Here is a 57,671-nt window from a genome sequence, read left to right on the forward strand (position 1 = left end):
CTATCGGCTGTTAACCGATCGGTCGCAGGTTCGAATCCTGCCTGTGGAGCCATGCTTCCATAGCTCAGCAGGTAGAGTGCTTCCATGGTAAGGAAGAGGTCACCGGTTCGAGCCCGGTTGGAAGCTTTTTGAACGATTTTTTTGGCCCGTTGGTCAAGCGGTTAAGACACCGCCCTTTCACGGCGGTAACACGGGTTCGAATCCCGTACGGGTCACCAACATTCATTATTGCCGGCTTAGCTCAATTGGTAGAGCAACTGACTTGTAATCAGTAGGTTGAGGGTTCAAGTCCTTTAGCCGGCACCATAGGCTGGAGGGGTAGCGAAGTGGCTAAACGCGGCGGACTGTAAATCCGCTCCCTGAGGGTTCGGCGGTTCGAATCCGTCCCCCTCCACCATTTATATCAATTACTACATAAAGAAATAATTATATATGCGGAAGTAGTTCAGTGGTAGAACACCACCTTGCCAAGGTGGGGGTCGCGGGTTCGAATCCCGTCTTCCGCTCCATCAATTTTATAAAATGGTTACTGGGGGGCTTAGCTCAGCTGGGAGAGCGCCTGCCTTGCACGCAGGAGGTCAGCGGTTCGATCCCGCTAGTCTCCACCAATATACATAAGATTACGCTTAGAGCATATTTGTTCTAAGCGTTTTTTACTATATTTCTAATGCATATATATTCAAAATCCTGTCGAGTTGAGTCATCCCTACCAATGCAGTTATTATATAAATAAGCTCCGTTAAATAATGGTATCAAATAATAATAACAGGGCTTAATAGTTTTTAAAAACAGGGGGGAGAATGTACATGAACAAAAATATATCTATTATTGGTGTACCAGTTGATTTAGGGCAAACTAGACGGGGAGTGGATATGGGGCCAAGCGCCATTCGTTATGCTGGGGTTGTTGAACGTTTAGAAGCCTTACAATATGATATTGAAGATCTTGGTGACATTGAGATAAAACGACCTCCACGTAGAGAAATAATAACAGATACCAATTTAAAAAATTTAAAAGAAGTTGCCGATGCAAGTGAGAAGCTAGCTGCAAAGGTAGATGAAGTAATTAAGGCTGAACGTTTCCCGTTAGTTCTTGGTGGTGACCATAGTATTGCAATTGGTTCTATCGCAGGGATTGCAAAGCATTATAAAAATTTAGGTGTCATTTGGTATGATGCTCATGGAGATTTAAATACAGCTGAAACGTCCCCATCCGGTAATATTCATGGTATGCCATTAGCTGTCTGTCTTGGATTAGGTCATCCTAAATTAATAAATATCGCTGGTTATTCGCCAAAAGTGAGGCCAGAAAATATCGTAATTATTGGAGCACGTTCACTTGATGATGGGGAAAAGAAGCTTATTCGTGAAAACGGGATCCGCGTCTACTCGATGCATGAGATTGATCGCATGGGTATGACCGCTGTTATGGAGGAAGCAATCAGCTATTTGTCGGCTAGAACCGATGGTATTCATTTAAGCCTTGATCTTGACGGATTAGATCCAAGTGATGCCCCAGGTGTAGGGACACCTGTAATCGGTGGTTTAAGTTATAGAGAAAGCCATCTTGCAATGGAAATGCTTGCTGAAGCAAAGATGATTACATCGGCTGAATTTGTAGAAGTTAACCCAATTTTAGATGAAAAGAATAAAACAGCTTCTTTAGCGGTTGCTTTAATGGGATCATTATTTGGAGAAAAACTAAAATAAATGGGAAAGACAGGGGGTACTAACTTTTACTAATGGAAGTCTAGTATCCTCAATTGCTTGCTACAACGTTTTCATCCTACCGCTTCTTTTCACTATAAAAACCCAAACAATTATAAATATAAATATCCTTTTTTATCCACGTAAAAAATAAAAAATGTTATGATAATAAATGAAACTTTTCTGTCTCGTTAACCGTAATAATAATAACCGCTAGTTGCGGAGGGAAAAGGTAAATGGATACTTTAATAAAAAAAAGAATAAAACAGGTCAAGAAAGGTGACCAAAATGCATTCGCTGAAATTGTCGAGCTTTTCAAAGACAAAGTGTTTCAGCTTTGTTATCGAATGGTTGGAAATCGCCATGATGCAGAGGATATTGCACAGGAGGCTTTTATAAGAGCATATACTAATATTGATAGTTATGATCTGAATCGGAAATTTTCCTCTTGGTTATATCGAATTGCAACGAATCTTTCAATTGACCGCTTACGTAAGAAAAAACCAGACTACTTCCTAGATGCAGAAATCGCGGGTACAGAGGGGTTGACAATGTATTCGCAATTAGAATCAAATGACCCACAACCAGAGGAGATGATTGAAAGTCTGGAGCTTCAGGAATGGGTTCAACAAGGAATCAATGAACTCCCAGTAATGTACAGGTCTGTTATCGTCTTGAAATATATCGAAGAGCTCTCATTAAAGGAAATTGGAGAAATACTTGATTTACCAATTGGGACAGTAAAAACTCGTATACATAGGGGAAGGGAAGCATTAAGGAAAAGATTACGTGACGTTTAGAGAGGTGAAAAAAATGCAATGTTCACAAACCTATGTTGAGTTGATGCATAAATTCCTAGATGAAGAAATAAGTGTGGAAGAGGAGATACAACTTAAAAAACATGTAAACGAATGCCCAAAGTGCCAGAGCCATTTTCGGGAGCTAAAAAAGACAATCGCCTTTGTTCAAGGCACTACACATATGCAGGTACCATTGAATTTTACAGAAAATATAATGGCTAAACTGCCAAAAGAAAAACCAATCGTTGCTTATAAAAGGTTGTTTAAAGCCCATCCGATGCTAGTTGCGGCAGCCGTTTTTATACTATTAATGGCAGGAAGCGTATTTTCAACTTGGAATAGCAATACAGAGTTATCCGTTTCAAAACAACCAAATCTACAGGTTCAAGACCATACGGTTATTGTTCCAAAGGGGGAAGTTGTTGAAGGAGACGTTATTGTACGGAATGGTGATTTAAAAATAGAAGGTGAAGTACGAGGGAACGTCATCGTCATCAACGGTGATCAATATCTTGCATCCGCTGGCCGTGTAACTGGAGAAATCGAAGAAATTGATGAGGTTTTTGGCTGGATTTGGTACAATACAAAAAGTTTTTTTAGCAAGCTTTATTAAGAAAAAACTTAATACAATAAGTAACGTGCTATCTTCAATAAGGATAGCCTTTTATTTTGGAATAATCTAAGATTTGAGTGGCAATAATTTATGAAAAATTAATCGTCTACGTGCTTTTTCAAAAAAGGTATATCTATACAAACTATGATATAATAGGAACGTTATCGGCTTTACAGGAATTTTTTCAAAAGAGGAAGTGTAAAAATGCCTTCAAGGGACTTTCCCATTTTAGATTACTTAGGAGAGGCCATCGATGTTTTGCTCGTTGCCTTTGTTATATATAAATTAATCATGATAATTCGTGGAACAAAAGCTGTCCAATTACTAAAAGGCATTTTAGTAATTATTGCGGTGTGGTTTTTAAGCAGTTTTTTTGGCTTAACAACGATGCAATGGTTAATGGACAGAGCCTTAACATGGGGTTTCTTGGCTATTATCATTATCTTTCAGCCAGAGCTTAGAAGGGCACTTGAGCAGTTGGGCCGTGGCCGGTTATTTTCTAGAAGTGCTATTCCTGAGGAAGAAATGATTACAAAAACAATAGATGAAATTGTGAAATCCGTTACATACATGGCTAAACGTCGGATTGGAGCCTTGTTGTCAATTGAGCGTGAAACGGGGATGGGGGATTATATTGAAACAGGCATCCCTTTAAATGCCAAAGTTACATCTGAACTATTAATTAATATTTTTATTCCAAATACACCATTACATGATGGTGCAGTTATTATAAAAGAAAATGAAATAAAAGCAGCAGCATGTTATTTGCCGCTTTCCGAAAGCCCGTTTATTTCCAAAGAGTTAGGTACACGCCACCGTGCAGCTCTAGGGATTAGTGAAGTAACAGATAGTATTACAATCGTAGTTTCTGAAGAAACGGGGACTATTTCCTTAACGAAAAATGGTGAGTTATATCGTACTCTAACTAACGATAAATTAAAAGAAATGTTAACAGAGGAGTTAACAATAAATGCGAAGGCAGCTTCCTCATCACGCTGGAATTGGAGGGGGAAGAAAATTGAAGATTGATCAATGGTTAAACAGCCCATGGTTTATTCGAATTCTGTCTCTATTTTTAGCATTAATGCTTTGGGCAAATGTTAATATGGAGTCGGGAAATAGTCCTGCGCCGGTAGGAAGTCTTCCTCAGGTAAGCCGGAAAACAGAAGCACTGTCCAATGTTCCACTTAAAATTTACTTTAATCAGGATAAGTATGTTGTGTCTGGCATCCCGCAAACTGTCAATGTGTATGTGGAGGGTACTAGCAGTGTTATTCGAGCGATGGAGGCCCAAGGGGATTATGAGGTTTTTGTTGATTTGCGAAATTTGCCAATAGGCTCTCATAAAGTCCGTGTGGAGCACCGCGGCTTTTCGGAAAATTTAACGGTAAAAACGGACCCAGCCACTGTCGATGTAATGATACAAGAAAAAGTTGAGCAAATCATGTCTGTAAAAATTCAAGTCATCAATGAAGATAAATTACCTGAAGGATATGTTACTGAGCAGCCAATTTCTGTACCGAATAGCGTTGCGATAAGAGGCTCATTAGAGCAGGTACAAAAGATTGGTTTTGTGGAAGGATATGTAGATGTTGCTGGAGCAAGTGATACGGTGAAAGCTGATATACCGTTAAAAGTGTTCGACCATAATGGCGAGGAACTGAAGTTAGAAATTGTTCCTGCAGTTATTGAAGTTAGGGTGCCAATAAGCCCTCCTAACAAAAAAGTTCCTTACAAAATTAATCGCAAGGGTAATTTACCAAAAGGTCTTAGCATTCAATCGTTTGAAGTAACACCAACCGAGATCACAGTCTATGGAAAAAAGGAGGATATTGATCAAATTAAAATGATTGAAGACCTAGAGGTTGATTTATCGAAAATAGATAAGGATCAAACTATCCAATTAAAAGTGCCAGTACCCGTTGGGGCAATAAAGGTAACACCGGAAATTTTGACTATAAAAGTCGACGTAGAGCCTGAAGAAAGCAAAACTTTAACAAATGTGCCAATAAAAATTAATGGCGTCCCCAACACCCAAGGCATTTCTTTAGTTACCCCGGAAGATGGGCTTGTTAATTTAAAGGTCTTTGGCGCTGGAAGAGTACTAGATAATATCGGGCCTGATGATTTTGATGTGAGATTAAATGCGGGCGGTTTTTCGAAGGGTGAATATGAAATGCCAATTGAGGTCGTTTCAGGCCCACAAGACATTAGATGGGAAATAAATCCCGCGAAAGCTCTTATAGAAATAGTGAATGATTAGCTGGAGTATTGAATATGGTTTGATTACAAAGGAGCGATTTAAAATGGGAAAATATTTTGGTACCGACGGTGTTCGGGGTGTAGCCAATAGCGAATTAACACCGGAGCTAGCGTTTAAAATCGGTCGTTTTGGTGGATATGTTTTAACGAAAAATAACCCTGCACCAAAAGTCATAATCGGCCGTGATACGCGAATTTCCGGTCATATGCTAGAAGGTGCATTAGTTGCTGGATTATTATCTATTGGGGCCGAGGTTATGAGATTAGGTGTTATTTCAACACCTGGTGTCGCTTTCCTTACAAAAGCTTTAGGAGCACAAGCAGGTGTGATGATTTCAGCTTCCCATAATCCAGTTGAGGATAATGGTATTAAATTTTTTGGTCCAGATGGTTTTAAATTATCTGACGAACAGGAAAATGAAATTGAAAAGCTATTAGATGTAGCTGAAGACACGTTGCCAAGACCAACTGGGGCTAATTTAGGTCAGGTCAATGATTACTTCGAGGGCGGTCAAAAATATTTGCAATTTTTGAAGCAAACGGTTGATGAAGATTTATCTGGTATACATGTCGCTTTAGACTGTGCGAATGGAGCTACATCCTCACTTGCACCACATTTGTTTGCTGATTTAGAAGCGGATATTTCAACAATGGGCGTGAATCCCGACGGATTAAATATTAATGATGGAGTAGGTTCGACCCATCCTGAAAAGCTAGCTAAATTTGTGGTAGAAAAACAAGCGGATATTGGCCTTGCCTTTGATGGGGATGGTGATCGTTTAATTGCGATTGACGAAAATGGCGAAATCGTTGATGGGGACCAAATTATGTATATCTGTGCGAAATTTCTAAATGAAAGAGGCAGATTAAATAAACAAACCGTTGTTTCAACAGTCATGAGCAATCTCGGATTTTATAAAGCACTTGATGCTAACGACATAAAAAGTGTGCAAACAGCTGTCGGTGACCGCTATGTAATGGAAGAAATGCGCAAGCATACTTATAATTTAGGCGGGGAACAATCTGGACATATCATTTTTCTAGACTATATTACAACTGGCGATGGCATGCTGTCAGCGATTCAACTCGTAAATATTATGAAGGTTACGAATAAAAAATTATCGGAACTAGCGAAGGAAATGGATAAATACCCGCAGCTATTAATAAATGTACGCGTTACTGATCGTACATTAGCACAATCAAATGAACGAATACAAAATATAATTAAAGAAGTAGAGGCCGAAATGGGTGAAAATGGTCGCTTGCTTGTCCGACCATCTGGAACTGAGCCACTCATTCGCGTAATGGCAGAAGCAAAGACAGAAGAACTTTGTGAATACTACGTGAATAAGGTAGTAGCAGTAGTTCAAGAAGAACTTGGAGCTGAATAATAATAAAAAATATGCATAGGCGACACGTAAAGGTCTGCTTATGCATATTTTATTATTGTATATATCAATTTAATATGTTAAAAACAGGAAAAATAAAAAAATTGACGATTTAATAGAGACTAATGTAACATTAAGTTGATTTACTACCATATTAATTTTGAAATGGAAAGGTGGGTAGTTGTTAAATTATAGTCCCATAAGCGCCAGAACTATTCTGAACGGAGAAGAGAATAGTTGACGAGGTGGAGGTTTATCGAAAATCGGCGGATGCCTCCCGGCTGACTCACAGCCGTAAGCTTAAGCGAAAACAAAGAGGCAACTCTTTCGACAAACGGTTAAGTATGATTTTTTTATAAAAATTGCAAATAACTAATGGAAATAAAGCGGGGCAAGACGGAGTGGCCCCTACGGGACATGGTTGGGGTTCCGCTTTGCGGTGGCTTCGTTTCTTATGGCAGAGGAGGCCAATATTTAAATGAAACTTATTAAAGTTAAAGATTATGATGAATTAAGTAAACAAGCTGCGGCCTATTTTATAAAGAAAATTCAAAGTTCACCTACTATGACACTTGGTCTTGCAACTGGGTCAACTCCAGAAGGAATGTATCGGTACCTTATAAAGAATCATAAAGAAAATCAAACATCTTATCGAAACATTACAACCTTCAATCTAGATGAGTATATTGGACTTGATGGCAGTGATAAAAATAGTTACCGTTTTTTTATGAATGATCACCTTTTTAATCATCTTGATATTGAAAAGGCAAATGCTCACGTTCCTTGCGGCAACTTGAAGGATAGCTCAACGGAATGCGCTACATATGAGCAATTGATTAAAGAGCATGGTGGGATTGACCTCCAACTATTAGGTATTGGCGCAAATGGTCATATCGGCTTTAATGAACCAGGCACGTCCTTCCAATCAAGGACCCATATTGTAAAGCTGACGGATAAAACTCGAAGAGACAATGCCCGATTCTTTAACAACCTTGAAGAAGTGCCAACAGAAGCGATTACAATGGGAATTGCGACTATTATGGAAAGCAAGGAAATTGTGTTGCTTGTTTCAGGAGAAGGAAAAAGAGAAGCAATGCGAATGTTACTAGATGGCAAAGTCAGTGAAGATTTCCCAGCTTCAATCTTACACAATCATTCTAATGTGACTGTCATAGCCGATGAAGCAGCGTTGGCAGGTGTTTCCGCCCAAAAAACGAGTGTATTTGTCTAAAAAACTGGAAATATATCGTTCCCAAACCGAAGGTTTTCTGATTGACTTCAGCAGACCTTCGGTTTTTTTTTAAAGTGAAATAAGTAGTAGAAAAGATAAAAAAAGGATCGGAAAGGCTTGGAAAATAAAGTGACTATATAATCGTTTCTTCATATTTTTATTCTTACTTTTTGACAAAGATTTTTATGTGTGAACATCCCATTTCCGTAATTGCAACTTATTGCTTCTATAAGGTAGCTATTAAAAAGAATTGTGTTTAAACATCTTTTCTTCTTTAATAGGACTCTCTTTTGCTGTTAGATGATGCGGTTTAATTCTATAAACTTGGACTGCCGATCCATAAACGGATGATCTATACTTATCAACATGTAGTTTAGAAAGTGGATGGGTATAGTAACCTGGAACGTATTTATCTAACATCTCCTGCAACACATTTGTCGATTCCTCTAAATCCATGACAAGCGTAGCTTCTCCGAAAAGCATGACACTCATATATGCTGTATCTGTCTTTGCTGGAACAGGATCAGTAATGGTACCGTATTCTGCACAAACTGTGAAGCAGACTTCATTATTATCCTTCAAGATTTGATTCCTTCTACCTTCTCCTGCGCCGTGAAAATAAATTTGGTCATTCAACCACACATAATTTAGAGGAACTACATATGGATGTTTTCCATCCGCTAGACCAAGGTGGCCAACCCTCGAAGTGCGTAGAAAATCATCAATTTTTTTTTGATCTTTACACTGGCGAGTTTTATAACGTACTGAATTCAATTTGAATACACTCCTTTTCGTTTATCCTGCTATCCACCTTTTATGGACGTTGCATTTGTATTAATCTCACAATGGAAGCATGAATATATTTTTTTATTCTTGTCTGAAGTATAGCGACAATTGGATTGGGATGATATATCCAAATCTATAAAAATTTATCAGTCCATAAAGGTTAAGACTGGTAATTAAATTAAAATGATAATTACGAGATTTAATTATGGACTGATTAAAAACATATTTATGGTAGTTTTTTAACATCTCATAATACATTATGCTTAGAGCGTTAATTAACTACTACTTTTTTAGCAACAGCTGCAAATGTTACAATACTAGGAGTTGGAGGTGCATTTTGGGGACTTGTAGCTGGTTTAGGGGCACATTTATTAATTAATAGGCAATTTCTAAGAAAACAAATAAAGGTACAGTAATTTTAGATTGCTAATAAAGATTCAAAGCAAAACTATGATCCCATGTAGTAAGGAGAAATCATAGTCTTGCTTTTTTTACGATTAGTAAGAATAGTCTAGTAGTGGTTTACTATATGCATTTTGATAAGTCTAACAAAATGGATAATTTTACTACCGAAGTATCTCCGCAAGACGGAAAATCCCTTTCTCAATAGCTGCTTCATCTACTTTAGCAAAGCCCAGTACCCATCCTTTTCGATTACTACATATACAATAAGTACTAAGTGGATAAACACGTATCCCTCTATCGAGCGCTTGGTATGTCACGGTTTTTTCATCAAACGATTCTTCGGTTTCAAGAAGCATATGCAATCCGGTTTCTGTGCCACTTAGTTTAAAACGTTCACTTAGCCCAGCTTCGATGATCGCCCTTGTCATGGCTTCGTGTCTACGTCGATATACAGTTCTTATTCTTCTCATATGACGCATAAAATGACCATGTTCGATAAAATGAGCAAGTGTCAATTGCTCCATAATCGGAAGATGGCGATAGGTCAATTCTTGTACTTGGGCTAGTTGGCGAATCGCCTTTTTTGGACCAATGATCGCTGATATTCGAATACCAGGGGCAATCATTTTGGAAAAACTCATCATATATAGCGTGTTTTGAGGTTGATGACTAAACAAGGTTGGAAGTGGTCCACCGCGATATCTAAATTCGCCATCATAATCATCCTCAACGATCCAGAATTGATTTTGAACAGCCATGTGTAACAATTGTTGTCTGCGAGGTTCAGACATAATGACCCCAACTGCGCATTGGTGTGAAGGAGTAACAAAGACAAGTTTGGATTGAGGATGAAGACAATCTACCTTTAGCCCGTATTCGTCGACAGGGACAGGAGCAACATTCATACCCCGATATTTCATCGTCATCCAAGCAGCAGGAAAGCCAGGATCTTCAACAGAAACCGTTTCTCCTTCATGTAATAGGGCTTGGGCTATTAAATCTATGCTATGTTGCGCACCTGAAGTTAGTATAATTTGGTCTATATCCACGTGGATTCCCCGTTCGAATATCAAGTAACGTTGAATTTGTTCACGTAGTGGCACGAAGCCATAAGCCTCACCATAACCCCAACGGGCTAGTTCTGCTTTTGATGACGCCTGTAAAAACGATTGTCTCCAATTTTTTTGAAAATGCTCGTCCAAATACGGCTCATGGGGGCAGAAATCGATTTCGACATTTTGACTTTCTTTGACCCTAAACCAGCTGTGCAACAGGTCGACTGCAGAATTTAACATAGGTAATTCTGGCGTAGAAGGTCCTTGAGTTATAATACTCTCTGAAGAGTTGGTTTTATATCCCCACTCACTAACCCTTGTACCACCGCGTCGATTTGTCACAGTGTACCCGCGACTGAATAATTCCTCATAAACTATTTGTATGGTTGAGCGTGAGACGCCAACTAATAAAGCAAGTTCACGAGATGGAGGAAGTAAGGAACCTGCTACCCATTTTCCAGTTGTAATATTATGAATGGCTTGATCAAGCAATTGCTGCCATATAGGACTTTTGTCGTCTCGGTTAACTGTTAACATTCAATTCACTCCCAGTTAATTTAACATTTAAATTCAGATTATGGATTGCTTAATAATTAATATAGGAATGTTTTTGTGCAATCTATTAGTTGGTATACTATCACATAAATAGTTGCCCCTGCAACACGACAACAGTAGGCAAAAAGGGGGTTTTTTACGGCTAATCATGAATCGATAGGATAAGGGGAAATTTAATTTATTTCATTGAGTAGGGAGAATCACAAAATAAAGCCCACGAATTTTAATCAAATTTTATTTCAAACCCACACGAGCAAAAGTCCCCATAACAGAAGCCGATTCACTTGCACTTGATGCTTGGGATTCGGTACCCGCTGCCAATTCTTGCATGGTCGTTGCGATTTGTTGGGCATCTGCATTTACTTCATTGGAAGATTGAGCCAGCTCTTCACTTTGGCTAGCGATGGAGCCAGAAACAAAGCTGATTTCATTTAATAGTTGACGGATATTTTTACTCATTTCGTTTGTAGCGATAACCAATGACACAAATAATGTTTTTTCTCCATTTTTAATTCCACTACCTTGGCAATATAAAATAACATTATACAAAATCCAACAAATATAACAAAAAGTTACTATACCTAGGAAAAATAATCATTGAAATGAGAAAATGTTCTTAGAAATCATGTTTAATAAGAGAAATAGAGAAGAATAATTCAGAAAAAGGGAACAAATACTCTTTGTAATAAAAAAACTTTAATCATTGAAAGAAGATGAATTATCATGCAACATTTGAATTACATTATTGAACATTTTGGTTATTTTGGCATCTTTTTCGCGTTAGTTGGCGGGATCATAGGATTACCTATACCCGATGAAGTTCTCCTTACTTATGTCGGTTATAATGTTTCCCAGGGAAGAATGTCTTATCTGCCTTCCATTTTGTTTGCATTTATAGGAGCATGTGTCGGAATATCACTTAGTTACTTTTTAGGAATGAAATTAGGTATGACTTTTTTGCGCAAGTTCGGTCCAAAAATCCATATAACGGAGTCTAAAATTGCTAAAACAAAAAAGTTATTTTCCAAGTTTGGACCGTATTTACTTGTAATTGGCTATTTTATTCCAGGCATTCGCCACGTTACAGCCTATCTTGCCGGCATTAATGGTTATTCAATCAAAAGGTTCTCTCTATTTGCCTTTTCTGGTGCAGCTTTATGGTGTATAACTTTTATTACGTTAGGAAAATACCTTGGTCCAGAATGGGAAGTTGTTCATGAATTAGTATCAAAATATAGTGTCTATACTTTTATCCTATTGGTTTTAATTTTAGTCATTGCCTCACTATTCCTTTGGAAAAATACGATGAAACGAAAAAAAGTTGTACTATAAGGTAAATGTGAAATAATGGCTTACATTAAAGGTGCAGGTTAATTCGCAATCCAAGATATTACAGAACAAGCTGCATTGCTAAAATTTTAAAAATCACAAAAAAACTTTCTCTATTCTCCTGTTTCAGCGAAATGCTTCATTCTTTCATCTATTTCATCACGGATACGCTGGAAAACAGCCCTTTTTTCTCCCTCTATTCCTTCTGCCATTTGGCTTCGGCATGAATTTCCTGTGTATAATAAATAGAGCGTTTTTTTGTTCGACATCTGTAGTTCCTCCTGATTTTGTTATTGTATGGTTGCTCGAAAATATTTAATTTCCCATCGTAATGCTACATTGACAATAGCTATGGGGGCGGGGACTTCTACCAACGGTCCAATAACTGTAGCGAATGCAGCACCACTGTTTATATCAAATACAGCCATTGCCGCTGCAATGGCTAATTCAAAGTTATTACTTGCAGCTGTAAAAGAAAGTGCTGCCGTTACTGGATAAGTTGCACCAGCTTTTCGAGAAGCAAAGAAAGACACTGTAAACATAATTAAAAAATAAATGAATGATAGGCAGCATGAGCCGCAAAGAAAACCACTCTTTGAATATATTGAACTTTTCTATAACTCAAAGCAAATTCATTCAACTATTGACTATCACACACCTAATGAATACGAGAAATGTATGTTCGATCAGTGGCTTAAAATTCCCCTGCACAAAAAATATTTTGGAAAGAAGAGGGATCCCCTGTTCCATACAACCAAATTTGTTTACGAATTTAAAAATTAGGTTTACACTTATGTATAAAATATAAAAAGACAATGGAGGTAACCCGTCACAATGTTTTTTGAAGAATTTAAAATTGGACAAAGATTTCAATGCGAACCTGTTATCGTAAAATCAGAGGAAATGGAAGTTTTCGCAAAGAATTATGATCCACATCCAATCCATACTAATCAAGAATTTGCTGAAAATTCCATGTTCAATGGAATCATCAGTTCAGGCTTTCTGACGCTAAGTTCAATGTGGGGACAATGGATTCGCCTAAATCACTTTGGGAATGAGTTTATTGTAGGGCAAGGTCTTGATTATGTTAAATTCACAGCACCGGTTAGAATGAACGATGTATTAACAACAGAAGTGGAAGTGGCTGATTTAACGCATTCATCCAATCCTGAGCGTGGGAAAATCACATTAAAATTTAACGTAACCAATCAACACGGAGAAATAGTCTTATTAACCCAAATAAAAGCACTGTTAAAGACGAAGCGTTTGGTTGGACAATCTATATAATTTTTGATGAATCTCCTTTATAGGGGGTTTTTTTATTTTATTTTTGGTAATTTAAAAAATTTGTAATTAAAAAATCAAGTATTATGTTAAATTAAAGTTTTATAAGTCGTGAATAAACAGAACACCAGTTTAGATATATTGCGGAATTCTTATTAGTTTTCAAGGGGAATAAGCGTGAATTAATTTTTATATTATATTTCGGTTTTCTATTTTTTTGACTATAATGAAATTACGATGTAAAAATTTCCCTCGTTTAGAAGTATAGGAGTGATAAGGTGGAAATTGAACCATGGTATATTATCAATTCTAAATTTAACTGTGAAAATATTTATGGAATAAATCCTTCAATTTTGCCGCAGTTTGTTGTGAATCTATCTAAAAAGGAACTAGAAGAAAAGCGAGAATTGTATAACGAACTAATAGATTTAACTAATTATTTTGCTAAAAAGTTATTTTTCTTTTTAAAAAATATTCCTGCATTAATTTTAATTTCCGATGAAGATGGTAACATTTTAAAAGTAATAGGTAAGGAAGAGCTAAAAAAAGAGATGGGTATTAAAGAAGGAATTTGTTTTCATGAAAAATATGCTGGTACTAATTCAATTTTCCTTTGTTTAAACCATAACCAGCCTATACAAGTTAGTGGTAAGGAGCATTTTTTTCCTGATTTATTTGGTTTTTCATGTTCAAGTTGTAAATTTAGCCTGGCTAATAATCTAACGGGAACGATAACTCTTATGACCTCACTAGAGGAATCATCATCATTTCATTTGGGATTAGTATCCTCAGCAGTTGACTCTATAGAAAGAGAAAGTGAATTACGCTTAAAAAATAAACAATTACATTTATTTAATGAAATAATTATAAACTCAACGAAAAACGGAATCATTACCGTTGATAAGAATGGTTTCATTACAGAGTTTAATGGTGTGGCAGAAGATTATACAGGTTTAAAAAGGAATGAGATTATTGGCAAAAACATTGATTGTATTGATTTAATTTCAACTTATATATCTAAAGTTCTTTTTGAAAACGAGAAGTTTGAGGATTTAGAAATTCATTTTCCAAAGGATAATAACATTAATAGAGTCTGTCTATTTGATGTGTTTCCAATTTATGATGAAAATCAACTAATAGGTGCTTATAGTCAATTTAGAGATATTACAGAACGTTTTCAATTAGAACAACAAATGATTGCTAACGAAAAACTGAGTGTGATAGGAAAACTAAGTGCAGGTTTAGCGCATGAGATTAGAAATCCATTAACACCAATTAGTGGGTTTTTACAGCTTTTAGAAAGAAACATTGAGGATGCGGGCACAAAACGATATTTTCAAATCATTCGAGATGAATTAAATAGAATAAAAGAATTAGTTAATAATTTTGTAATGGTAGCTAAACCTGAGGCCCCAAGTCGAAGTTTGGTAGATATTCAAAGCATTGTAACTGAAACTGTTCATTTAATGAAAAGCCAGGCTAGCCTATGTAATACATCCATTATATTTATAGATCAAGCTAATGACCTAGTGTACGTAAATGTAGATAAAAATCAAATCAAGCAAGTACTTATGAATTTATTGCAGAATGCTATTGAAGAAAATGGGGGTAATGAAATAAAGGTTGTAGTAGAAGAAAATTTCCTAGAAAAAGTGGTCGAGGTTTCTGTTATTGATAAAGGATTAGGGATGGATGATGAGGTTTTTAAAAATTTATTTACACCTTTTTTTACAACAAAAGAAAAGGGAACAGGGCTTGGTTTATCGATTTGTAATACAATTATTCAAAATCATAACGGAACGATTGAAGTTGATACAGAAAAGAATATTGGGACTACATTTAAAATAAAGCTACCAATCATGAAAAAACAACAGTAAAGGACTGGTCTGGAATGGCGACGGTATTAGAGTTATTAATAAAACATTTAAAAAGTTGGAATGTTACACATATTTTCGGTATTCCTGGTCGACCTGTTGGTCCATTAGTAAAAGAGATAGCACAACAAAATGTAACATTTGTATTGACTAGACATGAAACTGGTGCTGGTTATGCTGCAGCAGGTTTCGCATTACAGCGAAATACACTTGGAGTTGCATTTGGCACTTCAGGTCCTGGTGGTATTAATTTGTTAACAGCTGCTGGTCAAGCTATGGCATATAATGCACCTGTATTATTTATAACTGGACAAGCTTCGGCTAGTCAAATTGGAAAATCCTATAGTCAAGATTCTTCTCAGTTTGGTTCAGATTTGGTCAAGATGTTTGAACCGGTTACAAAATATAGTGCAAGAGTTGAAAGAGGGGATTCATTTAAAAATCATCTCCAGCATGCTATCGAAAATGCATTTTCAAATGTAAAAGGCCCCGTTCATCTTTCTATTCCATTAGATGTGTTATTAGAAGAAATAACACCCTTTGAAATAGAATTGCCGACAATTGCACATACAACCGCAACTAATATTGATACTGTTTTTCAACACATTAATGAAGCAAAAAAACCGGTATTTTTGTTGGGGAAAGGGGTTCGTTCATCGAATAGCTATGAGGAAGTATTTGAAATTGCCACTAGATGGAATATTCCTGTAATTACAACGGCAGGGGGAAAAGGGACCTTCCCTACAGATCATCCGCTTTCATTTGGTGTATTTGGTTTAGGTGGAACAAAACAGGCAGATCACTACTTGAAATCTGGTGTTGATGTCATGATTGTAGCTGGAACCTCGTTAAGTGATATGTCTTTGGCCGGATTTAACTCATCCTTTTTTCCAGATAAAGTAATACATTTTGACTATGATTCTACTTTCGTTGGAAAGTCAATTCCAAGGCCAACAATTTATGTACCAGGGGACCTAAAAGAGAATTTAAAAGCAATAGTAGATAGAATGTTGTCTATTAATAATTCTATTAGTATAAAGTGTAATGATTTTCAAGTACTAACTTGTGGGGAACAAAATGAGGAACCAAAAAACTCTGGGTATATTTCTGCAAGTTCGGCAGTAAGGGTGATAAGAAGAAATTTACCAAAATCCGCTAAGGTTTTTGCTGATGTGGGAAGTCATGCTTATTACGCTGTAAAGTATTTTGATGTGTATCAACCAAATACCTTTTTCTTTGATGATCGTTTTATTGCAATGGGAAATGGAATTGGTTATGCAGTTGGAGCGAAAATGGCCATGTATGATTCTTCGATGCCAGTCGCTTGTATAACAGGTGATGGGTGTATGCTAATGCATGGAACGGAAATAGCAACAGCAGTTGAACAATCGGCACCAGTTTTATTTTTTGTATTCAACAATGGTAGCTTAGATATGGTTGAAACAGGTATGAAACATTGGCTTGAATGTCCAGGTCACGCAGTATATAAAAATAATGTGGATTTTGTATCATTCGCTAAATCGCTAGGTTGTGAAGGATACCATTGTATTAATGAAGAGGATATAGAAATGGCTATTCAACAAGGGCTGAAAAATAGTGTGCCTTCGGTTATTGAAATAATGGTGGATCCTGAAGAAATCCCACCAACATTAAAAAGGGAAGAATCGTAAACAAAAGAATAGGGGGAGTTGGAGCAATGTCAAATAACGAAGAAGTGGGACTTAAAAATCTAAGGCATTTTACTAGTGAAATAGGTTTAGACGCAGTTGATAAATTGAGAGAAAATTCTCCGGAATTAGCCAAGTATATTACTGAATTTGCATTTGGAACTATTTACGAGTTACCAACATTATCTGATAGGGAAAAAATTTGTATTACAATTTCTTCATTAGTCTCACAGGGAGAGGTAGAAGCACTGCAAGTTCATTTTCATTCCGCTAAAAATATTGGGTTAACGAACGAAGAAATTAAAGGTATTTTACTGCATTGTATACCTTATACTGGATTTCCAAAGGTATTAAAGGCAATGCAGCTGTTTGATAATATGTTTCCTAATAAGTAAATTGTAATTATGGGGAGAAATAGATGAAAAGGCAACAGTGTGCTAACGGGAGGGGCCATCCAAAAAGTCATGTAATTGACTTTTTGATGGCCCCCACTCGTTATTTTTCAGGTTTAATATAAGGGACGATTTGAGCAGTAGCTCCCACAGAGGCACCGCGAATAAAATCTTGATTTTCTAAGGCTTTAAAATTTTGAGTTTGACCAGTCAGCATCACCCCTAAAATTTTTACTTCGTCAAACTGTTTATTTTTATTTACATTTAAAAACTCCTGAATTGTTTCGTTATTACCCTTTGCATCATATTTTTCAAGGGCATCAATAAAGCTATTGTATGCCTCTTTCGGTGAATTAGATGGATTAAACCCATAAACCGGCACACCAGCAGGTCCTTTACTTTCATCCGCAATTGGCGATGTCATATACAACCAAACGATGTTTAAATTATCGGGAATTTTTGCTTCAATTTCTTGTAATGTATAAGGTTGATCGAAGGAAATGGCAACTTCCGCAACGTGATTTTCCATTTGTGACATTTCCCCTAGTTCATTTTGTACATTATAGTACTCTCGAATAGATGGATGATAAAATGTCGCAACTTTATTTTTTGTTTGTTTATCATACTCATAGAACTCCGTATCAGACCAATAAAACCCTGGTATTAACTCGTTGTGATCAATATGGATGCGAAGCCAATCATATGAACTTGTGAGTGTGCTCCATTGTACTACATAGCCATTAATATTTTTAGAACGATTCGTCACAATGTTGCCACCAAACATCGATGAATTACTCGTAACTTGAGAATCGATTCGAATATTAGGTTGGGCAATTGCATGATATAAAAAGAGGTTTTCGTGAAGTTTTGTAGAACTTTTCGCTGCAAAGTAATTGCCAGTTTTATAAAGAATCGGCAAGAGAATAAGGACAACGATTATTGAAGTAATGACTATTTTTAGTAATTGTTTTTGTTTAGCTTTTTTTAAAGCACCTTTTAACGAAGTGTCCATTAAGGTTTTCCTCCTATTTTTGAGTGAATAAACTGACGTGCACGATATAATTTTTGCTTTACACTGTTTACTTTAATGTCCAAAATGATTGCTATTTCTTCATACGAAAGTTCATAGTAATACTTTAAAAAGAAAATTTCTTTGTATTCTTCTCTGATGTCTTTTAATAAGTAGAAAATCTCATCCTTATTCAAAATGGCATCAAATTCGTAGTCTGTATGTTGTAGCTTTGAATAAATTTCCTCGGTTATGCTGATGTTTTGCTGCTCTTTTTTCCTTTTCAAGTCAATATATTCATTGAGCGCTACTCTAAAAAACCACGGACGTATATTGCTCTCTGTTAAATCATCCAACAGTGTGTACACTTTATAAAAAGTGTTTTGAATTATATCTTCCGCATCTTCCTTTTTAGCTCCTTTCGTTAATAATAGCCGGAACACTTCCTCTCCTAAATTGATAAGATAGGAGGCTAGTATATTTTCTTTTTTCATTTTTCGTCCTCCCTACACTTATACAACGAATAGGTAATAATAAATGTATACACTTAAATGAAGTTTTTTGCTCGTCTTGATTTAATCAAACGTTTAATTAATTTTTTCCGATTTATAATGGGGTTAATTGCGTTAATGATTATATATCCATATCGGCTGAAAGTAACCGATAGAAAACATGAACTCTTATTTGTAAGTGCTGGTTTATGCGGCGTCACTTTATATTATCTCTTGGAAAACATTGCTTTAACCTTTACAATGGCTTCTAATGTAGGGGTAATTTGTTCATTGGCACGATTTTTACATTGGCCGGACTTTTTATTTCAGAATGCAAAGGACGGACCTTGTGTCTTATAATTTTGGGTTAGAATGTAACATGTAATGGAGGAAATATATTAATGTTCAAGAGTGGCAATGTGACTGTCATATTGGCTGTGATTGGCTCGGCTAAAAGCGGATACTAAGGAAGTTACACTGGACTCATTTTCCTTCATGCGATAATCCTCCAAAACAAACAAGATTCCCCTGACCAGGAGAATCTTAAGTTGTGTTTTTAAGTTGTTTTAATCATCGACATGTGTGCTTAGAGATAGAAGTGAAAGCAGAATTTTATTAAAACTTTGCTGTTCACCCTTAATCCGAGAGAAAAATTGGTCATCAACATTTTCTACAATCGGTAGCGCCATGTTTACTTTAATTGAACCTTCTTCCGTTGGTGAAAGTATTATTTCGCGTTTATCTAAAGGATTTTTACTTCTACACATAAAACCTTTCGTTTCAAGTGTTCTCACAACATCAGAAACCATCATGATATTTAATTTTGTGAAATCAGCAAGCTTCTTTTGTGTGACAACTTCTTCGTTCAAATGAAGAAATTTACAAGCTGTCAACAACACAAACTGCGTATGAGTCAGGTTTATTTTATTCAGTTCTCTTGTAATCATTCTTTGCCAAGCTTGTGTCACTTGCCAAAGCAAAAAACCTGAACTATCTTTTGGGTCATTAAAATTCGACTTCCATTCACCTAACTGATTTTGCTCCAATCTTTGGTTCATAGTATCTTCCCACCAGCAAGCAATATAAGATTAGACATTGCATCTGGGATACCCTGAGTTATCATAGGACCAATCTGATTACCCATTACTTTAGAATTAGGACCAGAAATAACGACACCGTGGATAAGCTTTGTTATAGATTTATCCATTTCAATTCGGTGATAAAAATCTAGCTGAATACCCGCAGCATCAAGAACTGTTACATTAGAAAAAGACTCATTTTCTTTTACTTCTTTGAGTGTAAAGGGAAGTGGTTCTTGACTGATTGTAGTTAAACTCCCAGTTACCCCATTTTCAAATGGTCCATTTAAAGTCACTTCTTTTAATCCTTTATCCCATTTCTCCCATTCAGAAGTTTTTCTATATAACTCCCAAACTTTCTGAGGACTGGCATCAGTAAGTACTGAATGTTCATATTTCCACATAAATATACCCCCATTGCAAAAAAATAAGTGTGCTTACTATATATAATAGTAAGTGTGCTTATTAGTTTTGTCAAGGCTGTTTTGGCCTAAACCATTTATCATCAAAATATAGTCCCAGGTGTTTACAATAAGTGTTAAGATTTTTTAAAGCTATAAAATTGTTATTCAGGGAGTAATAGGCATTTTTATCTTTTTTCGAATTGAAAGAAAATTTTTGCCGCCTATTGTGTTATGATAATACTGTTGGAAAAATTTACAATGAAAGGATAGTAGATTTATGAAAAAACAGGTATTACTTATTCTTATGGTTGTACTATCATTAGTTCTAACTGCTTGTACAACCTCATCAGGCACACTGCTAAAAGAAGCAACGGCTAAACAACTGGAGTTAAAATCCTTTGAGAGCAGCTCCACCTTCTTCGTTGATATTGACACGGCTTTCCTAAAAAAACGACTTGAATTAGACATGGACACAAAACAGATTGATACGTTTAATTCAAAGGTCGATTTTCATGTAGGGGCAAATCTACTTGCTTTAGCAGGTCTTAAAGTTCAACCAAATAAAGATGGAATAGTTACTTTTTCTCTCATTTCAAAAAATGGGGAGTCTATCCTAGGTACTTCACAGGATGAAATCGGAATTCAGCTGTCAAATAATACGGCAATGCTTGAAGATGCATTTGGCGAGGGAAAGGGAGAAGACTTTAATGTATTAGTATTAACAATGCAGGATGCCATGCGTGAGCTGATGAAAGAATACATTAAGGATTATGGTTATACTTTTAATTCTAACCAAATTAAAAATAACGGGGATGTCACAATTGTACTTCCAAATGGTAAAAGGATTGAAACAGAGCATGTAGAAATTGAAATGACAGCACTTGATGCAGTTGAAATGCTTCAATATTCTTTAAATTACTTTTTAGAAAACAAAGAATTTCAGGATTATTTCTATGATTCTATCTCAGAGCTACCAACAATGGTAAGTGCTTTTGCACCTGCGAAGGAAATCGATTCTACAGAAATTCAAGCTGGACTTGACAAAATGAAAGTCGAATTGAATAGCGCGATTAAAGACTTAATCTCGAAATTAGAAAACGTAAAAACTACATATCTTCTAGAATATAAAGAAGAATTAAATGAATTTGCTAAGATCAATCTTGGTATGTATATTGGCAAAGAGGATAAAGAAACCTATCAAACTACATTTGCATTACAATTAAACTATACAAAAGCTGTTGCGGATCTTGATCTTGAGGGACTTAAAGGTCTGCCGCTTGTACCTGGGGACTCCATTACCATTTCTTCCGTAGACCAATACTGGAACCACAATAAGAAACTTGAACCAATCAAAGTACCAAGTCGATTAGTGTCAATGGAAGAACTAAGTCAAATGGAGGATGTTGGGGAGGAATTGAAAGAAATAGCAGGTGAAGATTCACTTATTGCTCAAATGGCTGAATTTTTTGAGCAAATGGCGATGGACACAACGGACACTAATTAAAGACCTATGTAAAGAATAATACAGTTACTTAGGGAATACAAAAAAGAGTGCGAACGAGGGCTTTTCCTAAAGGAATGGCCCCTTTTGGTTATATTAAGTATTTTAGAAAAAGTATTATCAAAAATACAGTCAGAAATGAAGGAAGAAAGAAATTATCAAAGGGTACATATTCTATTTGGGGATTCACCTGCAGGAGCTTTAAAAATAGTTCTGAAGGAAATGGGAGTACATCAATTGGAAAAGGTTATTTCCTTTTGGGATATGTTTTCCATTGGCCCTATCATGCGGTTGCATGAGGATAATGGGAAGGAAATTAGATTTAATTGGATGAAAAGTGTTATGAACGATGAGTATGAAGATTTTCAGGACTATCAACAGGGATTCTATGAGACTATCAATCAAATAAATTCTGTTTCAAAAGATGTGCCAATTATTATATGGGTGGCTAATAACGCTCATGAACAGACAGGGCTGCGCTATGTTCTATATTTATTGCGGGACAAAACGAATGATATCAAGGTGATTAACACAACGACGGTATTTGCGGAAGAGTTTAACAGACCAGATATTAAATACACTGTTCTGAACACAGGAGAAATTATCCCAGAAAAACTGCAAGCCATTTATGAGAAAAGTGAATCCACCTTTTTATCAAAGCATGAAAGGGTGGAACTTGAAGAGGAATGGCTAGCTCTTGCTGATACTAACGAAACATTGCGTATTTGGCGAAATAAAAAGATTAAGAGCGTTAGAGAAGATTATTACGACCAGTATATGATAAATATGTCGAAAAAACTTCAGTTTAAGCGAGAACGTGAACAACACTCTTTCTATATTCTCACTTTCTATTGGTTCAATTGCATTATTGTTGTTTCCATTGATTTTTTTGTTGATTAAACTCACCAAAAAACGAGAAACCGTGCTTACAGCTGTCTGTACTGTAAAATTTTACAAATATTTTGTCTGATAAATAGAAAGTGCTGAGTACCCTATGATAAAATTATAATAATTGTTACGTGGTAAATGGAGGTGTGTATATGATGCAAACTCATAACTTTCAGTTTTTAGAAAAAGACTGGGAAGTGCTTGCTCGTGTTGGAGAAGTAGCTGAACGGAATGTATACCAAAACCCGAATTTGACAATGAGTGAGCTGCGAAAATTTGCTGAAACGATAACGAAATATACTTTAGCGAAGGAAGAGATTAAAGAGCAACGTGGGACTACGCAAGAAGAACGCCTTAAAATCCTGTTCTATGACCAAACGATTCCGAAGGAAATCTATGATTTATTTAATGCTATCCGCATAAAAGGAAATAAAGCTACCCATAACTTGGACTATGGAGATGTTGATGAAGCGAAGACGTTATTACATATGACATACCGGATTGCCGCATGGTTTGTGGAGGTCTATGGTAATTGGACGATTCAAATTCCACCGTATCAAGAACCAACTCCACAAAATTATATTTCAGAAGCTGAACTTCAGAAGATTATTAAAGGCTATGAAAAAAAGTTTGCTGATGAAATGGACAAGGAACTTGAGAAAATCCATAAAGAGCAATTGTATGTGAATGAAAAAGAAAAACAGCAACGACGAGAACAATCCGTGCGTGTTGCTGCGAGCTTTGAATTAAGTGAAGCGGAAACAAGGATGCTGATAGACCAGCAATTGCAGGAGGCAGGTTGGGAAGCGGATACTGAAAATCTTCGCTTTTCTAAAGATACCCGTCCAGAAAAAGGAAGGAACATAGCGATTGCCGAATGGCCTTTAAAACATGGACGTGCTGACTACGCCTTATTCATTGGACTAGAATTCGTAGCAATCATTGAAGCAAAACGGGCAAGTAAGGATATTCCTGCTGATATTGCTCAAGCAAAAGACTATGCTAAACAAATCACAAGACACGGTGATGAGGTTATTTATGAGCCTTGGGGCGATTATTTTGTCCCATTTTTATTTGCTACAAATGGCAGGCCTTACATAAAACAGTTTGAGCAAAAATCAGGCATCTGGTTTTTAGATGCTAGAAAGTCTACAAATCATCCCCGGGCTATAAGAGGTTGGTATACACCACAAGGATTAAAGGAACTGTTAGAAAAAGATATTGACCGCTCGGAAGAATGGTTAAGAGATGAGAAATTTGACTACTTAAAATTGCGCCCATATCAAGTTTCAGCTATCAAAGCAGTTGAAAATGCCCTTGAACAGAAGCAACGGGAAATTTTACTTGCGATGGCAACAGGAACGGGAAAGACAAGAATGGCGATTGGGCTCATTTATCGGTTAATTAAAGCAAAACGATTTCAGCGCATTTTATTTTTAGTAGACCGTTCTGCATTAGGAGAGCAAGCGGAAGATGCTTTTAAAGATAGCAAATTAGAAAGTTTTCATACCTTTACTGAAATATACAATTTAAAAGGTTTAACAGATAAAACACCTGAGCGGGAAACGAAGGTCCAGATTGCAACTGTCCAAGGGATGTTAAAGAGAATTTTTTATAATGAAAAAAATGAAGATAAACCAACAATTGATCAATATGATTGCGTAATAGTTGACGAAGCTCACCGCGGCTACACATTAGATAAGGAAATGAGCGAGATGGAGGTTGAATTTCGTGATCATAAAGATTATGTAAGCAAATACCGCCAAGTATTAGATTATTTCGATGCAGTTCGCATTGGGCTAACGGCAACACCAGCGCTCCACACTACTGAAATCTTTGGTAAGCCAGTGTTTACATATTCATACCGTGAAGCCGTGATTGAAGGTTATCTTGTTGATCATGAACCGCCATACCAGTTTGAAACAGCCTTGAAAAAGGCAGGGATTAAGTGGGAAAAGGGTGAAAAAATTGAGGTTTATGATACGATTTCAGGTAAACTTTCTCAAGAAGAACTAGAAGATGAAGTAAACATTGAGGTTACTCGATTTAATACAAAAGTAATTACAGAAAATTTCAACCGTGTCGTTATCGGGGAGTTAGTAAACTATATTTCCCCAGATGATGAAGGGAAAACATTGATTTTTGCAGCAACAGATGACCATGCTGATTTAGTTGTAACAGTTTTAAAAGAAGAGCTAGAAAAGCTGTATGGCAGTGTTGAAGATAATGCCGTGATGAAAATAACAGGTTCGATAAAAGACCCATCAAAGGCAATTAAAAGATTTAAAAATGAACGCCTTCCTATTATTGTTGTAACCGTTGATTTATTAACAACGGGTGTTGACGTGCCAGCGATTACGAATCTTGTTTTTTTAAGACGAATCAAATCGCGAATATTGTATGAACAAATGCTGGGCCGTGCAACTAGGAAATGCGATGAAATCAAAAAGGATCATTTTAATATTTTTGATGCCGTCGGCATTTATGAATCATTGGAACCTTATACAAGTATGAAGCCGGTCGTAACAAGGCCAAATATTTCTCTAACACAGCTGCTTGATGAACTAGAAGGGATAAATCAGGAGGAGCATCTTGCGAAACAAAAGGACGAAATCATTGGAAAAATCCAGCGAAAAAAGCGCTATTGGTCTGAAAAAAACCAACAAGATTTCAAGGTATTATCAGGAGGAAAAACTGTCGATGAATTTGTAGATTGGCTGAAGGAAATCAAGCCTTCACAATTACCCAATCAATTAAAAGAATATAAGTCAATGTTTCGTTATATGGACGAGAACATTAATCGTGAGAATATACAGCTAATTTCCCATCATGAGGATCAATTGCTAAGTGTAAAAAGAGGCTATGGAAATGCAGAAAAGCCAGATGACTTTTTACAATCTTTCGGCCAATTTATTAAAGATAATATGAACAAGATTCCAGCGCTTATGGTTGTTTGCCAACGCCCAACAGATTTAACAAGAGATGAATTAAAAAAGCTGTTGCTTGAACTAGATCAAAAAGGGTTTTCGGAAAAGAACTTACAAGCAGCATGGCGTGATGCAAAAAATGAGGACATTGCCGCCGATATTATCGCCTTTATTCGTCAACAAGCACTAGGAGACCCGTTGGTCAGCCATGAGGAGCGCATTAAAATAGCAATGCAGAAAATATACAAAATGAAAGCATGGCCACCTGTTCAAAAACAATGGTTGGAACGGATTGAGAAGCAATTGATGCAAGAAACAATCCTTGATCCAGATCCAGAAAAAGCATTTGAATATGAACCATTTAAAAGCCGGGGCGGATTTAAGCAGTTAAATAAAATCTTCAATGGGCAATTACCTGAGATTGTTCGTGAAATTAATCATAACTTATACAACTACAAGAAGGAGCAAGCCTAGATGTCAAACCAAGAGATTGTACAAAAATTATGGAATTTATGTAACGTGCTACGTGATGATGGGATTACGTACCATCAATACGTTACCGAGCTGACTTATCTTTTATTCTTAAAAATGATGAAGGAAACTGGCCAAGACTATATTATCGAAGAACAATATCGCTGGGATGAACTAGTCAAGAAAGAGGGTATTGAATTAAAGGAGTTTTACCGCCAATTATTGCTTGATTTGGGGAAGGCGGAAAATGAACTTTTAAAAGAAATCTATACGGATGCTTCCACATACATTAGCGAGCCGAAAAACTTAGAAAAAATTATTAAGTCAATCGACGATTTAGATTGGTACAGCGCCAAGCAAGAGGGGTTAGGCGATTTATATGAAGGTTTGCTCGAAAAAAATGCGAGTGAAGTGAAATCAGGGGCAGGTCAATATTTTACACCAAGGGTGCTTATCGATACGATTGTAAAACTTATCGACCCACAGCCCGGAGAGCGTTGCCATGACCCAGCAGCTGGAACTTTTGGATTCATGATTGCAGCGGACCGCCATGTTCGCAACAAGACGGACGATTATTTTGAATTATCTCAAGATGAAGCGGAATTTCAGAAATATAAAGCATTTAGCGGTGTCGAGCTTGTTAAAGACACACATCGTCTTGCCACAATGAACGCTTTACTTCACGATATCCAAGGTGAACTAATTTTAGGTGACACGCTTTCCACTTTAGGCGAGGGTTTGAAAAATTATGATGTTATTTTAACGAATCCGCCTTTTGGAACGAAAAAGGGCGGGGAGAGAGCGACCCGTACAGATTTTACTTACACAACATCGAACAAGCAGCTAAACTTCCTTCAACATATATACCGTGCCTTAAAAGCAAATGGCAAGGCACATGCAGCCGTTGTTCTCCCTGATAATGTGCTGTTTGAAGGTGGCGTTGGCGCAGATATTCGCCGTGACTTAATGGACAAATGCAATCTCCATACGGTTTTACGCTTGCCAACAGGAATTTTCTATGCCCAAGGCGTAAAAACAAATGTCTTATTTTTTACTCGTGAAAAAACAGATGTTGGCAATACAAAAGAAGTATGGGTGTATGACCTTCGCACGAACATGCCGTCATTTGGGAAGCGAAACCCATTAACAGAAGCTCATTTTGAAAAATTTATAGGAGCCTATACAGCGGAGGACAGAACGAAAGTAGATGATGAACGGTGGAATGTCTTTACGAGGGAAGATATTGCGAAAAAAGATGACAGCTTAGACATTGGCTTGATTGCCGATGAATCACTATCCATATACGAAAACTTGCCAGACCCAATTGAATCAGCAGAAGAAGCGGTAGGAAAGCTAGAACAAGCGATTTCTTTACTAAATGAAGTGATTGCTGAATTGAAAGAGGCGGAGCAGCAAACTTTTTATAAGCCATCTAACGTAGAAACGCTAAAAGTGGCGGAAACAGCTGAGGTGCTTCGGAATGAGTAAAACAACGAAGAGAAAGATGCTGGACGAGCTTTTGGAAGAAGCGTTAGTACCAGAAGAAGAGCAGCCTTATGAAGTACCAGGGAATTGGGTGTGGGTTAGACTTAAAACAATTAATATGAGTAAAACTAGTAACATTAAACCTAAAGATTATTCAGATGAGATATTTGAATTGTATAGTGTTCCAAACTTTGCAATTGATGAACCAGAATATCTTTCCGGAGAAGGAATTGGTTCAGATAAACAGTTAGTGAAAAAAGACAATATTTTATTATGTAAGATAAATCCGAGAATAAATAGGGTTTGGATTGTTTCAGATAATAAAGGTCAATATCAACAATTAGCATCTACAGAGTGGATTGTTATTGAAAATAATCAAGTAGTTTATCCTAAATACCTATTAAACTTATTAAAAGCACCTTATTTCAGAAAAATGCTTACATCCAATGTGTCTGGCGTGGGTGGTTCACTTACAAGAGCGAGGCCGAAGGATGTCGAAACATATCCAATTGCATTTCCTCCATTAAAGGAACAAAAACGAATTGTTGAGAAAATTGAGCGACTTTTTTCAAAACTTGATGATAGTAAACAGTTAATTGAAGAAGTAAAAGCCTCCGTTGAACAACGCTGGGAAACTGTAGTTGAAATGGTTTTGCATGGGGATTTAACAAAGGAATGGCGTATTCAAAATTCGGAGATTGAAAGCGCACATAAGTTGTTTGGAAAAATTCAAGCATACTACAAAAAAAAGACGGAAACAGAAGAACAAGAACCAATACCTTCCCTTTATCAACTACCTTCCAGTTGGAAATGGGTAAGGTTGAAAGATGTAATAGAAATCAATCCTCCCAAAAAACGCATGTCAGATGTTGCTGACGAACAACTATGTACATTTATACCAATGCCAGCGGTCAGTGACAAAACTGGTGAAATTGCGGCTCCAGAAATAAGGGAGTTTGAACAAGTTAAGAAAGGTTATACATTTTTTATCGAAGGAGATATTCTTTTTGCAAAGATCACCCCTTGTATGGAAAACGGAAAAACTGCCATTGCAGAAAACTTAATAAATGGATTTGGTTATGGCTCAACGGAATTCCATGTTATTAGAACGAATCCTCATATCAATTCAAAATTGATTTATTACTTATTACGTTCAAAGAAATTTCGTTCATTAGCGAAATATGAAATGACAGGTGCAGTAGGTCAACAACGTGTTCCGAAAATATTTTTAGAGAACTATTTATTTCCCCTACCACCTAAAGAAGAACAGGATGTCATCGTTCAGTTACTAGATAAATTACATGAGAAGGAAATGAAAATACAACAAATAGAAAGTTTAGAAGATAAAATAGAATTGATTCGCCAATCCATTCTAAACAAAGCCTTCCGCGGCGAGCTTGGAACAAATGACCAAACTGAAGAAAGCGCCATTGAGCTTTTGAAGGAAGTGCTGGAATCTAGAAGATAAAGAATAATGGTAGCCTAATTTTTTTGCTATATTTTCAAAGGACCTTAGAAAATTAGAACCGTCTTCAAATCTGGTTAAGGCACCGTTTCAAAAAAAGAAACGGTGTCTTGTAAAAAAATTTACTGGGGGAGGGATTATAATGGCTATAGAAAACCTGATTAATGGAAACAAACTTCCTATTTTATTTGTAGGATCGGGCTTTAGTAGAAGATATATTGGTTCGCCTGATTGGGAGGGTTTGCTTAAAGAAGTTTATTACTTTATAGGAAAAACAGAACAAGAATATAAGGCATTAAAAGCTAGAGTCAAAAATGACTCAAATAATCGTTCCTTAACCGATGGGGAATTGAATGCAGTTATTGCATCTTTATCGGAGGAAATGTTTAATAATCATTATTATGAGAGTGAGTTAATGTCTAAATATCCAGATTGGCTTGGTGATGATATTTCGCCTTTTAAAAGATGTATTGCGAACATAGTAAGTAAAACAAACTTAATTGAAGAAAAAAAAGAAGAAATTACAATGTTGAAAAAGCTGCGAGGGAAAGTGGCATCTGTTGTAACTACAAATTATGACACTTTATTAGAAGAGATTTTTGGATTTCATGAAAATAGTATTTTTATAGGCCAGTCACAAATGTTTAATCCACTTTCAGTTGAAATAGACGAACTTTATAAAATACATGGTTGTGTTACTAAGCCAGAATTAATAATAATAACAGAACATGACTACCAGCAGTTTAAGGAACATGCAAAGCTGTTTAGTGCAAAGTTGCTTACTCTTATGAGTGAAAACCCCGTAGTTTTTATAGGATACAAAATAGGCGATCCAAATATTCAACAAACATTGATTGACTTGGTAAGTTGTTTAACTGCAGAACAAATGGAAAATTTACAAGAACATTTTTATATTGTTGAGTATCAACAAGGACTAGAAACTTTAGAAGAAAGTAAATACTTTTTTAGCGCAAAATCATATGAAGGAAAAGAAATGGTATTTCCCATATCAGTTATTAGAACTGATAATTATTTAGAGGTATATAGACAATTATCGATGTTAACACCTGCAATGAATATCAGCGCGGTTAAACAAGTAAAAAGAATAGTAAAGGATATAGTAATTGAATCAACAGCCACAACTCCGATGGAAGAACCGATAATTACAGTTCTTTTGGAGGATATTCAGCAATTGGATAAAATGGGTAGAAGCCAGAAGTTTGCTATTGCTATTGGAAACGTTAATAGCATAAAAGAATATGGTTACGGGTTAAAGCCGCATACAGAAATATTTGAAGATATTTTACTAGATAATAAGAGCATTGATCCAGAAAAGATATTGAGGGGGACTTACGAAAAGCATTATTTAAAAGTAAAACAAAATATTCCAATTTACAAATATGCCAAAGAAGTTAATGAGACAGTCTTAAACGAATGCCCAAAAGTTAAAGCATATATTTTAAATCATTCATCAATTGAAAGTTATTTGAATAGTGAGTTAATACGGTCTCTAAAAACTATTCCTATAGGGTGTGACCTAAAAAATATTCCAAGTGAATATAAAGGAACAATAAGAAGACGTTATTTATGGATTTTTAAAAATATAGAAAGGCTCAGTAAAGACGAGCTAAAGAATTTTTTATTAGGAGATTTACAACAATATCAGTCATTTGATGGTAATGCCAAGAGCTATTTTAATCGATTAATTTCAATTTATGATTATTTGGTTTATAAATAAAATAACCTAAAGAAGTGTTCCCATCATTGCGATGTGAATTTCTTTAGGTTATCCTCTTCAATTTTATTGTATTCATAGTATACTTAATTTTATTCCTAATGTCAATGGATAATAATGTAATTATGATTATAAAGTGGCAGGAGGTTATAGTTACACAGAAAAACAGGGAATTTAAGGGCAAAACAAGGAGGAATCATCGTGTTTATTGGCTAAAGTTTAACCAATATCCGTATTCTGCATGATTTGAGTGGAAATCAGTTGGCGGAAGAGGTTGGTGTAACGGAGCAGGCTATTTGGCAATATGAAAATGGATATATGTCTCCCAAACTTGAAGTGGTAAATAAGTTAAAGACAATTTTTAAAGTAAAATCTTCCTATTTTTATCATGAAGACCTATTAGCTGGGACAGACATGGCTAATATCCATGTTCAAAATATTGCTTATCGCTCTGAAACAATTAATTCATTAACGAAATCTCAAAGTGAATCGATGCATATAAGATTTCTTGATGCATTTTTTAAAAAAATTGAAAAGAAAATAAGCTACCAAAAAACACACTTCTGAAATTAAGAAACGAATCCATTTAGTTTATGAAAAACCATCCTGAATTGGATAGGGACAACCAGATACAGTATATAGCTAACTTAGCACGAAATAATATTGGGTTAGAAGCGAATTCTAATAGGAATTTACCGTTCTTTTTAGAGCGGGCGGGAGCTTTTATATTTGAAAAAGAAATTGGCGAAACGATCGATGCTTATAGTTTATGGACTACGGATAATAGACCTTACATTATTTTAGGGTCTATAAAAAAATCGGATGTTAGAAGGAACTTTGATGTAGCCCATGAATTAGGCCATCTACTGTTGCATTATAAAGTAGAATTCACGATGCAAGATAAAAATACACGGTTGATAATCGGACACGCGCTGGTTTGTGTCCCATTTATTCGTAGGTTGCTTTTCTCCTGCAAAAAGCCGAAGACTATTATCTTCGGCTTTTTAATATAATTATTGAAAAGCATAAGTTACATCTGTAATACTCTTTCTTGTTCGATATGAGCTTTTTTTACATTTAATTTCCACTTGCCAATCAGCATGACTATTAATGCCAAAAGAACAATTATACCAGCAAAAAGAAGTGCAGCTTTATAGCTGTTGTACACAGAAACTAGTTTTCCAGCGATAATCGGTCCGATAATTTGTCCAAAAGCATAAAATGTTGTAAGAATTGATACAATAGCTCCGCTTTGTGTTGGATATTGCTGACGAGCATAGGATGTTGTTAATGTGACAATCCCGACAAATGTTAAGCCAAATAAAAACGAAGACAGAAGCACACTTCCGACTGTTTGTGAGAATACTGGCAGCAATATACCGAAAACTTGGAGAACATAAGCGATAACCAATATTTTGATAGCAGAAAACTTCTCCATTAACATCGTCCATATAGGTGCAGAAGGTACAGCAGCAATACCAACCATGACCCAACTGTAAGCTGAATAAGGTGCAAGTGCGGGGATATTATGAATAATATCCACTAAAAACGTGCCCGTAATAATATAACCAAGTCCTTCGAATCCATATGATGCAATAAGCCATGGCATAAATCCACGTGCGATTTGTGTATCAGTCGATTTTGTAGGTTTCTTGTGGTCTTGTATGTGTAATTTTCTCCATAAGTAAAATGTAATGAGGAAAAATAGCACAGATAGGATACCTAAACCAATCCAAGCACCCTCCCATGCAAATCGTCTTTCGAAATAAGGCACGAAAAGCCCTGAAATCGCAATTCCAAGTCCTATGCCACTAAACACATACCCTGACCATTTTGTTAAAAAATGCTTCGCTAAATAATCCATAATAATACTAGACGTTAACACGAAAATTAATCCACCTGTAATACCTGCGATTAGCCGAAATACAATCCAAACCATGTAGGAATCAATAATGCCCATCAATATAATAGACAAAACATTAAGGATCACGCTAAACAATAACACAGACTTTCTCTGCCGATAAATAAATCCTGCCCACAAGGCTCCGATAAAATAGCCAATATAATTGCTAGAGGCTAAATACCCTGCTGCTTCAAAAGAAAAGCCTACATCTTGCCGCATATATGGAAGAATTGGTGTGAACGCAAAACGGCTAATACCCATTGCAATGACAAGCAGTAAAATTCCGCCAAATAAAACCCCGACTTGTTGACGTTTCATCTTTTTTCTCCTTTAAATAGTAAGCTTTTTGTTTAATAGTAAGTTAATTTATAGGATAATAGATGTTAAGGTATAAATCTAATATATAGATTATATAAATTTATAAATATTTTTTATATAAAGGAAGATACGATGAATTTACATGCGCTTCGTTTATTTACAAAAGTAGCTGAATTAAAAAGTGTATCGAAAGCGGCTGGGCAACTGATGATTAGTCAACCTGCTGTCACAATGCAAATACGTAATTTAGAACAAGAGTTAGGCTTGAAGCTTATTGAAGCAGAAGGGCGCGGGATTAGTCTTACAAGTAATGGTGAATTTTTGTTTAAAGAGGCACAACGTCTGTTTAATTTGGAAATGAATATTGAACAAAAAGTTAAGGAATTAAAATCTTTAGGAATTGAGGAGCTTCATATAGCAGCAACCCATGTGCCAGCACATTATTTATTGCCAAAATGGATTGCGAAATATAAACAAATGTATCCTGATATAAATATTGAAGTAAATACAAATAACTCCAAACAAGTTCTTGAAGATTTGTTACAGTACAAAATCAATGTGGGCTTTGTTGTGCAGGAAGACGGGTATCATGAGGATGTTGATTACACGCTTCTACGTAATTTAGAGTACTATTTTATTGTTCCGTATGATGATGAACTTGCGGGGGAGGAAGTAGGGTTAAACGATCTCATGAAGAAACCTTTTATTTTAAGAGAGGATGGAAGTTCGACAAAAGAATTGCTAGTAGCCCTTTGTAAAATTCATAAATCCCCGCCTCCTAAAATGGGGCTTCAATTAAGTGGTATTAACGAGTCGATTCAAGCTATTGCGGCAGGGTATGGAGCAATGTTAGCCCCTTCTATTGCAGTTCAAGAACAAATCAATAGAAAACAGATTGCGCAAGTTCATGTGAAAAATATAGACATAGAGCGCCCGATTTACTTGTGTATGAGAAAAAACGAAGTGAATTTATCGGCTTATGTTCAAGCGTTTATAGATATCATTAGTGCTGAATAATGGGGTGCGGGGGCAGGTTTCGTGTCCCATTTAACATAAAAAGCCTAACCATACAATGGTTGTAGGGGTAGGTGGTATTTTAATAAAGATTTTCTTAGAACAGAAAGATAATCAATGGACGGTTGTTAAAACTGACGAATACACTTTACCCGAATATAAAGAATGGGTGAAGGAAAAGGCGAAACGATAGTTTTTTGTTTAGCTTACAGCGCTACAAAAGGGGGTATGAATTTGAGGTCAAAGTTGCAGAAAAGACTTTTATATTTATATACAGGGGAGTCAACGGCATTATGTGGTTTTATAATTGTAAGTTATTTACTGAATAAGGCGTATCCTCAATTACAACTGTATTCGCTTTATTCATTTTGGTTCTCTTTTTTCTTTTTGGAATTTCTGTTAGCGCAAGGAAGTATGTACTGGTATTCAAAATGGAAACGATTAAAAACAGAAAATACATCGGTAACTCCGATTCGAATTGTTCGACAATTAAAGAAAATAAAAAGATGGAATATTGGGCTTATTATCGCCTTGCCCCTTGCTTTTAGTATTGACTTCTTTATATGGTTTCCGCAATTTCCTATAGGTGGCTTATCCATTGCAGGATGTATCTATTTTTTTGCAATCCTTGAGTATATCAATTATTTTCACATTCAACTTTCATATGATAATTATTCTGATATTAAATATCTTTTAAAGTCAAAAAAATTGAAGCAGGCGTGTTTAAGCAAGGATTTTGAAAGACTGTAAAGATTGAGTAAGAATCGGGGAACTTACTTTGATATGGTTTTCTGATTCTTTTTGTTTTAAATAAATGTTTGATTTTAAAAACAAGCTTTATATATATTCGTTCAGGGAGTGCCATGCCCTTATCGAATTGACACATCACTATTGTTGTTATATAATGAATGACAGTCATTCATTATTAAGAGAGAGGAATTAAGATATGTCCAGCGGTTCTGATGGAAAATATGAAAAAATTTTAAAAGCATCGATTGATGTTATTTCTGAAAAAGGTCTTGATAAGACTTCCATTTCAGATATTGTAAAAAAGGCTGGAGTTGCACAAGGAACTTTTTATTTATATTTCTCTTCAAAAAAGGCATTAATACTAGCTATTGCAGATAACTTACTTACCCTTACATTAGAAGCAATTAAGGAAAAGGTTCAAGGGAAAGGAGATTTTTGGGATATACTAGAGATTACAATTGATGAAACCTTTCATTTAACAGAAAATCACAAAGATGTGATTGTCCTTTGTTATTCTGGGCTTGCTATAGATCATTCAATGGATAAATGGGAATCAATATATCAGCCTTATTATTATTGGCTTGAGGAAATCATAACAAAGGCCATTCATAACAACGAGATCATTAGTGGTATTAATGTGAAATGGACTGCTAGAACGATTATAAATCTTGTTGAAAATGCAGCCGAACGATTTTATATAAGCAAGGATCAAGATGAGAGCCTAGAAGTAATGAAAGCTGAGCTATTTAACTTCTTAAAAAGGGCGTTATATAGAACATAGAAGAGTAAGTATTGGATGCAATCCAATATTTTTTGCAGCTTTTAATGACTGACGTTCATTCAGTGAAGGGGATGTGTAAAATGGTTTGGGGCGTATTATTAGTCGCAGGAATTTTGGAAGTTGTCTGGGCTTCTTTTCTTAAATATGCAGATTCCCTTTTAGATTGGATTCTTATCCTTTTTTTAATTTTAATAAGTTTTCTTTTACTCCTTCAATCTTATAAAAAGATTCCAGCTGCAGTAGCCTATACTGTTTTTGTGGGTATTGGGACTGCTGGGACTTATTTTGTGGGTTTTTTTTTAGGTGAATCTTTTTCATTTAGGCAAATATTATTCCTATTGCTTTTATTAGCTGGAATTACAGGGATGACGATATTTACTAAAGAAGAAACCGAGGAAACGAGAGGGGATTATTAATGGCTTGGGGCTTATTAGTACTAGCAGGTATTGAAGAAGTCACTGCTACAATTGCAATGAAATATATGAACGATACGAGAAAAAAGTGGCCAATTTTCGTAATGATAATAGGTTTTGTACTTTCATTTTACTGTCTATCGAAAGCTATGAAGGTAATCCCTGCTGGGGTTGCTTACGGAGTATGGGCAGGAATAGGCAGTGTAGGAGTGGCTTTAGCAGGTATTTTATGGTTTAAAGAACGCTTGAATGTTTTTCAATCTATATCACTAGGTATGATTATATTAGGAGTCATTGGTTTAAGGATAACATCGTTGTAAAAAGTCTGTATCTACTTTCTTGACATAGTATCAGTTTGTTCAATAAAAATATGGAATTTCATCCTGATTACTGTCAAAGCATTTTAGATTTTTCTTATTTCGTTCAAAACGAGCTTTGATATATTCTTGTTCAATTGGAGAGAAAACTTTCTCCCAAGGGAAGTCAAGCGCCAATTTTACATATGGGAGGTGGCGCAAAGAGGAAAAGTCTTCTTGCATAAATGAAAATGAGGGTTGAAGGTAGATTACATTAGAATAAGATTCTGGGCTAATAGAGGTAGCCATAATGGACTCCTTTCGTAGTAGTGGTTTAGTCACTTCTATTTTACCAAAGGATACTCATTATGGCTTTTCTTTTTGCCCTGACGAGCAATGTTTCTGTCCCCCATAAAAACCCAGTAAAAATTTAGGGTACTTACATTGAGAAATGGCTGATTTTAGTCATATTTTGCCTAATACGGCGTTTGACAAATCAATTTGGACTCGTTCCAAGTAGCTGTGGGAACACATTTGTAGTTAAATATTAAATTAAGTTAGTATTATCAAGGGTCTAGGAATTTTGTCCGTTGGCTCAAATATTAAAGAAGTAATTGAATGTGTAAGTACGTTACCATTTTACAAATAAAAAATTAAGCATATCGTTTTTCCTCAGATGCGGCGGCCTGTTCTGAAGTCGACATAGATGATTTTGTCGGTTTGTTGAATTGCTGCTCCAAGTCTTTTTTCATCCTTATAATTGTTTTTACCTCAATACCATCTTTAGGGTCTAATTCTCTCAAGATGTGAATTAACTCCTTTTCTTCCGGAGTTAAGTCTTTTATAGCCTCTTTATATTTTTCTTGGTGTTCCTGAATAGGCGGAATGTTTATCAACTCATCTTCCGACTGTGTAAGTATGTTACCACTTTTCGAAATAGTAGCGTCACTATTTTTATATTCTTCCCCAGTTAGTAGCCAATCAATAGATACATTAAAATATCTTGCAATTTTCACTACGAAGACGGAAGATGGATGTGTTTTTTCATTTTCCCAATCGCTAATTCTACTAGATGAAGTTCCTATCGTCTTAGCTAGACCATCCATTGATATACCTTCATTATTTCTCAAATCTTTTAAACGTTGACCGAATGTCATACATTACACTCCATTCATGTAGTATTATTTAAAAGAACAATCCAAATATGGAATATTTTTGTTGCAAACACTCCGTAGATGGAGTACTATTAAATCAAATGGTAAGGTACTTACATAAATCATAACAAAAAACGGTACTCGAAACGTATTGAAATTTAAAAGAAGAAAGGAGAAATCTATCTTGGATATTCGACAAGGCAAATAAGTCGTGAAAATGATTGGTGCTAAAGTGGTAGTATACGTTGGTGGCAGGAAAGTAATGCGTGTATTAAGAGAAGATGCCTAAAAACGAAGCAACTATTAATTAAAACAACAAACTTCTTGAACCATTTTACAACATTGATGAAAGGAGCTGGGTAAATGTATGGCAGTTAGAAAGCAAAAAGTCACAGAACTAGGTTGGAAAATTAAGAAGATATTGGCGGAAAGGAAAATTACGCATTCCGAGTTTTGCAGAGAAAATAAAATACCGATACCACGGCTTTCGGAAATCATCTCTGGAACTCGACCTAATAAAAAGTACAAGAAACTCATCTTAGAATTACTCAAAATTAAGGACTCGGCTTGATGCGAAAGGACTATTGCGGATGAGGAAGTGAAAAAAGCCCATGAAAAATTAAATGATTTGCTAACGTAGAATACGAGACTATCGGTGTCTTTGCAGATATTTTCAAAGAGCTTTCAGACTTTTAACAACACCTTTTTGTTATTTTAATGGATGTAATTTTTCCCTTTTTAACTTCTGTTTTTTTTTGGTTTGATAATAGGTAAATATACCTATATAAATTATCAAAAATAGTACAAAAGTCGCGATAGGTAGCTCTGTATTTTCTTTAAAGAAAGGATATGAATAATATGAATTACAAAAGTGCTAGGCTCGCCTTTCGTTTTTCCTTGTAACATCTATAATCTAGCAATAAATTTAACATGTTCATATAGAAGGGACAGATGAAGGTAATGGTAGAGCTTTTTGTTAAACCGCGTGCTACTTACGATCTTTTAATAAAAAAAGGAACAGATATTCAGTTTGATGGACGGTTTTGTGATACATTAAATGATAATCATTTTTCAAAAGATGATTTCCACAAATTGACCGAAATCTATGAAGTTTTAAAGGATAATCTTGATGAAATTATTCGCTATCTCGAATATTCCCTGCTAGAGTTAAAGATTGATGATCAGCCTAAGCTAGAGAGCGAATTCATTAAATCATACGTTGTTCATTTTTTTACTAAGGAAAGAAACCAGGAGTATGTCTATAGTATATTGCCTTTTTTCATTCAATTTAAAAAACAAAAATATAATGTTGCAAAACTTAATCACGTTTTTAACCAATATCATTTTTACTTATTTACGAATTTGTTAGCGAAGAAAGCGTTACATCCTAAAAAGTGCCTTGAGTTAATGACAAGCCTCCAACGTGCAGTTAATATTGAACAACAAGTGTTGATTGAAGTTTATTCTGAAAGCCTTCTAGAACAAATTGCTTCTGGTATTGCCAAAATTATGGACAAAAATGCTGAGATTATGTTCATCAAGTCACTAATTCAAAGCCTTGATGTTGAAAATGAAAATATTCAAACAGTAACATCTGCTACTGAACAGCTATCTGCTACTATTGCAGAAGTGGCAAATACAGCAACAATCGTTTCAACCCAAACACAAGGAGCGGTTGAGAAAGTAAACGAAGGGAAAAGTGTGATAGAGCAAGCGTTAGGCGAAATTATGCATACTGAGCAAGCATTCGGTAATATTATTAAAAATTTCAGTGAACTGCAACAATACATTAAAAATATTGAAAATATTGTTCAGCTCATTAACGGCATTGCCGATCAAACGAATTTACTAGCTTTAAATGCTTCCATTGAAGCCGCCAGAGCTGGTGAGCATGGCAAAGGATTCGCTGTTGTTGCGGGCGAAGTGCGCAAGTTAGCGGAAAGCACAGTGGAATCTTTGAAGACAGTTAATATGAATGTAGATAGCTTGCGTGAATTTTCAACAGTAATTTCTCAATCTATTGATAAAACAACAGATATCATTAAAAAAGCAACAACTGATGCATATGATACTTTACCAATTTTAACCGACATCGTTCACGTTGTTGAGAAAATTCAAGATGGTACCGCAAATACAGCAGCAATAACAGAGGAGCAAGCGGCAGCGATTGATGAAATTGCCAATCGAATGCAGGAGCTTGCCAATCTTTCAGACGATGTTAGAATACTAGGCACAAAGACAGGAGCATCTATTTATGAACTAAGTAAAGTCATTGATGTTTTTAGGCTAGAAGCTATTTCAAAAAATAATGTTAGACTATCAACACCAGCATTATTGTATCTATCAAAGACAGATCATATATTATGGAAATGGCGGATTTATAATATGTTTTTAGGGCTTGAGCAGATTGATCCAAAAACAATTGCCTCCCATAAAGACTGCCGTTTAGGGAAATGGTATTTCAATCATGATTCGCAAGAACGGTTTGGTCATCTAGAAAGCTTTAAGAAACTTGATCCCCTCCATGAGCTTGTTCATGTTGCTGCAAGACAGGCTGCAGAGTCTTACCAAGAAGGAAATCGTTCAGCCGCTGAAACGCATTTGTTAGAATTGGAGCGCGCCTCCAATGGAGTAGTCGAATTGATTACCGAGCTTTTGGATAAAATTGAAAGTGAACGAACGGCATTGGGGATTTGTTGAATATGAAGAATCGGGAAACTTACTTTCGTATCATTTCTCGGTTTTTTTTTGTTTTAATTAAAGTTTAATTAAAATATCGGCAGACCGGAAAACTAATAGTTACGGAAAAATTAGGTAATGTATAATAACAAGGAGATGTTTGGAATAAAGTTTTGACAACACGGTAAGCCAGTAAGGGAGTACATGTATTATCGAACACAAGCGGTGATAAAAAATGATATTACTACTCTGTGGGAAAGGTACCCATATTTAAAAGATAATATTGACCGCACACAAGGAATCAATGTAGAAAAAGATGAAGTTGAATCTTTAAATGATGTAATGATTTGAATGTTTAGTTTGCCATTTTCATCAATAATTTTATTCATTCTTGCAGGGGTTATGGATACGTGAAGGGAAGCCGTACTGGTATGGAGTAATCGGAGGGATTATTTTAGTTTTGTACGGAATCGTTTCCACTTTACAGAAGTTCCCTTCATTCGGAAGAGTATATGCGGCCTATGGTGGAGTATTTGTTTAATTGGGGTTTCCATCATACTTTGGGGTCCAAGGCATTAAATGAAGATGTATAGCATTTTGTAAAATTAATTGAAAGGAAGCAAGAGGAACGTCCGAGACCACTGAAAAAAATTGAGCCATTTCAAACTTATTGTCCTAGAATCACTTTTATTGTCCAATAAGAGGCATTTATTGTCCGATTGCCATATATTTGAAATATATGTGCGTTATGAAAGCTCCTTTTTCAGTAATATTGAACCGTCTCCTGCTTCCTTCTTTTCACGCAACAATGTTTCGATTTTCTAGCAGTTTAAGAAAAACTTCCTCAAGTGTATCGGTCTGATATTTCGTATAAATTTCTTGTAAGCTGCCGCTTTCTTTCACTTGGCCTTCGAATAAAATGACAACACGGTCTGAGATTTCGGCAACATCTCTCATAATATGGCTGCTTAAAATGACAGTTTTGCCTTCCTCCGTTAATTCCTTAACAACCTTCTTAAATTCAATTACCCAATAAGGGTCCAAACCGTTTGTAGGTTCGTCAAAGATATAGATATCCACATCAGCAAGAAGGGTCTGTGCTAAATTTACGCGCTGTGACATTCCTTTTGAAAATGAACCGATTTTTTGATTGCGGACGTCCCATAGGCCCACTTTTTTAATGATTTCAGTTACATCTTTATAACTTGCGCCTACAAATGTTCGATAATATGTTAACACTTCAATTGGAGAAAGCTCTGCAGGGAAGTTCATATGGTCAGGCATATATCCAAACCATTTTTTCTTTGATGTATGGAATTGGATTGTTCCAGATGTAGGCTTCTCAATCCCAGTTAGTAATTTTATAAGCGTACTTTTTCCTGCTCCGTTTCCTCCACAGAAAACGACACACTCTCCTTTTTTAATAGAGAGGTCTGTTGAAGATAATACTTGTTTTTTTCCGAAGGTCTTTGTTAAATTTTCTGCATGTAGTACAATATCCGCGTTAACCAAGTCGTTCCCTCCTCTTTTTGATTGTAAAATTCGCAACTAGTAACGAAATAACAATCATTAGACAGGATGATAGTACAACGTAATTCGTTAAACTGCCGTTATGGCCCCATTTATCGATTAGTAAATATTGCGGGCCAAAAATATAGTTAGCATTAAGCTTCGTGATCGACCAGACACGTAAAGATTCAATCGGATTGGATAAAACTAATAAAAGCATGCTATTTAATTTATATGAATATGGAATCCAATCAATAATCGAAAAAATAATAAATTCATAGCCGAAAACTAGAAAGCTCCATATAAATAATGCATAAGACAATCCTTGCATTCTCGTAACACTAATGGTTCCTACAAATATTGATAGGGCTGCGAAAATGATGATAAGGAAAATATTTAATAAGATAAATGTTGTAAAAAAGCTAAGTTCTGCGCCATCAGTTGTAAAGGATATGATAACCCCGAACAATCCGTAAGAAATTCCTAAAGCGACTAGTAAAGAGATACAAAGTGCAACAAATTTACTAAATAAATAATAAAAAAATGGCTGCTGGTATGTTCGATAAAGTGTTAACCGTCCATCTTCCTTATCGGCGACAATCGCATTCGTACCAAATAGTAAACAAATGATAGGTAAGACCCATAATGATAAATTCATTAACATCGCCATTGCTCGGTCATAGCCAGCTTTTCCATTACTTTCAATATTTGGCTGTTCTGCCGGCATTTCTTTAAGACCGAAATAGGAAGGGTCGATTGTGCCAGTGTCAATTTTTGTTCCCACTGAAGCAAGGCCATATGTTATTTCACGCGGATCTGCTTCTAAAGATTTCAGACCGTAAAAATAAAACAGTGCGGCCATTAGCATAAGTAGGAGCATAAAATTCAGGAGCCATTTGCTTCGCAACAACAGACGTAATTCATATCCAGTCATCGAGTACAGCGTCTGAAATAATTTCATTTGTAATCATCCCTTTATTTCATGTCATGTTCTGTATCATGCCCATTATTATGTCCAGCGTCCTTTAGTTCTTGTACATCTGCTTTTAGTACCTCGTCTGGAGTGTACAATTCGCCGCCATTCTCAGCTTGGAATGTTTTTGCATCTTCTGAAGAGGAGAAAGCCACAAATCCGTAATTCATCGGTGAATCAATTTTACTACCTTGAATAAAAGTAGCTTCATTCATATCAATCCACTCCGTTGTCTTGTAATCATGTACAAAAATATTCGTGGTCTGTTCTAGATTGTCTTTTAAAAAGACGACCATGCAGCCGATATCGTCAAACTTTTTTGGTGTACCGTCCTTCATGATTACCTCACTTGAAGCTTGAAGATTTTGTATCCCCATATGACACTCATCACAGCTATCAACGCCTAGATCAATAGGTTGGGGCTCAAAAGTACTTTTAGAAGAGCAGCCAACTAAAATTGTAAATAAAATCATAACAAGTACTGAAAGATTACGCATCATTTTTCATTCTCCTTGTCATCCATAAAATTAAGAAACTAAGTGACATAAACGATAAGAAAAATCCACCTTTTTTCACGTTTACGGCACTGTTCACTTCACTAAGATTCTGTTCGTTTGTATTCATTTTTTCAAACTCGGGCTCAATGACTACTGGCATTTGAATTGGATATTCATCAACAATGAACTGTTTTGATGGAATAGGTACAAATTGTTCGATCGTATTCCATAAGCGAACAGCTGGGCTACCTGAGAATAATTGTAAATAAGGTTGGCTAGTTGTTAAATGATAGAAAACGTCACCGCTTTTATAAGCATATGCATTTGTTTCATCACGATTATATTGCTGTAGTTGTGCTGGGTTAGATGTACAAACAGAAGCATATATAGTTGGTTCGTTGCGATCCATCTTTAAGTGGTACTGGTCATCCCAATAGTTGCCGAAGCCGTCACGGCTAAACACATTCTCGTTTTTTTTGTCAGTGATGATTTGCTCGTTGTTATTAAGAAAATTATTTAAATAAATTTGATTCTCATCAGAGTCTTTGCCAATTTCCATTCCTTTATCATTTTCATCAAACTCATTGAATGTAATCGTATTTCTAATCCCATTTTCAAAGTAGATGCCTTTATTATTTTTTTTAATAATATTTGTTAAAATTGTAGAATCAAAGGTATCAAATAAAAAGATACCCGCTCCTTCAACTGTTGTATTCGCATAGAGGTAATTTTCTTTGATTAAAACGCGCTTGCTTTGCATAATCATTAAGCCATTGCGGTTTTGTGTCGCTTCGTTTTGATAAATTACTACATCCACTGAATCCATCGTATGAATTCCATATCTTGTTTTTGAAACTATATTTCTGCTAATTTCACTTGAATTTGAATACGATAAATAAATGCCATCATTTGTATTAAAAATAGTATTATTTCCAATAATGGAATGGGGTGCTTCTATTAAATAAATACCATGACCTTTATGAAGATTTTTATCAAGATAACTTGTTATGGCGTTATGCTCTATTTGATGGCCATAGCTCTTTTTGACTACAATTCCATGAAAGACGTTATAGAGCTTATTATTTTTAAGAACACTTCGATTTCCGTTTACATGAATTCCAGCGTTTTGTGAACCGCTGCCTTCAATTTGCAAGTTTTCAATTGTCACATCATCGGCATTTACTGTAATTACATCGCCTTTGTTTGGCCCAATAATTGTAGCCCCTTCTTCCCCTTTAATAGTCATCGGCATGTTTACTGTAAAATTCCCTTTATATATCCCTTCTTTTATTGTCACAGTGTCATGTTCTACTGCTGTTTCTAGCACAGTTTGCAATTGATGTTCATTGTTGACAATGAACTCTTCAGCCGAAGCTGGACTACTGAAAAAGAATATAGCAAGTAATAATAAAAAGTATGTTTGCCATTTCATGACAACGGACTCCTTTTAAGAAGGCGCCCTACATAATTTGAAGAGCGCCGTTTTTAAAGTTTTATTTAGTGACTCATAACTGCCTTGTCATCGTCTAATCCATCTTCAGTAACTTTAAGGATGGCAGCTGCTCCTTTTTGAACATGATTAAATTGATGAGTAACGATTGAGTAGCTTCCTACTTCGGTCACTGTAAATTCGACAACAACACCGCCACTAGCTGGTACTAACACAGTTTGCATGCCTTTCAAATGGTTGTTTGGTGCAGGGTTTCCATCGAGATAAATATCATCGAAAACGGTTCCAACTACATGGAAGGAGCTCACTTCGTTTGGACCAACATTATTAAAATAAATTCTTACACGGTCGCCAACTTTAGCAAGTAAAGGTTTCTCTTTTAAAGTAAAGGTATCGCCGTTTGTATTACGGTCCCCGTCTTTTAACGCTTTTGTAGAGAAAACAACTTGGCTAGGTTCACCGTTAGCAAAGTCATTTAAATCGTTATATTTATACCACTCGTTTTGAATAATTAGGAATTCACGGTCAATTTGATTATCTGTTGGATAGCCATTTTTCGGTTTTACGATAATCGTTCCGTGCATACCATTCGCGATATGGGAAAGAACAGGTGCAGTTCCACAATGGTACATAAACACGCCAGGATTATTAGCTGGATAAGTGAATGTTCCAGCTTCATTAGGTTGAACATTTGTAAAGCTTTTCGATGGTGCAGCGTGTACGGCATGGAAATCCATGCTGTGCGGGATTGCTGGGTCCATATTTTTTAAAGTGAAGTTGATGACATCACCTTCATTTACAATAACGACCGGACCAGGTGCTTGGCCGTTAAATGTCCATGCTTTATAAATATTTCCTTTATCAATTTCAATATCTGTAATTTGTGAAGTCATTTCTACATTCACTTCATGCTCGCCAACCCTCTCCACTTTTAGTGGGATTGGTTCTTGATTTAGCCCTTGATGTGGTTGAATTACTTGAGATTCTGGTGGCGCTGCATCTACATTAACTTTTGGTTCTTTGTCTTGTTTGGCAACATCTTGGGAGCCACATGCTGATAAAATTGACATTCCTAACATTGTGCTTACAATAATTCCAGTTACCTTTTTCATTGTTTGTACCCTCCATTTTTTTAAAATGATAATTTTAGATGTAACTTTAACGAAAGCTTAAGGTTGTGAAATACATCACAAGTGGAATTGCATACATAAGGAAATTATTTTTTCAGCCCCCTCTTTCGCTGCAAACATATGGTTTCCATAACTTATGTGCAAAATATTGCACAAAAACTATACTAATAATATATAACTTAACTACTATAGAAATCGTGATAAACGTCACAAACTCCCCCTAAGATTTGAATAGTTTTTGAATATTTTGTGATAGAATTGTGTACAAAAAAAGTAATGCCCCCGATTGGTACTAACCTACTTTCCCTATAGGTACCTGACCTCACATATTGATGCTATAATTGTAGAGTGAAAATTTGAACGGAAAAAACGGCAGGAGAAAGCTGAATTGCTGATGGTTTGAATTCAATGGAGGATTTTGCAAGTAGACTAAAGTATTTAGAGGCTGTGTTAAAAAACGCAAAAACTAGAAAGGGAAAAAATGTGGTAACGTTCTCTACTTTTCACAGTGCAAAGGGGCTAGAGTTTGAGCACGTTTTTATGGTTGACTTAATAGATGGAATCCTTCCCTCATCGGACGAATATAGAAGTGGAACGGCAGGTGCCAATGCAATGGACGAGGCGACCCGCTTGTTCTATGTCGGAATGACACGGGCGAAAAAACACCTAGAGTTGATTGGATATAGGGAAAGAGATGGGGAAAAAGTGCAGGAATCCTCCTTTGTTTCTTATGTTAAAAGTATTTTGAGTCCGCCAGCTGAAAGGGTGAAAGTAGATAAAGATGTAGTTCATGTCGAAGTCAAAAAGAAAGTTAGAGTTGGAACTACGACCATCCCTTATAATCCTAATGCTATTAGGGAACAGGGCGAATTGCAAAAAGGTAAGCTAATTAAGCATCGGGTTTTTGGGCGCGGTGAAATCGTAAAATTGAGCGAAGATTTAATCGAAGTTCGTTTTCAAGCGGGAGTCAAAAACCTTGCGGTGCAGACTTGCTTGGAGATGGGGCTGCTAGAGCCAGTATAAGGGTGCCTGACCCCTTTTCGATAGCAGCCCACATCATTTATTTTAGTGGCATCCTTGCCTATGGGTGGATTCAAACAATGAATTATATACCAGATATTGAGAATGCTTCTGAAAATATGACGGTTCTTCAAAATGAAGTTGCTTTTGGATATGTAGAAAGAGGTTCTGTATACATATACCTAGTTCTCTCATTTGTATTTGTTTCCCATGACAAAACTTTCGTAAAGAATGTAGCAGATTTGCAATTTCATATTTCTGAGAAAATATTGCGCCAAGTATGATTGGAAATGTGTGGATGATTCAGCCATTCGCCTTCCGCCAGTGTCTCATATTTTCCTTTTCCAATTAATTATGCTATAATTATAGGAATAATACTAGAAGGGATGATGGGTGGACGATGTTAAACTAATCTTATTTTTAAAAGTTTGAAATTGTATATTTCAAATCATATGAAATAGGATTAGTCTGCCCATTTTTAATATACTAGTTGAGCTATCTATGGAATAGCTTTATTTAAGCACGATAAAAATGAGACTAATCCTTCCAAAATCAATTGGGGGGATTTTTTCATTATGGCTGAAAGTTGTATCATTCGAATCCTCCCTATAAAGAGAGGGATGACTTTATGAAGGAACTACTAAAATTACAAAGTATTGGGTATGAAATAAATGATGTAACCATTTTTGAAGATGTGACTGCAAGCGTTCAAGAAGGAGATATAATCGGTATCATTGGTAAAAACGGTGCTGGAAAATCAACGTTGTTGCAATTAATTAATAATGATTTATTACCGACAAATGGACAAATTACGTGGTTAGAGCCGAATTTGCAGATTGTTTTAGTTGAACAAGAAACAGAGACGTATTCTTTGGAGGAGATGACATCTTTAGAAAATATTTTGCTTGGGAAATGGCATGTACCAACAGGCGATTTTCCCCATTTGAGTGGTGGCGAAAAATTGAAAGCACGGCTTGCAAAAGGGCTTGCTAATAATGCCCATTTATTGCTTTTAGACGAACCGACCAATCACCTTGATGATTCAAGTAAGGAATTTCTCAAGGAACAACTGCAACAATATAAAGGTACGATTATTTTAGTTTCACATGATCGTTATTTCTTAGATGAGGTAGCAACAAAAATCTGGTCAATTGAAGGAAAAAAGGTTATCGAACACAAAGGCAATTATTCCAGCTATATGGAGGCCCGTGAGCGGAAAAGGTTAACACAAGCGCGGGAATATGAGAAACAGCAAAAAATGATTGAGCAAATTGAAGGGCAAATCAAAGAACTAAACTCTTGGTCAAAAAAAGCGCATGCCCAATCAACAAAAAAGGAAGGATTCAAGGAATACCATCGTGTTAAAGCAAAGCGCATGGATGCACAGGTTAAATCAAAACGAAAGCGTCTTGAAAAAGAACTTGAAAAGGCAGAAGTTGAGCGGGTAGAGCCTGAATATTCAGTGAAGTTTTCGATGAAAGCAAATAAGAGGCTTGGAAAACGTTTTTTAGAAGTTAAGAATGTAACAAAAGCTTTTGACGGGCGAATATTGTTTAAAGATGTTAATTTTACGATTCAGCATGGCGAAAAGGTTGCCTTAATTGGCCCGAATGGAAGCGGAAAAACGACTTTGTTAAAAATAATTATTGGCGAGGAAACAGCACAAGGTGAGGTCTGGATTTCACCGGCTGCTACTATTGGATATCTGACGCAAGAAGTGTTTGATTTGCCGCTTGACAAAACACCTGAGCAGCTTTTTTACAGAGCAACTTTCGAAGCAAGAGGAAAAGTTCAAAATTTAATGAAGCATTTAGGCTTTACGGCTTCCCAATGGAAGGAACCTATCGCGGCTATGAGCATGGGTGAGCGGGTCAAATGCAAGATGATGGCTTATATATTAGAAGAAAAAGACGTGCTCATATTAGATGAGCCAACAAATCATCTTGATTTGCCTTCACGAGAGCAACTGGAAAAAATCTTATCAGACTACAATGGAACGCTGATTGTAGTATCACATGACCGCTATTTTCTTGAGAAAACAACGAATAGCAAACTTGTCATTTTGAACAATAGAATACAAAAGCAATGGAAAGAAGAAATAATCCCCCAAAATGATTTTAATGAAGAGTTGCGGTTAAAGCTTGAGACAGAAAGACAAGAAGTCTTAGGAAAGCTAAGCTTTATGACACCAAAAGACGAGGCATACAGCGAACTTGATATGAAATTTAAAGAACTTACCGAACAAATAAGAGCACTTTCCAAAAAATAAAATGTATAAGGTTATATAAAGAAATAAAAGCCGATATTCGCGAAGCAGGAATAATCGGCTTTTGTTATACTAGTTTAACTAAAGATTCCCATTACTTATAACGTTCCATTATTTAAGCTCAATCAAGTAAAGCAGATTACCTTCAGGGTCACTGAAGTGCGCAATCCGGGTTGCATTTTCTTCCGTAATATGTGGGAATTCAACGCCACGGGATTTCAGTATTTCGATTGCAGGCTCTAATTTTTGTACTTCTAATCCAATAGAAATGTTATCTGCTCTTCCGGGTTGGGAACCTTGTTCTCTGGTAGGATGTATTAGACTAATTGTCAACCCCGGTGCTTCAATCTGAGCCAAATGCCCTTCCACTTCGTGTGTCAACTTTAACCCAAGGGTTTCGACGTAAAATTGTACTGCTTTTTTAAAATCGGTTACTATGATACTCATATTGCCACTCTTATACATTGTGTATCCCTCCATTTTTCAATCTTTTTTAAAATTATATTCAATAGTAGTTTTATTTACAAATTCTACAATCCTTTGTTTAATAACAGTGTCAACGAAGAATTTAAATAAGTTGAGAAACTTTATAAAAAAGGGAACGAATTTTTAAATCTTACCAATAAATTGAATGGGCGGGTAGCAAGCAAGGATGTCTTAACATCCGAGGAGTATATTTCATATATCGAAGCCCTTATGACATATGAGAAAGTGTTAGTGCAGAGTGGGATAAATCCAAGTGAAGGACCAATAAATCATTTATAAAATGATATGGGGAGAGAGGGAGATCATTGAAAAGAAATTGGAGCCAAAAGGAACTCGATGAACATTTTAGCTTATTGCCGAATGAAAATCATTTAGTGCTAAGTAAGAAGACAAGCGTAAACCGTTTAGGATTTGCTGTCCTTCTTAAATATTTTCAACTTGAGGCGTAGTTTCCCAACAAGAAGCAAGATGTGCCCAGGGATGTTGTTCAACATCTAGCTGATTAAGTAGCTGCTTCGGTTGAAGATTTTTTTGATAGCTATGGTTGGGGTGGAAAAGAAAGAAGTTATACAGAGCATCGAAAAGCAATACGTAATCTTTTAGGAAATCAAGCAAATAGCCCTTTTCGTGCGTGGAAAGTCGAACCTCCCTCTTCAGGAAGTTTGAAGAGAATGATTAAATCTGCTATCAATAATTTTGAAAAATTTATATGACACTACCCATCAATGGAGTCATTCAACACAAATGGAAAAGTATCATTATTAAACTCGATATGCATCAGCGAATACCAATTAAGTCAAAAGTGTTTTAACTTTAAGCATTGATTGGTATCGAGTAGTAGGGGGGAATCACCCTTCACTACTCGATTTTATTTGTTCTATAATTTCAAAAAAACCAGGAACATTTAAATCCACTTTATTTAATCTAGTAATAATACTTAAAATGATCTCTTGCTTAAGATCCTCTCTGTTTTTTGGGTGAGTTTGAAGTAATCGCTTGTTTATAATGGGTTCTAATAATTTAATAATCTTTTCGACATTCTGAGATTCGTACAAAACCTTCTCACTCCTTCTTTTGTTTAACAACTTCTGCAAGTTGTACAATAGCGTTTTCTAACGACTCTATCTTGTTTTCAAACCTATGAAGTAAATAAATACTAATAGCGATTGGAAAACCCATATTACCAATTAATGTAATGATGTCATAATCCAATACCTAACAACTCCTTCTTAGTTTTTCCAAAGTTTTATTACGTGTTTTAGAGACGGCCTGTTGGGAAATGCAAAGTATTTCAGCAATCTCTTTATCTTTTAAATCATCAATATATGACATTGATAATATATTTTTTTGATGTTGTGATAAAATGCGTAATTTCTTTATTAGCTCAACATTTTCAATATAATCCTCGATGTGTTTAGAATTTGTCAGATAATCATAGGTCTCTAATACCGCAATGTTGTCTATTAAAGTTATATTTTCCTCATCATCAATTGGTTTATCTAATATAACCATGTACCGTTCTTCTCTTTTTCTTTCACTTTTATCAAAATTGATTGAAAAGTAATAGATGTATTGCGAAAAGTAGCTTAATATCCTTACAGCGCGAAAATGTTCTTTAAACCTTTCATCTAATGCCTTCCGATTTTCAGGGGTTGGTTTTTTTTAAAAGAGCAGAAGTAAATTTTGATTTTCCTTTTCAGAGACAAATGTCTTTATAATTGGATTATCTAGTGCTTCTTTTGGAATTAATTGAGTTAGCATAAAATAAAATCACCCTCACAGGAATGTATGTTCTTTTTTTGTCCGAAAAAATATTTCACTTTTATAACCAAAAGGTAAAACAATTAATTACTATATAAAGTAAAATTTTCCTTTTAAAATACAACCTTTCGATTAAATTTTACAATATTAACCTTTTATTAACAATAAAAAAGAGAAAATATGTTCGTTGGTGGTATGTTGGATTTAGATATTTGTAAATGCTTTTTCACTAAACAGTAAGGAGAATGGATAGTAGTTTTAAAGGTTTTATGGAGTGGCGAGCATGCTTGCCGAAGCCAATTATCTTTGATACTGGCAGCTTGGATTTTAAAACAAGTAGAATGTGACAACTATCTTTGCGAACACTGGCATCCATCATGCCGTTTTTGAACTTATCTCGGACTTACCCCGATTTAGAGTAAGAAACAAGAGCGCGATAGTTTGAATAAGACAAATAAAAAAGTCGTTTCCTTCTATATTTAGGAAACGACTTTTTTAGGTTTAAATTTGTTAGCGTGAAAATAATGATATTTTTACCATTACGCAATTTAAGAATAAGAGAAAGTTTATAACTAAGTTTTACATATATATCGGCTGATCCCCTATCAGGCTTCAACTGAAGAAAGCGAAGAAAATGTTAAAGATACGGAATCTAGTTTATTTAAATTACCAGTTGCATCTTTGATAATTCCACTCATACTTAAAAAAACCATGAAAATTGTTACAAACCCTTCTCCATTTAGACTTGCTATTGAACCGTATTTAGATTTATTCATTCCTTTTATTGTACCCAAAGAATACTACTTTCTTTTATTAATTTAAAAAAAATATTTTTTGGGTTTATTTTTTCGTAAGAAAATCCCCTTTATAAATTGTAGGACAAACAATCTGGCCAGAGAGAAATCCTAACAAAATAATGAAATTCAAATACTTCCTTTAAACTAAAGCAGCTTAAGAAATACAGCTTATTAAGCTTTTAGGGTGTTATACAAAAATAGCTTTTTTCTTAAAAAGTGGTGGTTGGGTGGGTAAGTGAAAAAAATTATTAAATTATTACTCAAAACAGTGTAATAATTAGGGAGTTGTTTAGACTGTTTATCCCTTGGGTGAAAATTTAATAATAAAAAAATTAATTATAAAAGGAGTTATATTATGTCAAATTTTTCTTTAGGCACAGATGGAGCAAAACTTATAAAGGCACATGAGGGATTTAGCTTGAAATTTTATGGAGATCCATATGGGTATCCAACAGTTGGATGGGGACATTTGATAACAAAGACTAAAGTATATACTAAAAATACAACAGGTAATCCAAATGATTCTCTTCTATCTCAAGCAGATGCTGATGCTTTATCAAAATCTTTAAATCTGGGTTATACTTCACCAATTTCTCAGGCTAAAGCAGATACTTTTTTCTCTAATGATACTGCAGGTGCTGTAGCGGCAGTAAATAGGTTAGTACTTCCTAAAGGTTGTCAACTTTCACAATCTCAATTTGATGCACTTGTTTCATTAACATTCAATGGAGGTTCTAAGGTGCTTGAAACTAATGATGTACAAGTTATGCTTGCCACTCCGCAAATATATCCAAATTTTGTTGGACCAATTACACCAACTGAAATTGATACTTGTTCAAGATTAGTCAGCAAAGCATTTTCATAATCGCTACACAGGCTATCCTTGCCTTCTTGGAGATTTTCTATTCTATTGGTACAAAATTTATTACATAACATTAATTCATTTAATCAGTGACTTTTTTCAGTTCAAAATTTGTTGCCTCTAATGTCAAGATAAGCCTATCATTATTAACAATAAAAAAACTTAAAGGTATGCCAAGTTTTGTAGAAGAATCACTTATGCTTATATCTTTCACTTTATCATTTAAATTTATATTTAATACATCGGGATTTATTTTAAAGCTTCTATAAAAAGAGTCTGTGTTATAGCATATTGATTCAATACTATATAATGGATTTTTTAGTTCATATTGATAATCATTATAGTTTTTAAGTCCTTTTGATGAAAAGAGGTCTTTTTTAATTATAAATTCATTACCAACAACTTTTTGCCCTGTTGGATATTCAGAAGCATCATTATATGAATTTGCAAATCCCAAAAGTTTCTCAACTTTCCAAGTTCCAAAGAAAGCTTTTTCAGTTTCACTGTCCAAATTTATACTTTCATCAAAACAATATTCAGATGTATTATTTGGAATAATAGGCTCATCCGTTTCAGGTTCAGGCTCACCAGAAGTATTTGTTTGAGAAGTTTCCACACCTTGGGAAACCGTTGCATTTTCTACGCTATTATTCGAAGGATTTGAAATCTCTTGAGTTGATGTCATTTCAACGCTTCCACAAGCCGATGATAGCATCAACATGATCGTAATACAAACCAATAATCTTTTTTTCATATTGCACATCCTTTTTTATTTTTTTGATCGTGTCACAGGCTCCTGGAAATTGGCGAAATCGCACGATTTTATCTCGGTGTTCGTAAAGAACCAAATAATTTATAGTATTTTATACATTTTACATCTACCTTCCGATTTTTTCCATGTTAAAATTAAACTTGAATAATTTATTAAAATTGAACAGGGGGAACAGATGAATCCATGAAGAAAGAGATTATGCTGTATTGTATAATGATTTTTTTACTGGTTGGGGGAGTTGGTTGTGAACAATCTTCCAAAGGAGAAATAATGAATGTAAACGGCCAGCAGCAGAAAGAAAATGAAACTTCCGATGATAGAAATTTGTCCATTAGTATCATTTCAAAAGATGAGGTGCTAACAATATTGAATAATATCAAGAACCCAATTAAATTAAATGAGCATCTATTAAACAGTGATAAACAATCAATAATTGAAGCTTTTATCCAGATTGAAGAATGGACAAATAATGTTTTAACTTTAAGTGGTATAGGAGATAGTGGTTATATTGATTATAAGGCTAGAGAGGAAATTAAAACAAAATTAATGGTTTATCATGATGCGGAGCACATAGATAAACTACTATCCTATTACTATCCTGAAAACCCTGAATATATACCTACAGGCCACTACGGAAAGGTTAAGAATCTTTACCTTATGCGAGCAACTGAAGCTTGGGGTACCGGTTTACTGGACTTTGCTGACAAAAAAGGAACATTTTCGAACATTAGTGTTGAGTATAATGAAGATAATATTTTAGTCACTTTTGAGGGTGAATACAAACAAATAGATGATGTTATGCATTTTAAAAGAACTTTTTCATTAATTAAACAGGAGCAGGTGGAGAATTTTGTAATCTACGACTCCGCTTTGGAAGATCCCCTAGGTAACTTTCCATCATTACCGTTTTAAAACATTATACTTCTTCTGTAACTGTACCTTATTAAATGTTTAAGGGAAGTCGAAGTATATCGACTTCCCTTAAACAACTAAATATAATTCCGTGGATTTACAGGAGTTGAGTTACTGTTTGTACATCCTGAACTTGGACATGTTCTTGTTTCAAAATGAAGATGTGTACCAGTTGAAGTACCTGTATTACCCATTTCTCCAATTTTTTGTCCTTCTGTTACATAATCATTAAGATTTACAAGAATTTTAGATAAATGGGCATACCTAGTTTGAACATACTGTCCATTAAGGCTGTGATTGATATAAATTACATTTCCATAACCGCTTAGTTCACCGTCCCTAAATACACCACGAACATTCCCATTCGCCATTGCATAAACTGGGTCACCGTCTACTTTAGATGTTTTTGCTCCTATATCAATACCTTTGTGTGAACTTGAAAATTCCTGTGTTACTCTAGTTGATTCTGTTGGCCATGTATATGCCATTGTGCATACCTCCTAAATTAATTTTAATTGGGTTTCAGCGATGAGGCTAAAATAGAAAGTTGCCTCTAACTTTCTACTTTTTTGGCGCTGATATTATATAAAGGAAAAATTTCTAGCTATTTTACAACACCAGTTTACAAAAAGTTTAATTTTGTCAAAAGAATACACAGGTGCTCTTTTTTCAAATTTGGAGGACTAGCCCCGCAAAAAGGTTTGAACCCTTCAATCACAATGCAAAAGCCAAATTAAAAATCAGGTGGCACCTAATCCACCTGATTTTTCAATTCAGTAGCCAAAATTCAATCGCCCTTGCCCTTTACTACGCCTTCCAAGAAGGGATTTTTAATGGCCTTATTACCAGCCTTAATTCCTCCTAATAACAACCAGTTAAATTTTTACATAATTAAAATTTATTATATTTTTCCATGTTTTGAAAGTAACTAATGCTCTTTTGCAAAAAATCCCTATTACTACCCCTATAAAACCCCGTTTAATGTCGAATTTCATAGATGCGCATCCAGTTTTTACTAAAGGGACTGTTTATCCAAATATTCCCCCCATAGAGCTATAGTTACATAGATTTTTTACTTTCAGTTTGATCTAAAATAAAAAGTTTTTAAGTTTCTGTAAAATGTTGTAATTTTTGTTCCCAATCCTTCTTAAGTAAATAAGAAGAATCAAATGGGGTGATCTAGTTGACTATTTGAAATTGCTACAGTGTTTTTGTGAATCAAGAAAAGTACAAGCCTTTTATACTAGTTGTTTGGAAGAAGCTGTTACTAAAGAGGAAAAAGAATTCTTAACGAAGCTAACTGAAACTGCCGCTAAAACGTCTAATGAAATTAAGGAATATTGTGAATTAATTCACAGAACAGGAGAAAAAACCCCCATTTATACCACAAATCCCTAATTAATATTGTAAAAATTTTTACAATAACGGAATGTACGTCCGAAAAAAGGTAGGGTTTAAGATTGTAAATAAACAGTATTGTTGTCGTGAATTTTTTGAACAATCAATTAAGAGTTTCTTATCAATACATAATAACTTCCATTTATTTAAACAGTCAATTTGTCATCCAACTATTGAAAATCAAATGCTTTTAGATCAGTCATTTAAAACTTTTTACTTTTATATTCGCTTTACTGCATATCTTTCTTCTACAATTTACTATCACGCAATAAATTTTGATAAAAAAGACAGACAAACAAATTATAGGTTCCCTGTTACCCAAAAAGCGGTCAGCTTCTTTTTATTAAAGATTATTAGTGCTGATAGTTGAAAAACATGTGTTCACCTTTAAGAATTTTAGAAGTGACAACTACCCATGTACCGCTCATTTTATATAAGAGTTTTCCATTTTCTGTTTTGCTATTTGCGTTGAAAACATCGACTTGAGTATAAAATAATTTGTCGCCGATTGGGTTTGTAAGGGTAGCGACATTTTGAGCGACGGAAACACAGTTTTTCCAAACTTGACTTGATGTATTTGGTTTGAGGCATTTAGCCAAGTTAGGATCACCTTCATTAAAACAAGAGAAGGCGTTTTTAGCAAGCACAACATCTTCGACACTATTCTGATTTTTGAATTCATATGTTTTATCATTCTTACGGTTGATAACAACCCATGCAACACCTACACGGGACTCAGAGTCATTTTCCGTTTCTCCGTACAGTGTTCTCGCCAACAGGTCGACGCTATCCCTCCCGTAAAGCTGACTTCTTGAAGTTAGTGCATCACCAATTGCCATAAATATTACCTTCTATAAAGTGAAAAAGGCATCTCTTTTTACAACCTTTCTAGAAATTAATTAAGCTCACTAATATCAAAACACAGTATGACCTATATGGGGCATGAATAAAGTAATAGACAGAAATCATAGTTTTTGATAATTGCAGATTACTAAAAATTGAGTTCGGACAACCCTTGATTCTCCGTTATCAAAACTATTATCAAAAGCAAATTAACAATAATATCCTTTAGTGATAAAATTATTACTATAAAAAGCCAAAAGGGTGATTATGATGAACTACACTTATGGTTATGTAAGGGTAAGTACGAAGCAGCAAGATTTAATCCGACAATTAGATTTGTTAGGCGAATACAACTGCACCGAAATACTGACAGAAAAAATGTCGGGAACAAAAAAGGATAGACCCGAACTTACTTGGTTAAAAGACAAAGTAAGACCGGGTGATTCAATCGTTGTAGAGAGTTTTTCGCGGTTAGGAAGAAGCACAAAAGATTTGACTTGTATTGATACGTAAGGGCTGCAGGAAGAAATGATGGGTATATAATCTATTAAATTACTATTATTGAAGTAAATCCTGCGGACTAGAGCAGTTACCCTGTCACTAGCCTATAATGACTATATTAGCTCCAAAACAGATTAGTTTATTTGATTTATGGATAAGATAAAAGGTAATCTATTCTGTATTTAGGGGACTTTGTATGAACTCGGAAATGTGGATTCTTGTTATTTCTATTCTTTGCGCCGCTGTTTTATTGTGGATCTTTATTCCTAGAAGAAAAATAGTTGATGCACAGATTAGCTTTTTATTTATGCAGGTTCAAACATGGTTATTTGGTGCTATTGTTGTCGAAAATCGATTAATTGAATATCCCGTTCGTTTAATGGA

Annotated in this window: 57 protein-coding genes, 6 tRNA genes and 6 pseudogenes (1 of these 69 running past the window's edge); 46 read left to right on the top strand and 23 right to left on the bottom strand. The window is 35.4% G+C overall.

From position 1 onward, the window contains the following. Nucleotides 1-53: 53 nt before the first annotated feature. The 13 genes from GX497_10230 (at nucleotide 54) to nagB (ending at nucleotide 8,000) form a co-directional block, all read left to right on the top strand. Nucleotides 54-126 (top strand) — tRNA-Thr (locus tag GX497_10230). Between the two features lie 17 nt (nucleotides 127-143). Continuing rightward, nucleotides 144-218, top strand: a tRNA-Glu gene (locus GX497_10235). Nucleotides 219-230: 12 nt separating this feature from the next. Then, nucleotides 231-306: transfer RNA gene (locus tag GX497_10240), tRNA-Thr, on the top strand. A 6-nt stretch (nucleotides 307-312) separates the two neighbouring features. After that, nucleotides 313-397 (top strand) — tRNA-Tyr (locus GX497_10245). Between the two features lie 37 nt (nucleotides 398-434). Next, nucleotides 435-509, top strand: a tRNA-Gly gene (locus GX497_10250). Nucleotides 510-532: 23 nt separating this feature from the next. Continuing rightward, nucleotides 533-608, top strand: a tRNA-Ala gene (locus GX497_10255). A 198-nt stretch (nucleotides 609-806) separates the two neighbouring features. Next, nucleotides 807-1,709, top strand: a complete 903-nt coding sequence (rocF, locus tag GX497_10260; GenBank protein HHY73586.1) for an arginase — start codon at nucleotides 807-809, stop codon at nucleotides 1,707-1,709. Between the two features lie 233 nt (nucleotides 1,710-1,942). Further along, nucleotides 1,943-2,506, top strand: a complete 564-nt coding sequence (gene sigW / locus GX497_10265) for an RNA polymerase sigma factor SigW (protein ID HHY73587.1) — start codon at nucleotides 1,943-1,945, stop codon at nucleotides 2,504-2,506. Between the two features lie 13 nt (nucleotides 2,507-2,519). Next, nucleotides 2,520-3,119, top strand: coding sequence for an anti-sigma factor (locus GX497_10270; protein HHY73588.1), 600 nt, complete (start codon nucleotides 2,520-2,522; stop codon nucleotides 3,117-3,119). Nucleotides 3,120-3,323: 204 nt separating this feature from the next. Next, on the top strand, nucleotides 3,324-4,148 hold the full coding sequence (locus tag GX497_10275) for a TIGR00159 family protein (GenBank protein ID HHY73589.1): 825 nt from the start codon (nucleotides 3,324-3,326) through the stop codon (nucleotides 4,146-4,148). After that, nucleotides 4,138-5,382, top strand: a complete 1,245-nt coding sequence (locus tag GX497_10280; protein ID HHY73590.1) for a YbbR-like domain-containing protein — start codon at nucleotides 4,138-4,140, stop codon at nucleotides 5,380-5,382. The genes GX497_10275 and GX497_10280 overlap by 11 nt, the downstream gene beginning before the upstream one ends. Nucleotides 5,383-5,425: 43 nt before the next feature. Continuing rightward, on the top strand, nucleotides 5,426-6,772 hold the full coding sequence (locus GX497_10285) for a phosphoglucosamine mutase (GenBank protein HHY73591.1): 1,347 nt from the start codon (nucleotides 5,426-5,428) through the stop codon (nucleotides 6,770-6,772). 475 nt (nucleotides 6,773-7,247) lie between these two features. Further along, complete coding sequence (nagB, locus tag GX497_10290; protein ID HHY73592.1) at nucleotides 7,248-8,000, top strand: glucosamine-6-phosphate deaminase; 753 nt, start codon at nucleotides 7,248-7,250, stop codon at nucleotides 7,998-8,000. Nucleotides 8,001-8,240: 240 nt separating this feature from the next. Here nagB and GX497_10295 read toward each other — a convergent pair whose 3' ends face one another. Further along, complete coding sequence (locus tag GX497_10295; GenBank protein HHY73593.1) at nucleotides 8,241-8,774, bottom strand: pyridoxamine 5'-phosphate oxidase family protein; 534 nt, start codon at nucleotides 8,772-8,774, stop codon at nucleotides 8,241-8,243. 296 nt (nucleotides 8,775-9,070) lie between these two features. Here GX497_10295 and GX497_10300 point away from each other — a divergent pair. Further along, a pseudogene (locus GX497_10300) lies at nucleotides 9,071-9,202 on the top strand (benzoate transporter). Nucleotides 9,203-9,352: 150 nt separating this feature from the next. Here the strand turns inward: GX497_10300 and GX497_10305 are convergent. After that, the gene (locus GX497_10305; GenBank protein ID HHY73594.1) at nucleotides 9,353-10,783 is read right to left on the bottom strand and encodes a PLP-dependent aminotransferase family protein; all 1,431 of its coding nucleotides are present in this window, start codon (nucleotides 10,781-10,783) and stop codon (nucleotides 9,353-9,355) included. Nucleotides 10,784-11,035: 252 nt separating this feature from the next. Next, nucleotides 11,036-11,287, bottom strand: a complete 252-nt coding sequence (locus GX497_10310; GenBank protein HHY73595.1) for a hypothetical protein — start codon at nucleotides 11,285-11,287, stop codon at nucleotides 11,036-11,038. Between the two features lie 237 nt (nucleotides 11,288-11,524). Here GX497_10310 and GX497_10315 point away from each other — a divergent pair, with 237 nt between their 5' ends. Continuing rightward, nucleotides 11,525-12,133, top strand: coding sequence for a DedA family protein (locus tag GX497_10315; GenBank protein HHY73596.1), 609 nt, complete (start codon nucleotides 11,525-11,527; stop codon nucleotides 12,131-12,133). Nucleotides 12,134-12,243: 110 nt separating this feature from the next. Here the strand turns inward: GX497_10315 and GX497_10320 are convergent, their stop codons facing one another. Beyond that, complete coding sequence (locus tag GX497_10320; protein ID HHY73597.1) at nucleotides 12,244-12,399, bottom strand: hypothetical protein; 156 nt, start codon at nucleotides 12,397-12,399, stop codon at nucleotides 12,244-12,246. Nucleotides 12,400-12,427: 28 nt separating this feature from the next. On the opposite strand from GX497_10320, the gene GX497_10325 reads away from it, so the two are divergent. The 5 genes from GX497_10325 to GX497_10345 all read left to right on the top strand — a co-directional run bounded on the left by GX497_10325 (nucleotide 12,428) and on the right by GX497_10345 (nucleotide 17,350). Then, nucleotides 12,428-12,628, top strand: a complete 201-nt coding sequence (locus GX497_10325; GenBank protein ID HHY73598.1) for a hypothetical protein — start codon at nucleotides 12,428-12,430, stop codon at nucleotides 12,626-12,628. A 336-nt stretch (nucleotides 12,629-12,964) separates the two neighbouring features. After that, complete coding sequence (locus GX497_10330) at nucleotides 12,965-13,417, top strand: hypothetical protein (protein ID HHY73599.1); 453 nt, start codon at nucleotides 12,965-12,967, stop codon at nucleotides 13,415-13,417. A gap of 275 nt (nucleotides 13,418-13,692) precedes the next feature. Beyond that, nucleotides 13,693-15,291 carry a PAS domain S-box protein gene (locus GX497_10335; GenBank protein HHY73600.1) on the top strand — a complete coding sequence of 533 codons (1,599 nt, stop codon included), beginning with the start codon at nucleotides 13,693-13,695 and terminating at the stop codon, nucleotides 15,289-15,291. Between the two features lie 14 nt (nucleotides 15,292-15,305). Continuing rightward, nucleotides 15,306-16,958 (top strand): thiamine pyrophosphate-binding protein, encoded by a 1,653-nt coding sequence (locus GX497_10340; GenBank protein ID HHY73601.1) that lies wholly within the window; start codon nucleotides 15,306-15,308, stop codon nucleotides 16,956-16,958. Nucleotides 16,959-16,984: 26 nt separating this feature from the next. Then, on the top strand, nucleotides 16,985-17,350 hold the full coding sequence (locus GX497_10345; GenBank protein HHY73602.1) for a carboxymuconolactone decarboxylase family protein: 366 nt from the start codon (nucleotides 16,985-16,987) through the stop codon (nucleotides 17,348-17,350). 100 nt (nucleotides 17,351-17,450) lie between these two features. Here GX497_10345 and GX497_10350 read toward each other — a convergent pair whose 3' ends face one another. Then, the gene (locus GX497_10350) at nucleotides 17,451-18,359 is read right to left on the bottom strand and encodes a hypothetical protein (protein HHY73603.1); all 909 of its coding nucleotides are present in this window, start codon (nucleotides 18,357-18,359) and stop codon (nucleotides 17,451-17,453) included. Continuing rightward, the gene (locus GX497_10355) at nucleotides 18,359-18,850 is read right to left on the bottom strand and encodes an RNA polymerase sigma factor (protein ID HHY73604.1); all 492 of its coding nucleotides are present in this window, start codon (nucleotides 18,848-18,850) and stop codon (nucleotides 18,359-18,361) included. The genes GX497_10350 and GX497_10355 overlap by 1 nt, the downstream gene beginning before the upstream one ends. Nucleotides 18,851-18,907: 57 nt before the next feature. Between GX497_10355 and GX497_10360 the strand changes: the two are divergent. Continuing rightward, nucleotides 18,908-19,144, top strand: a pseudogene (locus GX497_10360) (EamA family transporter). 269 nt (nucleotides 19,145-19,413) lie between these two features. On the opposite strand, the gene GX497_10365 reads toward GX497_10360, so the two are convergent. Beyond that, the gene (locus tag GX497_10365; GenBank protein ID HHY73605.1) at nucleotides 19,414-19,905 is read right to left on the bottom strand and encodes a MarR family transcriptional regulator; all 492 of its coding nucleotides are present in this window, start codon (nucleotides 19,903-19,905) and stop codon (nucleotides 19,414-19,416) included. After that, nucleotides 19,902-20,330 carry a hypothetical protein gene (locus GX497_10370; protein HHY73606.1) on the bottom strand — a complete coding sequence of 143 codons (429 nt, stop codon included), beginning with the start codon at nucleotides 20,328-20,330 and terminating at the stop codon, nucleotides 19,902-19,904. The genes GX497_10365 and GX497_10370 overlap by 4 nt, the downstream gene beginning before the upstream one ends. Nucleotides 20,331-20,607: 277 nt before the next feature. Between GX497_10370 and GX497_10375 the strand changes: the two genes are divergently transcribed. The 8 genes from GX497_10375 to GX497_10410 all read left to right on the top strand — a co-directional run bounded on the left by GX497_10375 (nucleotide 20,608) and on the right by GX497_10410 (nucleotide 31,815). Beyond that, nucleotides 20,608-21,834, top strand: a complete 1,227-nt coding sequence (locus tag GX497_10375) for a hypothetical protein (protein HHY73607.1) — start codon at nucleotides 20,608-20,610, stop codon at nucleotides 21,832-21,834. A gap of 135 nt (nucleotides 21,835-21,969) precedes the next feature. Then, nucleotides 21,970-22,731: a DUF1835 domain-containing protein gene (locus GX497_10380; protein HHY73608.1), complete on the top strand. Its 762-nt coding sequence runs from the start codon at nucleotides 21,970-21,972 to the stop codon at nucleotides 22,729-22,731. Nucleotides 22,732-22,871: 140 nt separating this feature from the next. Beyond that, complete coding sequence (hsdR, locus tag GX497_10385; GenBank protein ID HHY73609.1) at nucleotides 22,872-26,120, top strand: type I restriction-modification system endonuclease; 3,249 nt, start codon at nucleotides 22,872-22,874, stop codon at nucleotides 26,118-26,120. After that, entirely contained in the window at nucleotides 26,121-27,605 is a 1,485-nt protein-coding gene (locus tag GX497_10390; GenBank protein ID HHY73610.1) for an N-6 DNA methylase, read from the top strand. Beyond that, complete coding sequence (locus GX497_10395; protein HHY73611.1) at nucleotides 27,598-29,070, top strand: restriction endonuclease subunit S; 1,473 nt, start codon at nucleotides 27,598-27,600, stop codon at nucleotides 29,068-29,070. The genes GX497_10390 and GX497_10395 overlap by 8 nt, the downstream gene beginning before the upstream one ends. 139 nt (nucleotides 29,071-29,209) lie before the next feature. Then, on the top strand, nucleotides 29,210-30,805 hold the full coding sequence (locus GX497_10400; protein HHY73612.1) for a hypothetical protein: 1,596 nt from the start codon (nucleotides 29,210-29,212) through the stop codon (nucleotides 30,803-30,805). Nucleotides 30,806-31,063: 258 nt separating this feature from the next. Then, the gene (locus tag GX497_10405) at nucleotides 31,064-31,369 is read left to right on the top strand and encodes a helix-turn-helix transcriptional regulator (protein HHY73613.1); all 306 of its coding nucleotides are present in this window, start codon (nucleotides 31,064-31,066) and stop codon (nucleotides 31,367-31,369) included. 26 nt (nucleotides 31,370-31,395) lie between these two features. Continuing rightward, entirely contained in the window at nucleotides 31,396-31,815 is a 420-nt protein-coding gene (locus tag GX497_10410) for an ImmA/IrrE family metallo-endopeptidase (GenBank protein HHY73614.1), read from the top strand. A gap of 17 nt (nucleotides 31,816-31,832) precedes the next feature. Here the strand turns inward: GX497_10410 and GX497_10415 are convergent, their stop codons facing one another. Further along, the gene (locus GX497_10415) at nucleotides 31,833-33,023 is read right to left on the bottom strand and encodes a YbfB/YjiJ family MFS transporter (GenBank protein HHY73615.1); all 1,191 of its coding nucleotides are present in this window, start codon (nucleotides 33,021-33,023) and stop codon (nucleotides 31,833-31,835) included. Between the two features lie 132 nt (nucleotides 33,024-33,155). On the opposite strand from GX497_10415, the gene GX497_10420 reads away from it, so the two are divergent. From GX497_10420 to GX497_10440, 5 genes are all read left to right on the top strand, one after another. Beyond that, complete coding sequence (locus tag GX497_10420) at nucleotides 33,156-34,040, top strand: LysR family transcriptional regulator (protein ID HHY73616.1); 885 nt, start codon at nucleotides 33,156-33,158, stop codon at nucleotides 34,038-34,040. A gap of 231 nt (nucleotides 34,041-34,271) precedes the next feature. After that, nucleotides 34,272-34,787, top strand: a complete 516-nt coding sequence (locus GX497_10425; protein ID HHY73617.1) for a general stress protein — start codon at nucleotides 34,272-34,274, stop codon at nucleotides 34,785-34,787. A 196-nt stretch (nucleotides 34,788-34,983) separates the two neighbouring features. Continuing rightward, the gene (locus GX497_10430; protein HHY73618.1) at nucleotides 34,984-35,568 is read left to right on the top strand and encodes a TetR/AcrR family transcriptional regulator; all 585 of its coding nucleotides are present in this window, start codon (nucleotides 34,984-34,986) and stop codon (nucleotides 35,566-35,568) included. 80 nt (nucleotides 35,569-35,648) lie between these two features. Further along, nucleotides 35,649-35,984 (top strand): hypothetical protein, encoded by a 336-nt coding sequence (locus tag GX497_10435; protein ID HHY73619.1) that lies wholly within the window; start codon nucleotides 35,649-35,651, stop codon nucleotides 35,982-35,984. After that, nucleotides 35,984-36,301, top strand: a complete 318-nt coding sequence (locus GX497_10440; GenBank protein ID HHY73620.1) for a multidrug efflux SMR transporter — start codon at nucleotides 35,984-35,986, stop codon at nucleotides 36,299-36,301. The genes GX497_10435 and GX497_10440 overlap by 1 nt, the downstream gene beginning before the upstream one ends. 39 nt (nucleotides 36,302-36,340) lie before the next feature. Here the strand turns inward: GX497_10440 and GX497_10445 are convergent, their stop codons facing one another. Together GX497_10445 and GX497_10450 are read right to left on the bottom strand one after the other, a co-directional pair. Continuing rightward, a complete protein-coding gene (locus GX497_10445; protein HHY73621.1) occupies nucleotides 36,341-36,586 on the bottom strand; it encodes a hypothetical protein in 246 nt (81 codons plus the stop codon). A gap of 344 nt (nucleotides 36,587-36,930) precedes the next feature. Further along, entirely contained in the window at nucleotides 36,931-37,434 is a 504-nt protein-coding gene (locus GX497_10450) for a helix-turn-helix domain-containing protein (protein ID HHY73622.1), read from the bottom strand. 957 nt (nucleotides 37,435-38,391) lie between these two features. On the opposite strand from GX497_10450, the gene GX497_10455 reads away from it, so the two are divergent. The 3 genes and pseudogenes from GX497_10455 (at nucleotide 38,392) to GX497_10465 (ending at nucleotide 40,689) form a co-directional block, all read left to right on the top strand. Further along, nucleotides 38,392-40,131 (top strand): chemoreceptor protein, encoded by a 1,740-nt coding sequence (locus GX497_10455; protein HHY73623.1) that lies wholly within the window; start codon nucleotides 38,392-38,394, stop codon nucleotides 40,129-40,131. Between the two features lie 183 nt (nucleotides 40,132-40,314). Further along, nucleotides 40,315-40,461, top strand: coding sequence for a hypothetical protein (locus tag GX497_10460; GenBank protein ID HHY73624.1), 147 nt, complete (start codon nucleotides 40,315-40,317; stop codon nucleotides 40,459-40,461). 40 nt (nucleotides 40,462-40,501) lie between these two features. Beyond that, nucleotides 40,502-40,689, top strand: a pseudogene (locus GX497_10465) (hypothetical protein). A gap of 219 nt (nucleotides 40,690-40,908) precedes the next feature. Here the strand turns inward: GX497_10465 and GX497_10470 are convergent. From GX497_10470 to GX497_10490, 5 genes are all read right to left on the bottom strand, one after another. Next, on the bottom strand, nucleotides 40,909-41,622 hold the full coding sequence (locus GX497_10470) for an ABC transporter ATP-binding protein (GenBank protein HHY73625.1): 714 nt from the start codon (nucleotides 41,620-41,622) through the stop codon (nucleotides 40,909-40,911). After that, entirely contained in the window at nucleotides 41,615-42,580 is a 966-nt protein-coding gene (locus tag GX497_10475; protein HHY73626.1) for an ABC transporter permease subunit, read from the bottom strand. The genes GX497_10470 and GX497_10475 overlap by 8 nt, the downstream gene beginning before the upstream one ends. Nucleotides 42,581-42,594: 14 nt before the next feature. Beyond that, nucleotides 42,595-43,092, bottom strand: coding sequence for a hypothetical protein (locus GX497_10480; GenBank protein HHY73627.1), 498 nt, complete (start codon nucleotides 43,090-43,092; stop codon nucleotides 42,595-42,597). Then, nucleotides 43,082-44,521, bottom strand: a complete 1,440-nt coding sequence (locus GX497_10485; protein HHY73628.1) for a nitrous oxidase accessory protein NosD — start codon at nucleotides 44,519-44,521, stop codon at nucleotides 43,082-43,084. Before GX497_10485 ends, GX497_10480 begins: the two co-directional genes overlap by 11 nt. Nucleotides 44,522-44,586: 65 nt before the next feature. Continuing rightward, nucleotides 44,587-45,651, bottom strand: a complete 1,065-nt coding sequence (locus GX497_10490) for a multicopper oxidase domain-containing protein (protein ID HHY73629.1) — start codon at nucleotides 45,649-45,651, stop codon at nucleotides 44,587-44,589. A 426-nt stretch (nucleotides 45,652-46,077) separates the two neighbouring features. Between GX497_10490 and GX497_10495 the strand changes: the two genes are divergently transcribed. The 3 genes from GX497_10495 to abc-f all read left to right on the top strand — a co-directional run bounded on the left by GX497_10495 (nucleotide 46,078) and on the right by abc-f (nucleotide 48,958). After that, nucleotides 46,078-46,692 carry an ATP-binding domain-containing protein gene (locus tag GX497_10495; GenBank protein HHY73630.1) on the top strand — a complete coding sequence of 205 codons (615 nt, stop codon included), beginning with the start codon at nucleotides 46,078-46,080 and terminating at the stop codon, nucleotides 46,690-46,692. Between the two features lie 77 nt (nucleotides 46,693-46,769). Beyond that, nucleotides 46,770-46,973 carry a hypothetical protein gene (locus GX497_10500; protein ID HHY73631.1) on the top strand — a complete coding sequence of 68 codons (204 nt, stop codon included), beginning with the start codon at nucleotides 46,770-46,772 and terminating at the stop codon, nucleotides 46,971-46,973. A 344-nt stretch (nucleotides 46,974-47,317) separates the two neighbouring features. After that, the gene (gene abc-f, locus GX497_10505; protein HHY73632.1) at nucleotides 47,318-48,958 is read left to right on the top strand and encodes an ABC-F type ribosomal protection protein; all 1,641 of its coding nucleotides are present in this window, start codon (nucleotides 47,318-47,320) and stop codon (nucleotides 48,956-48,958) included. A gap of 108 nt (nucleotides 48,959-49,066) precedes the next feature. On the opposite strand, the gene GX497_10510 is transcribed toward abc-f, so the two are convergent. Further along, the gene (locus tag GX497_10510) at nucleotides 49,067-49,420 is read right to left on the bottom strand and encodes a glyoxalase (GenBank protein HHY73633.1); all 354 of its coding nucleotides are present in this window, start codon (nucleotides 49,418-49,420) and stop codon (nucleotides 49,067-49,069) included. A 162-nt stretch (nucleotides 49,421-49,582) separates the two neighbouring features. Here GX497_10510 and GX497_10515 point away from each other — a divergent pair, with 162 nt between their 5' ends. Both GX497_10515 and GX497_10520 read left to right on the top strand, forming a co-directional pair. Then, a complete protein-coding gene (locus tag GX497_10515) occupies nucleotides 49,583-49,720 on the top strand; it encodes a DUF3600 domain-containing protein (protein ID HHY73634.1) in 138 nt (45 codons plus the stop codon). Nucleotides 49,721-49,746: 26 nt separating this feature from the next. After that, nucleotides 49,747-50,173: pseudogene (locus tag GX497_10520) on the top strand (DUF4158 domain-containing protein). A 330-nt stretch (nucleotides 50,174-50,503) separates the two neighbouring features. Here the strand turns inward: GX497_10520 and GX497_10525 are convergent. From GX497_10525 to GX497_10535, 3 genes are all read right to left on the bottom strand, one after another. Beyond that, nucleotides 50,504-50,620, bottom strand: coding sequence for a YvrJ family protein (locus GX497_10525; protein HHY73635.1), 117 nt, complete (start codon nucleotides 50,618-50,620; stop codon nucleotides 50,504-50,506). Nucleotides 50,621-50,656: 36 nt separating this feature from the next. Next, nucleotides 50,657-51,034, bottom strand: coding sequence for a sigma-70 family RNA polymerase sigma factor (locus tag GX497_10530; GenBank protein ID HHY73636.1), 378 nt, complete (start codon nucleotides 51,032-51,034; stop codon nucleotides 50,657-50,659). A 773-nt stretch (nucleotides 51,035-51,807) separates the two neighbouring features. Next, entirely contained in the window at nucleotides 51,808-51,996 is a 189-nt protein-coding gene (locus GX497_10535) for a hypothetical protein (protein ID HHY73637.1), read from the bottom strand. Nucleotides 51,997-52,354: 358 nt separating this feature from the next. Between GX497_10535 and GX497_10540 the strand changes: the two are divergent. Next, nucleotides 52,355-52,861: pseudogene (locus GX497_10540) on the top strand (lysozyme). Nucleotides 52,862-52,943: 82 nt separating this feature from the next. Here GX497_10540 and GX497_10545 read toward each other — a convergent pair. Continuing rightward, a complete protein-coding gene (locus GX497_10545; protein ID HHY73638.1) occupies nucleotides 52,944-53,615 on the bottom strand; it encodes a hypothetical protein in 672 nt (223 codons plus the stop codon). 201 nt (nucleotides 53,616-53,816) lie between these two features. Here GX497_10545 and GX497_10550 point away from each other — a divergent pair, with 201 nt between their 5' ends. Continuing rightward, nucleotides 53,817-54,545, top strand: a complete 729-nt coding sequence (locus GX497_10550; protein HHY73639.1) for a hypothetical protein — start codon at nucleotides 53,817-53,819, stop codon at nucleotides 54,543-54,545. Between the two features lie 77 nt (nucleotides 54,546-54,622). Here the strand turns inward: GX497_10550 and GX497_10555 are convergent, their stop codons facing one another. Both GX497_10555 and GX497_10560 read right to left on the bottom strand, forming a co-directional pair. Further along, complete coding sequence (locus tag GX497_10555) at nucleotides 54,623-55,033, bottom strand: M23 family metallopeptidase (GenBank protein ID HHY73640.1); 411 nt, start codon at nucleotides 55,031-55,033, stop codon at nucleotides 54,623-54,625. Between the two features lie 1,263 nt (nucleotides 55,034-56,296). Continuing rightward, the gene (locus tag GX497_10560; GenBank protein ID HHY73641.1) at nucleotides 56,297-56,782 is read right to left on the bottom strand and encodes a cell wall hydrolase; all 486 of its coding nucleotides are present in this window, start codon (nucleotides 56,780-56,782) and stop codon (nucleotides 56,297-56,299) included. Nucleotides 56,783-57,053: 271 nt separating this feature from the next. Between GX497_10560 and GX497_10565 the strand changes: the two are divergent. Together GX497_10565 and GX497_10570 are read left to right on the top strand one after the other, a co-directional pair. Beyond that, nucleotides 57,054-57,281, top strand: a pseudogene (locus tag GX497_10565) (recombinase family protein). A gap of 202 nt (nucleotides 57,282-57,483) precedes the next feature. Then, nucleotides 57,484-57,671, top strand: the beginning of a protein-coding gene (locus tag GX497_10570; protein HHY73642.1) for a hypothetical protein. 286 nt of this gene lie beyond the right edge of the window; 188 of the gene's 474 nt are visible here — the first part of the coding sequence; the start codon lies at nucleotides 57,484-57,486; its stop codon lies beyond the right edge, outside the window.

This window comes from Bacillus sp. (in: firmicutes) (assembly GCA_012842745.1).
Classification (GTDB): Bacteria; Bacillota; Bacilli; order Bacillales; family Bacillaceae_J; genus Schinkia.

Excerpts from the sequence above, each read along its gene's own strand:
- GX497_10390 (HHY73610.1), top strand. The coding sequence starts at position 26,121 with ATGTCAAACCAAGAGATTGTACAAAAATTATGGAATTTATGTAACGTG.
- GX497_10500 (HHY73631.1), top strand. The coding sequence starts at position 46,770 with ATGAATTATATACCAGATATTGAGAATGCTTCTGAAAATATGACGGTT.
- GX497_10555 (HHY73640.1), bottom strand. The coding sequence starts at position 55,033 with ATGGCATATACATGGCCAACAGAATCAACTAGAGTAACACAGGAATTT.
- GX497_10355 (HHY73604.1), bottom strand. The coding sequence starts at position 18,850 with ATGAAAAAAGAAAATATACTAGCCTCCTATCTTATCAATTTAGGAGAG.
- GX497_10560 (HHY73641.1), bottom strand. The coding sequence starts at position 56,782 with ATGGCAATTGGTGATGCACTAACTTCAAGAAGTCAGCTTTACGGGAGG.
- GX497_10430 (HHY73618.1), top strand. The coding sequence starts at position 34,984 with ATGTCCAGCGGTTCTGATGGAAAATATGAAAAAATTTTAAAAGCATCG.
- GX497_10490 (HHY73629.1), bottom strand. The coding sequence starts at position 45,651 with ATGAAAAAGGTAACTGGAATTATTGTAAGCACAATGTTAGGAATGTCA.
- GX497_10545 (HHY73638.1), bottom strand. The coding sequence starts at position 53,615 with ATGAAAAAAAGATTATTGGTTTGTATTACGATCATGTTGATGCTATCA.
- GX497_10475 (HHY73626.1), bottom strand. The coding sequence starts at position 42,580 with ATGAAATTATTTCAGACGCTGTACTCGATGACTGGATATGAATTACGT.
- GX497_10415 (HHY73615.1), bottom strand. The coding sequence starts at position 33,023 with ATGAAACGTCAACAAGTCGGGGTTTTATTTGGCGGAATTTTACTGCTT.
- GX497_10395 (HHY73611.1), top strand. The coding sequence starts at position 27,598 with ATGAGTAAAACAACGAAGAGAAAGATGCTGGACGAGCTTTTGGAAGAA.
- GX497_10445 (HHY73621.1), bottom strand. The coding sequence starts at position 36,586 with ATGGCTACCTCTATTAGCCCAGAATCTTATTCTAATGTAATCTACCTT.
- GX497_10275 (HHY73589.1), top strand. The coding sequence starts at position 3,324 with ATGCCTTCAAGGGACTTTCCCATTTTAGATTACTTAGGAGAGGCCATC.
- GX497_10435 (HHY73619.1), top strand. The coding sequence starts at position 35,649 with ATGGTTTGGGGCGTATTATTAGTCGCAGGAATTTTGGAAGTTGTCTGG.
- GX497_10550 (HHY73639.1), top strand. The coding sequence starts at position 53,817 with ATGAAGAAAGAGATTATGCTGTATTGTATAATGATTTTTTTACTGGTT.
- GX497_10340 (HHY73601.1), top strand. The coding sequence starts at position 15,306 with ATGGCGACGGTATTAGAGTTATTAATAAAACATTTAAAAAGTTGGAAT.
- GX497_10420 (HHY73616.1), top strand. The coding sequence starts at position 33,156 with ATGAATTTACATGCGCTTCGTTTATTTACAAAAGTAGCTGAATTAAAA.
- GX497_10305 (HHY73594.1), bottom strand. The coding sequence starts at position 10,783 with ATGTTAACAGTTAACCGAGACGACAAAAGTCCTATATGGCAGCAATTG.
- GX497_10450 (HHY73622.1), bottom strand. The coding sequence starts at position 37,434 with ATGACATTCGGTCAACGTTTAAAAGATTTGAGAAATAATGAAGGTATA.
- sigW (HHY73587.1), top strand. The coding sequence starts at position 1,943 with ATGGATACTTTAATAAAAAAAAGAATAAAACAGGTCAAGAAAGGTGAC.
- GX497_10510 (HHY73633.1), bottom strand. The coding sequence starts at position 49,420 with ATGTATAAGAGTGGCAATATGAGTATCATAGTAACCGATTTTAAAAAA.
- GX497_10375 (HHY73607.1), top strand. The coding sequence starts at position 20,608 with ATGAAAAAACAGGTATTACTTATTCTTATGGTTGTACTATCATTAGTT.
- GX497_10380 (HHY73608.1), top strand. The coding sequence starts at position 21,970 with ATGAAGGAAGAAAGAAATTATCAAAGGGTACATATTCTATTTGGGGAT.
- abc-f (HHY73632.1), top strand. The coding sequence starts at position 47,318 with ATGAAGGAACTACTAAAATTACAAAGTATTGGGTATGAAATAAATGAT.
- GX497_10285 (HHY73591.1), top strand. The coding sequence starts at position 5,426 with ATGGGAAAATATTTTGGTACCGACGGTGTTCGGGGTGTAGCCAATAGC.
- rocF (HHY73586.1), top strand. The coding sequence starts at position 807 with ATGAACAAAAATATATCTATTATTGGTGTACCAGTTGATTTAGGGCAA.
- GX497_10455 (HHY73623.1), top strand. The coding sequence starts at position 38,392 with ATGGTAGAGCTTTTTGTTAAACCGCGTGCTACTTACGATCTTTTAATA.
- GX497_10525 (HHY73635.1), bottom strand. The coding sequence starts at position 50,620 with ATGGGTTTTCCAATCGCTATTAGTATTTATTTACTTCATAGGTTTGAA.
- GX497_10485 (HHY73628.1), bottom strand. The coding sequence starts at position 44,521 with ATGAAATGGCAAACATACTTTTTATTATTACTTGCTATATTCTTTTTC.
- GX497_10315 (HHY73596.1), top strand. The coding sequence starts at position 11,525 with ATGCAACATTTGAATTACATTATTGAACATTTTGGTTATTTTGGCATC.
- GX497_10410 (HHY73614.1), top strand. The coding sequence starts at position 31,396 with ATGAAAAACCATCCTGAATTGGATAGGGACAACCAGATACAGTATATA.
- GX497_10330 (HHY73599.1), top strand. The coding sequence starts at position 12,965 with ATGTTTTTTGAAGAATTTAAAATTGGACAAAGATTTCAATGCGAACCT.
- GX497_10400 (HHY73612.1), top strand. The coding sequence starts at position 29,210 with ATGGCTATAGAAAACCTGATTAATGGAAACAAACTTCCTATTTTATTT.
- GX497_10440 (HHY73620.1), top strand. The coding sequence starts at position 35,984 with ATGGCTTGGGGCTTATTAGTACTAGCAGGTATTGAAGAAGTCACTGCT.
- GX497_10325 (HHY73598.1), top strand. The coding sequence starts at position 12,428 with ATGGTTGCTCGAAAATATTTAATTTCCCATCGTAATGCTACATTGACA.
- GX497_10370 (HHY73606.1), bottom strand. The coding sequence starts at position 20,330 with ATGTGGAAATATGAACATTCAGTACTTACTGATGCCAGTCCTCAGAAA.
- GX497_10320 (HHY73597.1), bottom strand. The coding sequence starts at position 12,399 with ATGTCGAACAAAAAAACGCTCTATTTATTATACACAGGAAATTCATGC.
- GX497_10270 (HHY73588.1), top strand. The coding sequence starts at position 2,520 with ATGCAATGTTCACAAACCTATGTTGAGTTGATGCATAAATTCCTAGAT.
- GX497_10350 (HHY73603.1), bottom strand. The coding sequence starts at position 18,359 with ATGGACACTTCGTTAAAAGGTGCTTTAAAAAAAGCTAAACAAAAACAA.
- GX497_10345 (HHY73602.1), top strand. The coding sequence starts at position 16,985 with ATGTCAAATAACGAAGAAGTGGGACTTAAAAATCTAAGGCATTTTACT.
- GX497_10480 (HHY73627.1), bottom strand. The coding sequence starts at position 43,092 with ATGATGCGTAATCTTTCAGTACTTGTTATGATTTTATTTACAATTTTA.
- GX497_10365 (HHY73605.1), bottom strand. The coding sequence starts at position 19,905 with ATGAACCAAAGATTGGAGCAAAATCAGTTAGGTGAATGGAAGTCGAAT.
- GX497_10460 (HHY73624.1), top strand. The coding sequence starts at position 40,315 with ATGTATTATCGAACACAAGCGGTGATAAAAAATGATATTACTACTCTG.
- GX497_10495 (HHY73630.1), top strand. The coding sequence starts at position 46,078 with ATGGAGGATTTTGCAAGTAGACTAAAGTATTTAGAGGCTGTGTTAAAA.
- nagB (HHY73592.1), top strand. The coding sequence starts at position 7,248 with ATGAAACTTATTAAAGTTAAAGATTATGATGAATTAAGTAAACAAGCT.
- hsdR (HHY73609.1), top strand. The coding sequence starts at position 22,872 with ATGATGCAAACTCATAACTTTCAGTTTTTAGAAAAAGACTGGGAAGTG.